Origin of the sequence: Bradyrhizobium iriomotense, assembly GCF_018130765.1 — a bacterium.
GTDB classification, from domain to species: Bacteria; Pseudomonadota; Alphaproteobacteria; order Rhizobiales; family Xanthobacteraceae; genus Bradyrhizobium; species Bradyrhizobium iriomotense_A.
Map to the genome: position 1 here is coordinate 1 of NZ_JAFCJZ010000016.1, position 57,671 is coordinate 57,671.

The window sequence follows — 57,671 nt, forward strand, 5'->3', positions numbered from 1 at the left end:
TCGAGCTGCTTGGCAAGACCGGCGATCGTGTCGGACTCGGCTTTGGTCACCTGCTTGATCCGGTACTCGTCGCGCAGCATTCCGACCGTCTGCTGGTCGAAGATCTGGATCGCGGTGCGACGGGGCTGGCTCATGATCTCGCGACCGAACTTGGCGTAGGTCAGGTTGCGGTAGTCCTCGCCCTCGTCGACGAAGCGCTTGCTGTTGGTGTTGACCATGATGCCGAGCGGGTAGGAGTGCTTCTGGAAGTTGTCCAGCACCCACCGGTCCCCGTAGGGCGGCGCCGAGATGTCCCACTCGCAAGCGTGGCAGCTCGACCAGTTGCCGTAGGGGCGGGCGCCAATCGCGAGTGCTGCGAAGATGCCTTCGCCCATGTTGTGGCGGGTGCCGCGGACGCGACACAGATCCCAGCCCGGGCCGAGATAGCGGACGCGCATCTCCGGATTGGATTCGAAGCCGCCGCAGGCGAGGATCACCGACTTGGTGGCGATTTCAGCGTAGCCCTGCTTCGTGCGGACCTTGACGCCCTTGACGACCCGGTCGTCACTCTGGACCAGGCCGATCAAGGCGGTGCCATAACGGATCTCGATGCCGAGCTTTTGCACGCGGGCGAGCTCCGCCTCGACCAGGCCCGCGCCGCCACCGACGGCCTCGATGTTGACGCCGCCATAGAAGTGGTGCTTGCCCTCGACCATGAAGGACTGCCGCCCGTACATCGGGACGAAGCGAATGCCGTGGCTGCGGAGCCAGCCCATGGTGGATCGGGAACGGTCGATCAGCAGGTTGGCGAGGTCTTCATCGGATTGATGATGAGTAACCTCCATCAACTGGTTGTAGAAGAACTCGCGGGTGTGAGGCGGAATGACGATCTTGCCGCGTTCCTCTGCCGTCAGGTCGGGAATGACGTCCTTGGCGATGTCCTCTGCGCCTTCGTGCACGAACCGGAAGCCGCCAGCCGTGAAGTAGGAATTGCCGCCCTTTTCCTCCTCGGGCGCACGCTCGAGCACCAGTACGCGAGCTCCGTTCTCATGCGCGGAGATTGCGGCACAGAGCGCGGCATTGCCCGCGCCGGCAACAATGACGTCGTATTCCTTCACGGCAGTTTCCTTCCTAAAGCACTTTGGATCGTTTGCCCTGCGAGAGCTTACCCGGAAGCCTTCTAAGTGTCTACAGTTGTCAATTTGGCGGATTTCGGGGCGGTCGGGCCTCGTCCCAAGCTGCTACCGGGCATGTCAAATCCAAGGCTGACGAGTTGGCTGCTCTCGATCGACGCTCACTATACTGTTTGCTCAGGGCTATTCCAGGGAGCGCTTCGAGGCTTGCCCATGACCGCGCACAATCGGGCCGCACCACGCATTAGATGCGAAGACTATAGCCGGAGGATTTGCTTTGCGATTACATCGCGCTGGATCTCGGAAGTTCCGCCGAATATCGTATAGCCGCGGCTATTGAGATAGGTAGGCATGACGGGAAGAAGCGCTTCCGGCAACAACGCATCGTGATCGAGCCGGTAAAGTGGACGCGCAGGCTCGATGACGAGCGCGTCGTGACCAATTACGTCCGCTCCAAGCCGGGTCACTGCCTGGCGGATTTCACTGGCCCGTAGTTTCAGCAACGACGAACCGGCGCCGGGATTTTGCCCTGATTGCAGTGCCGAGAGGAGTTGCAGCTCCTGCATCTCTAATGTGTCGATATCGATCTCGACCTCGGACAGGCGAAAGCCAATGTCGGGATCGTCTATCGCGGGACCCGTGTACTTTGCCAAAGCGAGATCGAGGACACCTTGGAGCGCGCTGCGTAGTTTGGTCGACACCATACGTGACCCGCGCTCGAACTCCAGCAGGTACTTTCCGTAAGTCCATCCGTCGCCCTCGTCACCAACGCGATTTGCGACGGGGACGCGCACATCATCCAAGAAGACCTGATTAACTTCATGGTCGCCGCCGATCGTGAAAATCGGGCGCACCGTGATGCCAGGGCTGCGCATGTCGATGAGGACAAATGTTATTCCGTCTTGCTTTCGTTCGGCATCGCTGGTGCGCACCAGTGCGAACATACGAGTGGCGTGGTGGGCGTGAGTGGTCCAGATCTTACTGCCAGTAATGACATAATCATTGCCGTCACGAACCGCTCGCGTCTGAAGCGACGCCAAGTCGGACCCTGCGCCGGGCTCGGAGTAGCCTTGGCACCAGTAGTCCTCGCCAGCCAATATTCGCGGCAAGTAGAAGCGCTTCTGTTCGGGGGAGCCAAAGCCGATAATGACGGGCCCGACCATGTTGACACCCATGCTGTTTACATTTGGGGTGCCGGCTCGAGCGCATTCGGTCTCGAATATCCATCTCTGCGTGAAGGACCAGTTTGGTCCTCCATATTGCGCGGGCCATCCGGGCGCTCCCCAACCGTTTCGATGCAGCGCGCGCTGCCAAGCCATACCGATCTCGGGATCGGAGGAGGCCGAAGGTGTCAATGCCCAGGCGCGCTTCATCGCCGGTGTCAGGTTGGCCGAGATGAAGTCTCTTACCTCCTCCGCGAACGCCCGCTCGTCTGCATCTAAACTGAGATCCAAAACCGTCCCCTCTGGTTACATGTAAGTTGTCGCCCACCATTGGTCGGCTGGCCGCCAGGACACGCGAATTGACAACTGTTGACAATTGGCAGTTTTGTCGTTTCTGTCAACCGGGCGCCGGGGCTCGCCAAGCCGCGACGGGCGACAAGTGACGGAACGTAGAAGCACAATTGACCAAGCCGCTGCTCGAAGCACTGCGCGCGAGGGGAAGACCCGGAATGACCATTAGACGTCAATCTCGTGCGAGGTTCGCGGCGGTAGGACGGGAAGCATGAATCTCAACCTGAATGAAGAGCAGCGACTTCTTCGCGAAGGAGCTGAACGCTTCGTTACCGAAAAGTGCAACGGAGAACTTTATCGGCGCACAGCGAATGACCGGATGGGGCTTGATCCGAATATCTGGCGCCAGTTCGCGCAATTGGGCTGGCTCGCGCTGCCGATCGATGAGGCTTACGGCGGTCTCGGTGGCGGTGCGGTCGAAATCAGCATTCTGATGGAGGCGTTCGGACGAGGGCTCGTCTCTGAGCCGTATGTTTCGACGGTCGTGTTGAGCGCCGGCCTAATTGGCAAACGGGGCACCGAAGCCCAAAGGCGCTTGCTGTTGCCGCAAGTCGCCGAAGGATCCCTGTTGCTTGCCCTTGCTCATTCGGAGCGCGAGGCCCGCTTCGATCTGGCCAACGTCGCGACGATCGCGAGGAGAACTGCCCGCGGCTGGCAAGTTAGCGGCACCAAAGTCGCTGTGCTCGACGGCCACGCCGCGAACGCGATCATTGTTTCCGCGCAAATGCATTCGCCTTCGGGCTCGTCGGGGGGCTTGGGGCTGTTCCTGGTACCATCAGATGCTGCTGGTCTTGCAATCAGCGACTTTCCACGTCTCGGTGGTGGGCGCGCCAGTCATCTTGAACTCGTCAACGTGCTTTTGCCCCTAGACGCCCTGCTTGGGGATGAGCGCGATGCGCTGGCCGATATCCAATGGGCAGTCGATCACGCCATTGCAGCGTTATGTGCCGAGGCTGCCGGGGTCATGCAGAAACTGCTTGAGATGACGGTGGAATATACGGGCATCCGAAAGCAGTTCGGACGTCCGCTCGCGGCCAATCAGGCTATCCGGCATCGCCTTGCTGATATGGCGGTGCAGTGCGATGAGGCCCGGTCCATAGCGCTCCGCGCCGCGTTGAAGGTCGAGTCGGACCCTATCGAGCGCACGCGAGCGGCGTCAGGAGCCAAGGCAAAGATTGGCAAATGTGCACGGTTCGTAGGAGAACAATCGATCCAGCTCCACGGCGCCATGGGTGTAACGGAAGAGCTGGAGGTTGGCGCATACTTCAAACGATTGGTCGCCTTCGATACCATGTTCGGTGGAAGCGCTCATCACTACCGTCGCCATGCCGAACTGAACCGCTCGCCTCTGTCCGCCAATTAAAGTGCACCAGGACCGTCTTGAACAGAAGGCAGCGCCGCCTCCGGGTGTGCGGGGCGGGCGCCGAGTTCTCTGTCGCCGATCTGTGACGGTCGAGACCTCGCCTGAGGGGAGAGGCTTCGAATCCAGTCTTGGTCAGCGTTCGCTTTCTACTTAACGAGCGGGCAACCGCCGTCTTCCAGTGGTCTGAAAGCCTTCACTGCGGGGATCGTTTCGATCAGTTTGTACAGGTCCCACGCGCCTTTCGATTCATCGGGCGTTTTGACCTGGAACAGATACATATCACGTAAGACGCGGCCATCAGCTCGCAATGAGCCGTTATGTGTCATGAAGTCGTTTATCGGAGTTGCGCGCATCTGTGCCATAACCTTGTCGGAATCCTTACTGCCGACGGCCTTGATGGCCCTGAGGTAATGCAACGTTCCGCTGTATGCCCCGGCCTGGGTCATGCTTGGCATGCGCTTCATTCGCTCATAGAAGCGTTTCGACCAGGCGCGCGTGTCGTCATTCATATCCCAATAGAACGCCTCGGTTAGCATCAGGCCTTGGGCATCCTTAAGTCCGAGACTGTAGATGTCCGAGATAAACGCAACCAAGGCTACCATCTGAATCCCGGCTTTTGGCAGGCCGAATTCAATCGCCTGCTTCACCGAATTTGTGGTATCCGAACCGCCATTGGCAAGGGCGACAATCTTGGCGCCTGATGATTGAGCCTGAAGAAGAAGCGAAGAAAAATCAGCGGTGTTGAGTGGATGCTTGACCGAGCCAAGCACCTTGCCTCCATTGGTCGTTACCACGGAAGCCGTGTCGCGCTCTAGCGTCTGGCCGAAAACATAGTCCGCAGTAATGAAAAACCAGTCCTTGCCACCACGCTTGGCAATGGTCGCGCCGGTGCCAGCCGACATTGCGTAAGTATCCCAAGTCCACTGCGCCGCATATGGTGAACAGGATTTGCCTGTGATCTCCGAACTGCCGGCGCCCGTGACCAGTGCGATCTTCTTCTTGTTTCTTGAAATCTCCATGACCGCAAGCGCCATTCCGGACGAGGGCAGGTCGGTGATAACGTCGACCCCCGAGTCGTACCAGCCGCGGGCAATATTGGCGGAAATGTCTGGCTTGTATTGACTGTCAGCGGAAATCACTTCGATCGGCTTGCCGAGCACGCTACCGCCAAAGTCTTCAACCGCCATCTTGACGGCTTGGACGGTGCTGTCCCCACCGATATCGGCATAGAGACCACTCATGTCGCCCAACACACCGATTTTTACCGCGTCATTTTCCGCGCCGAGAGCGGCATTGGAGCCAGCAGACACGACAGCAACACAGAGTGCCCACATGGCTCCTTTAACAAAACCTGGCATTTCTTCTCCTGATCGTTTTTTGTTTCACTGTGATTGTAGTTCGTATTGTCGGTAGACGCGGCAATGCGTGCTCGAGCCTCTCGGCTTTAGCCGTCGGTCCCAGGCAAAGCGGCCATCACCAAGCGCGACTGGTCTCCAGCGCACCGTGGAAGCGGTGCGCTGGAGACGCCAGATTTGATGCGTCTGTCGGATTTCGAGCTTAGTTTAAGCTGCGGACTTACGCGGCTTTGCGCCGACGTAAGCGGCAGAGCTTTCGCCGGCGAGCTTGCCGAACACCGAGCCGGACATGAGGCCGGTGCCGCCCGGATAGTTCTCGAAGAACAGGCCGCCGACGAGCTCGCCTGCAGCATAGAGGCCGGGGATGGACTGATCAGTCATATCCTGCACTTCGCCGCGGGTATTCACCTGGAGGCCGCCGAACGTGAAGGTGATGCCGGTGGTGGTCACGAAGGCGACGAAGGGCGGCTTGTTGATCGGCAGAGCCCAGTTCGACTTGGGCGGCGAGATGCCGCGGGCGGCCTTGCCATCGAGAACAGCCGGATTGTACGGTTCGGGGCCGCAGGCCGCATTGTATTCGTTGACCGTCTTTTCGAGCTCGACCGGATCGAGCTCGAGCTGCTTGGCAAGACCGGCGATCGTGTCGGACTCGGCTTTGGTCACCTGCTTGATCCGGTACTCGTCGCGCAGCATTCCGACCGTCTGCTGGTCGAAGATCTGGATCGCGGTGCGACGGGGCTGGCTCATGATCTCGCGACCGAACTTGGCGTAGGTCAGGTTGCGGTAGTCCTCGCCCTCGTCGACGAAGCGCTTGCTGTTGGTGTTGACCATGATGCCGAGCGGGTAGGAGTGCTTCTGGAAGTTGTCCAGCACCCACCGGTCCCCGTAGGGCGGCGCCGAGATGTCCCACTCGCAAGCGTGGCAGCTCGACCAGTTGCCGTAGGGGCGGGCGCCAATCGCGAGTGCTGCGAAGATGCCTTCGCCCATGTTGTGGCGGGTGCCGCGGACGCGACACAGATCCCAGCCCGGGCCGAGATAGCGGACGCGCATCTCCGGATTGGATTCGAAGCCGCCGCAGGCGAGGATCACCGACTTGGTGGCGATTTCAGCGTAGCCCTGCTTCGTGCGGACCTTGACGCCCTTGACGACCCGGTCGTCACTCTGGACCAGGCCGATCAAGGCGGTGCCATAACGGATCTCGATGCCGAGCTTTTGCACGCGGGCGAGCTCCGCCTCGACCAGGCCCGCGCCGCCACCGACGGCCTCGATGTTGACGCCGCCATAGAAGTGGTGCTTGCCCTCGACCATGAAGGACTGCCGCCCGTACATCGGGACGAAGCGAATGCCGTGGCTGCGGAGCCAGCCCATGGTGGATCGGGAACGGTCGATCAGCAGGTTGGCGAGGTCTTCATCGGATTGATGATGAGTAACCTCCATCAACTGGTTGTAGAAGAACTCGCGGGTGTGAGGCGGAATGACGATCTTGCCGCGTTCCTCTGCCGTCAGGTCGGGAATGACGTCCTTGGCGATGTCCTCTGCGCCTTCGTGCACGAACCGGAAGCCGCCAGCCGTGAAGTAGGAATTGCCGCCCTTTTCCTCCTCGGGCGCACGCTCGAGCACCAGTACGCGAGCTCCGTTCTCATGCGCGGAGATTGCGGCACAGAGCGCGGCATTGCCCGCGCCGGCAACAATGACGTCGTATTCCTTCACGGCAGTTTCCTTTCCAGTTGATGGTTTTCGATCCCGGCGCCGTAATACAAGGGATCATCCAAAGTGTCTACAGTTGCCAGTTTAGTATATGCAAACTGTTGACAGTTTGATTGCGTCGTGCTGGCATGTTTCCGCGAACGCGGGGTTGGCAGTTCGGGCTCTACCTTCCGGCACCGTCCCGCGCCTCAAACCAGAAACCTAGAATAAGAGCGCAGATGGAAATCTCTCAGGGAAAATTCGTCGTCACCGGTGGCGCCAGCTTGATCGGCTCTCATGTTGCCGAGCAATTGCTGCAGCGCGGAGCCAGGGAGGTGGTTCTCCTGGATAATTATGCGCTCGGTAGCCCCGACACGGTGAAGGACATTCTGGGCGACCCCCGCGTCAAGCTCGTGCGCGGGGACATCCTGCGAATAAATGAACTTTACGACACGTTCGAGGGAGCCGATGGTGTGTTCGCGATCGCTGGTTTCCTCACGCTGCCGCTTAGTCAGAACCCGAGCTTGGGACTGGCAGTTAACGTGGAGGGCCAAGTCAACATCTTCGAAGCTTGCCGTTACCGTGGCGTGAAGAAGGTGGTGTTCTCGTCGTCGGTCGCCGTGTACGGCGATCCTTCGCCCGGCCTTATCGAGGAAACGGCGCCTGCAAACCTTGCGACCTTTCAGCCGGCCGCCGCGCTCTACTCGTGCACCAAGATGATCGGAGAAAATCTGTGCAAGCTTTACAGCGCCAGGCACGAGATCCAAGCGATTGCACTACGGTATTCGACCGTCTATGGCGAGCGTCAGCACTATCGAGGTGTTAACGCCCTCTATATCATGGAGAACTACGACCGCATCAAGCGGGGGGAGGCGCCGGTCATCCCGGACGACGGTAGTGAGGTTCACGACTACATCCATGTTTCGGACGTGGCTCGAGCCAATGTCATGGCGATGGCATCCGAGGTCACGGGCGAGAGCTTCAACGTGGCGACGGGTAGCTCGGTCTCTCTGAACAGGATCGTAGAGCTTCTAGTCAAAGTAACCGGCACGAAACTAAAGCCCGTTCATAAGGCCAACACGTCGGCCGTACGCGCGAGCATTACCTCTCAGCTCGATTTCAGCGTAGCAAAGATCGAAAAGCTCCTGGGCTGGAAGCCGGAGGTGTCGATTGAAGAAGGAATACGCCGTCTTATCGCATGGAGAGAACGCGAGGACGCGGTGCAAAGCCATAAGCCGGCAGCCTGATCTGGAGCCAAAGATGTCAGAATACGAGATCTTCGCAATCCACTATGCCCAGATTGCCGAGCGGAAGGCACGCGACAACTTCATCGGGGGCGATCCGCATGACGGCCCGATGCCCATGGATTTCTTTGTCTGGGCCCTGAAGGGTGGGGGGCGAACGATCGTGGTCGATACAGGCTTTGACGACAAGATGGCGCTGAAACGACAGCGGCAGGTCTCCCGACCGGTGGCCGATGGTTTAAAGGCTGCCGGAATCGACGCCAACAGCGTCAAAGATGTTGTACTTACCCATATGCACTACGATCATGCGGGCAACCATGATCTGTTGCCGAATGCCACCTATCACGTGCAGGATCGAGAGATGCAGTACTGCACAGGAAGATGCATGTGCCATTCGCCCCTTCGGCACCCTTTCGAGGCGGAGGATGTCACCGCCATGGTCAACAAGCTCTATCAAGGGCGCGTAACGTTTCATGATGGAGCAAGTGAGATCGCCGATGGTGTTTCCGTTCATCTCGTTGGCGGTCATTCCAAGGGTTTGCAGTGCGTTAGGGTGCGAACTCGGCGAGGCTGGGTCGTTCTGGCATCGGATGCTTCGCACTACTACGCGAACTTTGAACAGAGGCGGCCCTTCCCGATCGTAGTTGACGTGAGCGAAATGCTCGAAGGATACGACACCATGAAGAAACTCGCCTCGTCGTCGGCCCATATTATCCCTGGTCACGATCCTCTTGTCTTGAAGCGATATCCGGCTCAGCCTGGCGGCCCGATGGATATCGTTCGGCTCGATGCCGATCAACGGACGTAAGGATCGCGAAGTGATGCAGTATCGTCGTCTTCCTGCGGTTTTCATGCGAGGCGGTACATCCAAGGCGGTGATGTTTCAGCGCTCGGACCTACCGAAGAATCGGGAGGATTGGGATGCCATCTTTCTACAGGTGATGGGCTCTCCCGACCCAAATGGAAGACAGCTCGACGGCATGGGGGGAGGGATCTCCTCCCTGTCGAAAATATGCGTCATAGGACCGCCAACGAGGGCCGACGCCGACGTCGATTACACATTCGTGCAGATAGGGGTGCAGGACAACTTCGTCGACTACGGCGGAAATTGCGGCAACATGTCCTCGGCGGTCGGTCCTTTCGCCGTCGAAGAGGGCATCTTACGGAAGCCGCCGGATGGCGAAGCAGTTGTTCGGATCCACAACACCAATACCTCGAAGATCATTGTCGCCCGTTTCCCGGTTGAGGAGGGGAGGCTTGTCCCGGATGGCGATGCCGAAATCGATGGCGTTGCGGGCAAGTCAGCTCCAATTCGGCTCGAATTTCTCGCGCCCGGTGGCGCAAAGACAGGAAGGTTACTGCCAACTGGGAATGCGTACGATGAATTCGAGATCGCAGGGCTGGGACGTCTGAAAGCGACCTGCGTCGATGCGGCTAACCCATGCGTTTTCGTCGACGCTGCCGCAGTCGAAAAGGCGGGCGATGTGCTCCCGCAAGAGCTCGAGCGTGACCAGATCTTCTTAGATCGCATGGAGGACATTCGTTGTTGCGCGTCCGTCGCGATGGGGATCACAAAGGACAGAGAAAGCGCCCGGCGGATGACCGGCCTTCCCAAGGTCGCGATGGTTTCAGCAGCTCGATCGGGGCGCACTCTCTCGGGTCGCGCGCTTAATTCCTCGGAAGCAGATCTTTGGGTTCGCATGATCTCCGTAGGACAGCCACACCGCGCGGTACCGATAACAGGCGCGATTTGCCTGGCCGTCGCAACTCGGATCCCTGACAGTGTGCCCGCCGCCGTATGTCACGCGACCGGCCCTGTTCGCATTGCACACCCGTCGGGGGTGACACTCGTCGACGCGCGCGTATCGGAAGACGAAGGAGAGCTGAAAGCGGACTACGGAGCCGTCTATAGAACGGCTCGTCGGCTATTCGAAGGTCAGGTTATCTATCGGGCAACAACATAGCCTCGAGCGACCAGAATGATTGCCTTGTCTTCTTCGTCGAGCCTCTTCGCACCCGGCAAGATAGGGCGGTTGGAGGTCCCGAACCGGATCGTGTTTGCGGCGACCAGTTCGGAACTTGCTGATACCGAAGGCTTCGTCGGGGATGATGTCGCCGAATACTACGCGGAGCGCGCGCGTGGTGGAGCCGGACTCATCATTGTAGAGGCGACGTATGTGGAACAGGAGGGCAAGCGGCTTCGCCACAACGCGATGCTCCATGATGACCGGTTCATCCCGGGTATGCGAAAAATCGTCGAGGCTATTCACGCCGCCGGCGCAAAAGCGGCGCTGCAACTGAATCATGGGGGGCGGGAATCGATACCGGAGGTCTGCGGTTCACAACCCCTGGCACCGTCGCCTCGGGCTTCAGAATTCACGGGCGTCGGAGAAGCTGTTGTACCCAAGGAATTGAAGATCCAAGAGATCGATCGCATAGTGGAGCGTTTTGGCGACGCTGCGTTGAGAGCGAAGAATGCCGGTTACGACGCGATAGAGCTTCACGGCGCGCACGGATACCTCATCAGCCAATTTCTATCTCCAGAATCTAATCGACGCGAAGACGAGTACGGCGGCACTCCAGAGAATCGGGCACGCTTCTGCGTGCGTATCATCCGCGCGCTCAAGGCCCGATTGGGCCGAAAATTTCCGATCATCGTAAGGATGAATGGATCTGATCACTTCAAGCGAGGACTGGAGATCGATGATGCCATCATCGTCGCCCAATTGTTCGAGGCGGCTGGCGCAGATTCCGTGAGCGTCTCAGGGGGAGTGCACTCATCTCGTCCTTATATGGTGGTACCCGGCATGTCAGTGGAGCGGGGATGCTACGTGGACTATGCCAGCGCAGTCCGGCGAAGCGTGAGCATCGCGACGATGGTCGTCGGCCGGATCAACACGCCCGCGCTCGCAGAGGAAATTCTCGACCGTGGACACGCTGATTTCGTGTGTCTTAGCCGGGCTCTGATTGCTGATCCGTACTTCCCCACGAAGGCGAAGAGCGGTCATGCCGACAGGATTGCTCCGTGCATCGCCTGCAACGAATGCATCGCGACCATCCACCGGCATAAGGGGTTGGCCTGCACTGTGAATCCGATCGTAAGTCGCGAGCTTGAATTGAAGCCGTTGCTCTCCAAAAATCCTGCGCCACGGCGGATTGCGGTCTTGGGCTCAGGGGCTGCTGGACTCTCCGCAGCGGTCACGGCTGCTCGTCGCGGTCATCGCGTCCATCTCTACGAACGGGACGAGTACATCGGTGGTCAATTGAGGCTCGCTTTTCAGCCGCCCCACCGCGAAGAGATTGGAAACCTTCTGCGATACTTCTCGGCCGAGATCGATCGCCTGGACATCACGGTGAGCGTTGGCCTTCAGCCGTCGCTCGACCAACTGCGGGCCCTCGACCCGGATGCGCTTGTCGTAGCTACCGGCGCCGAGGCAACGCAGCCGATCATACCAGGAATTGGGCTCCCACACGTGACTGCGGGTTGGAAAGTGCTCGCGGGCGCGAAGGAGATAGATGGTACATGTGTGGTTGTAGGGGGTGGGCTGGTCGGTGTCGAAGTGGCCGATCTTCTGGCGACCAGGGGTACCCTCGTCACTCTCCTCGTCCGGTCCGAATTCCTCAAGAAGGCGGTTCATGCCGATAAGGTCTACTATTTAGACCGCATTCGGGAGCTCGGGGTGGAAGTGATTTCGAACGTGCAAGTAAACGCGATCGGCGATGGCTGGGTGGAAATCCAGCCGGAAGGTCGGTTACGGCGTGTCCTGCACGGGGTCGACAATGTCGTGCTCTGTACGGGGTACAGGCCGAGGAGGGCAGAATCCGAGCATTTCGAGAAATTGGGAGTGCCTGTCCACTACGTCGGCGACGTCCGGGGGCCCCGCAAGTTCTTCGAGGCGATCGAGGAGGGCACCTTGGTGGCTCTTGAACTCTCCTAACCGCTTGTTTTGTGGGCTGTTTCCCGTTGAAAAATGAGGGAGTCGAACCGAGATATAGTGGGAATCGGCAACCGCCGTGCTACATAAGGACCGACGATGCGACCGTGCGTTGGGGGAACAAGCCGGAGCTGCGTTAACTGGGCTTTCTACGCCTGACGCTGATCGCTGGCCAAAGCTCCGAGAATTTTCAAGTTGCCGTAGTCTTCGAAAGGGCACTATGACCGAATTACTGAATCGCAAAGTCTCTGCACGATCGCTGGTGGACACGCTCGTCGAGCGGATCGAGGCCGCGATCATCAGTGGTGAGCTTCAGCCTGGTAGCAAGGTGCGGGAGCAGACCTTGGCGGCGTCTCTCGGCGTAAGCCGCGGTCCACTTCGCGAAGCGATCAGAAGGTTAGAGGGGCGCAAGCTGTTGGAGCGGACGCCTAACATCGGTGTGAGAGTCGCGGCAATCTCTCCCAATGATCTCTACGAAGTCCTCCAGCTTCGCGAGGTCCTCGAGGGGCTCGCCTGTTCGCTGGCTGCGACGAACATGACCGATGAAGAGCTGGAAGCTCTCTCTGAGCTTCTCGATCAGCACCAACAGCAGCGGAGTGTGCAAGAGGGCACCGGTTATTATCAGGAATCGAAGGACTTCGACTTTCACTTTCGGATCGTTAAGGGCAGCCGTAACGCCCGGTTGATCCATACGCTTTGTGAAGATCTATATTATTTGCTCAGGGTCTATCGCTACAAGTCGAGCACGAAACCCGGCCGAGCGAAGCAAGCCCTGAAGGAACACAAAGACATTGTGGCTGCATTGGTTCGACGCGATCCTGAAGAAGCTGAAAGAAGGATGCGTCTCCACATCAGGAATGCACGCCGTTACGTTGAAGAGCAGGTCCTAGAGGCGCCCACCCCTAAGGACGTCGAGCGCACCGCCGAGGCCAAATCAAAAGTCGGTTCAGGGCGTCAGTTGCGCGAGAAGGCTGCGCTGACTGAGCGGCGCTGACAGACAGCTGCCGTTCAGTCCCTTTTTGACATGAGGTCAGCCGGCCTTCTCTTGCGGCATTCCATCGGGTGCGATCGACTTGATGATTGAGGAATCTAGCGCCTCATATTCGTGGTATCCAATCGTTGCGTAGAGTTCGGCCCGGGTTTGCATCCGATCGATCAACCGATGCGTTCCGCCGTCTTTGCGGATACCTTCGTAAAGGTCGGCGTGGGCCTTCGCAGCTACGCGCAGCGAACTGACAGGCCAAATGACCATCTTGTAGCCGAGTTTTTCGAAATCTTCGGCGGTCATAAAGGGCGTTCGACCAAATTCGGTCATATTGGCGAGTAGCGGGACCTGCACTGCGCTGGCGAACTTTGCGAACGCATCGCGGTCAGTTAATGCCTCGGGGAAAATCGCATCGGCGCCGGCCTCGACGTAGAGCTTCGCCCGCCGTATCGCGGCGTCGATTCCTTCGTTGGCCACTGCGTCCGTGCGTGCAACGATATAGAGATGCCGACGCGCTTTCGCTGCTGCCGCAACCTTGGCCGCCATTTCATGTGGCGCAATCAGTCTTTTGTCGTTCAGGTGGCCGCACTTCTTCGGCAGAATCTGGTCTTCGATTTGAACGGCAGCTGCTCCGGCATCTTCGAATGCCCGAACCATGTTCATTACATTGAGAACTTCGCCATAGCCTGTGTCGCCGTCGACCAAGACCGGAAGATGAGCGGCGCGAGAGACCTGGCGGATGTAGAAACATACGTCATCGATCGTCAGGATCCCAAGATCCGGCAATCCCATCGACGCCGATACGGCCGCACCGGACAGATAGATGGTATCGAACTTCGCTTGTTTGGCTTGGAGAGCCGCTAAGCCCGAATAAGCTCCAGGGATTTGCAAGATTCCCGGGCGCTTAAGCAAGTTGCGAAAGCGCTCGCCCGCTGGAGCGGTCGGCAGATCGTCGGCGACCAGATAGGTCATGTTGAAGTACCTTCGCTGTAGTGCTTGGACAGTGGCCGACGGCCTGTTAGACTTTGATCGCAAACGGATCGCGCTTCTCGTCGGAGAAGTCGATCATCACGTTCTTGCTGACGGTGAATTCGAGGAGCCCCTGCTCACCGCGTTCCCGACCGAATCCGGAGTTTTTCATTCCGCCGAAGGGTGCTTGGGCAGAAACCATACGGTAAGTGTTCACCCAGACGACGCCGGTCCGCATCGATCGGATCATCCGCATCGCGCGGGACAGATTCTGCGTCCAGACGCCGCAGGCGAGCCCATATTCCGTATCGTTGCCCATCGTCACGGCCTCGTCCTCTTCCTCGAACGGAATGATCGAGAGAACCGGTCCGAATATCTCCTCGCGGGCGACCCGCATCTGGTTGTTCACTTCCGCGAAGATCGTCGGCTTGATGAACAGTCCTTTGGCGAGGGCGCCCTCACGAGCAGGCTCCCCGCCCGTGACCAGGCGGGCTCCGTCGTTGCGGGCTGCCTTGATGAACTCCATGATCCGATTGAACTGCGGCTCGTTGGCCGCGGTTCCCATCTCGGTCGCGGGGTCCCGCGGGTCGCCCATCACGATCTTCCCGGCACGGTCGGCAAGACTTTCGACCACCTGCTGGTAAACAGGACGCTGCACGAGCAGGCGGGAGCCGGCGATGCAGGTCTGGCCCGTTGCGCCGAAGATGCCCGCCAGTGCTCCAATGACAGCCTTGTCGAGATCGGCGTCTGCAAAGATGATATTCGGAGATTTTCCGCCGAGCTCCAGCGTCACCGGACGCAAGTTCCTCCCGGCGGTCGCTGCGATTTCGCGTCCGACTGTCGGGCTTCCAGTAAAGCTGATCTTGTCCACGCCTTTGCTGGCCACCAGCCACCGACCGACATCTCCGGCGCCGGTCACGACGTTAATGACACCAGGCGGGAAGCCGGCTTTCTCGACCAGCTTGCAAATCTCAAGTGTCGTCACCGAGGCATGCTCGGAGGGCTTGACCACGACACAGTTACCGGCCGCGAGGGCGGCGGGCAGTTTGTTGGATAGCAATGAGATCGGCGAATTCCATGCCGTGATGACGGCGATGACGCCATAAGGCTCCCGCACCGCGTAATCGACGATCTGAGGCTGATCCAGTGGTATGACGCTGCCGTAGATCTTGTCGGCATAACCGGCGAAGAACCGGAACAAGCGGGCGGCAAACAACATCTGCGAGCGCGTCTCGCGGATGACCTTGCCGTTGTCGGTGGTCTCGAGCACGGACATGGGCTCCGCGTTTTCCTCGATCAGATTCGCGAGCCGGTTCAGCAGCGTAGCGCGTTCGACCCCGGTCGTATGGCGCCACTTGGTCTCATATGCGCGCCGCGCTGCAGCAATCGCCGCATCGACGTCAGCTTCAGTTGCAGCGGGGACGGTCGCCCACGTCTCCTGATTGAACGGGTTGACGGCGGGGAATGTCTTCCCGTCCGAGCTGTTTGTCCATTGCCCATCGATGAAAAGCTTGCAGGTCTTGACCATTCTCACAATCCGCATGTTCGGGAAACCCAGATAGCCGGTCCAATCAAAAAGTGTCAACAGTTGACTTTCATCAATTTACCACGCTAAAGAGGCGGTCAGACTGGCAGTTGCTGTTTCCCGACAAAGGAGCGGCCCCACACATCCAGCGAACGAGAACGGCGTGAAAACGCGCCGGCCAGGAGGAAACTGTGATCAAGCGCCACAAATTTGCGATGCTGTTGTGCCTCGGGGCCGGGTTGTCGCAACCGGTTTCCGCCGAGACGTTGAAACTGGGCGTGCTCGCGACGCTTTCGGGCGCCGGTACGGCCTGGGGCATCTCGATGCAGGGCGCGGCCGAGCTGGCTGCGGAAGACGTGAACAGCAAGGGCGGACTGGAAGTCGGCGGCAAGAAGTACAATATTGAGGTCGTCGCCTATGACGATCATTACAAGGCGGCAGACGCCCTTACGGCAACCAATCGTCTGATCTTCGACGACGGCATCAAGTATATCGTCGGGCCGCTCGGTTCGGCGCCGTCTCTCGCTGTTCTGCCGGTGACGACCGAGAACAAGGCCATCACGATGACGATGGCCTTCACGCCGAAGGCGTTGTCGCCGGATTTTCCCTTCAGCTTTCGTCCGGTGATCCCAACGGACATCTTTTCCGATCCGCAGATCAAGTGGGTCGCCAAGCGGCTCGGCGTGAAGCGCGTCGGTGCCCTGTTCCCAAACGACGAGTCGGGGCAGCAAATTGCTGTCGTGGTGGAGGCGGCCTATGAGGCTGCCGGCGCGAAGATGGTCTCCAAGGAATTCTTCGAGCGCGAGCGTGTCGACTTCGTGCCTCTCCTGACACGTGTGCTCGCTCAAAATATCGATGCCTTCGAGCTCGACGGCAATTCGCCGCAGACTGCGGGTCTCCTAGTCAAGCAGCTACGCGAACTCGGCTTCAAGGGCCCGATCATCAGAACCGGCGGCGACGCGACGGCGGACATCGTGAAGATCGCGGGCGCCGAGGCATCCGAGCGAATCTACGTGCATCAGTCGATCGATCCGTCGGCGCCGGCGATGGCCGCCTACACCAAGCGCTTCGAGGCCAAGTACAAGGTCCCGATGAACGCCTTCAGTCCGTTCTTCTACGCCAACATCCAGCTCATGTTCGAGGCGATGAAGAAGGCCGGCACGGTCGCGGATACCGATAAAGTACGTCAACAGATGCTGAGCCTCACTGGCTTCGAGACCGTGCTCGGCAAGGTCGGCTGGACCGGGCAGGAGCAGTGGAAGTCCAACCAGCAGCTCGACGCTCCCTATTACATCGCAGTGCTCAAGGGAGGCGTAGCCGCAATCGTGGCGACGTGCGAGCGGACGCGGTGCGAATAGCCGGAGCCGGATGTCGGCGGTCATCTGACCTGAGGACGCAGATTTGGATTACGCAACACTGATCGGGCAAGCGACACTGAATGGCCTTGTGATCGGCGCCATGTACATGCTCATGGCGGTCGGCTTCACCCTGACCTTCGGGATCATGCGTGTGGTCAACTTTGCCCATGGCGAGTTCTACATGTTGGGGGCCTTCACGGCGTTCTTCACCTATGCCTATTGGGAAATCCCCTTCGTGGTCTGCTTGCTCATTGCGGCGCTGACCGTCGGCATCCTCGGCGTGCTTGTGGAAGGCGCACTGATACAGCCGTTCCGGGACGATGAAACCTCCGGCATGATCGCGACGCTTGCGATCTCGGTGATCATCCAGAATGCCGCGGTCTTGATCTGGGGGCCGGCGCCTCGACCGATGCCGGATATCGTGCAGGGCACGCTGATGCTTGGCCCATTCAGCTTTCCCTGGTCGCGGCTCGTCGTCATCGCGGCGGCCGTGTTGATCTTTGTGACGTTCTGGCTGTTCATGCAGGGTACGAGGACCGGTCGGGCCATGCGGGCGGTCGCGCAGGACAAGGAGACGGCGCTGATCCAGGGAATCCGGATCAACGCGATCTATCCGCTAGCCTTCGGCATGAGCGTGGCGCTGGCTGCCCTGGCGGGGGCGTTGATGGGCCCGGTCTTCTCGGTATCGCCGTTCATCGGGCTGACGCCGATGCTGAAGGCGTTCGTCGTGGTCATTCTCGGCGGCCTGGGCTCGGTGCCCGGCGCAGTGGTCGGCGGAATCCTGCTCGGGCTCATTGAGAGCTTCACTGCAACCATGTTCGGCTCGCTCGTCTCGGACATCCTCCAGCTTCTGCTGGTGATCATGATCCTGTTGGTTCGCCCCTCGGGTCTGCTTGGACAGCGGGAGTATTAGTCTTGGATGCCTCGTCGCCAACTCTAGCGAAGATCGACCAGCCGCACGGGATACGGCGCCACGGCTTGCCGATGGGGCTCGCGATAGCGGTCCTGTTGGCGTCAGCGATCGTCATTCCGCAGTTCGCCGCGAACCAGTTCTATCTCCACCTGGCGAATATCGTCCTGATCAATGCGATTTTTGCCATGAGTCTCGGTCTGATCATGTCGGTCGGCCAGTTGTCGCTCGGACACGCCGCATTCGTGTCAGCCGGCGGCTACATCTCGGCACTGGCGGCGCTCAATTTTAAGGTCCCGCCCTTGCTGGGTATCGTCCTCGCGGGCCTGACGACCGGATTGGTCGCGGCGGCGCTCGGCAAAGTGATATTGCGGCTGCGCGGCGTCTACTTCGTGCTTGTGACCTTCCTTGCCGGCCAGGTGTTCACGCTGATCGCGCTGAACTGGCAGAGCGTGACACACGGGGCAAACGGTTTGATCGGCATTCCGGCAATCTCGCTGTTCGGCTTTCCGCTGGCGACACGTCTGCGCTTCTACTACTTCGCGCTCGCGGCCTTCGTGCTGGTCTTTACGTTCATCTGGGCCTTGATGCGCTCGCAATATGGCAGAGCTTTCGGCTCGATTGCCGAGAACATGCGGCTCGCCGAGGCGAGCGGCATCGACGTCAGTCGTTACCAGATCATCGCCTTCTCCCTCGGCAGCGGCATTGCGGGCGGCGCCGGCGCCATCATGATCCACTACATCCGCTTCATCTCGCCCGATAGCTTCACGTTCAGTGATTCCATAGCCTACATCACCATGCTGGTGGTCGGTGGACGTGGCTCGCTCGTCGGCGGCGCGCTGGGCTCGCTGTTTCTGACGCCGCTTCCCGAAGCGCTGCGCGGTCTCGCCGGCGTCCAGCATATTCTGTATGGCGTCATCCTGCTCGGCGTACTGCTGTTCCTGCCAGGCGGGCTTGTGTCCGTCGGCCGCTTCTTCAAACGCGGCTTGGGGAGGCAAAAATGAGCGCGCTTCTCGAAGTCGAACGGATCAGCAGGCGATACGGAGGTCTGAACGCGTTGAAGGATGTCTCCTTCTCCGTCCGAGAGGGTGAGATCGTCGGTCTGATCGGTCCGAACGGCGCCGGCAAGACCACCTGCTTCAACGTGGTCAGCGGAGCCGTGCCGCCGTCTTCGGGAGCCATCAAGTTCAAGGGGCGGAACATCGTAGGACGGAAGACCAGTCAGATTGTGCATGATGGGCTGGTCAGGACGTTTCAAGCGACGACGGTATTTCCGGCCTCCTCGGTGATCGAGAATGTGTTGCGGGGCGCCTTCGCCACTACGCCGGTGTCCATGTTCGGCTCGATCATCAACACGGGCGCCTCGCGTGCGACTCTTGCGGTGACACGCAAGCGTTGCGAGCAGTTGCTTGAGCGGCTGGCGTTGAGCCAGTTCCGCGACCGCAAGGCGTCCGAGCTCTCTTATGGCGGTCAGCGTCGGCTCGGTGTGGCGATCGCGCTCGCAGCAAATCCGAAGCTGTTGTTGCTCGACGAGCCTGTCGCCGGTCTTAACCCGGAAGAAGCAGCGGATTTCGGACGCCTGATCCGGGAACTGCATGAGAGTGAAAAACTCTCGGTGCTTTTGGTCGAGCATCACATGCGGCTCGTGATGGGCCTTTGCAATCGAATCGTGGTGCTGGATCATGGCGAGAAGATCGCCGAAGGCAAACCGACGGAGATCAGCGTTAACCCGAAGGTCGTGCAGGCCTATCTCGGCACTGAGGTGGTCGCATGAGCGGTGTTCTGAGCCTTCGCGATATCCACGTTGAATATGGCAGCCGTGTCGCGGTAAGCGGGGTCTCCCTCGACATCGCGCCGAACCAAATCGTCTCGCTGGTCGGCAGCAACGGTGCGGGCAAGACCTCGACATTGCGTGCGATCATGGGGCTCAACCCGCCGAGCCGCGGAGAAATCCGTTTCTGCGACACGCGGATTGACCGGCTGCAGTCGCCGGAGATCGTATCGCGAGGTGTTGCGTTGTCACCCGAGGGCCGCCGCGTCTTTCCGCGCATGACCGTGCAGGACAACCTCCTGGTTGGCGGCTATCTCCAGCCGCAAGGGCAGTCCTTGCGCAGTTCGGTCGAGCGGATGTTCGGATATTTCCCGAGGTTGCAGGAGCGGCGACGCCAGATGGCGGGCACGCTCTCTGGCGGTGAGCAACAGATGCTGGCGATCGCGCGGGCCCTGATGGCTCAGCCCAAGGTGCTCCTGCTCGATGAACCGTCGCTTGGACTGGCGCCGATCATGGTCCAGGAGATCGGTCGTTTGATCGAGAAGATCAACAAGGAGCAGGGCCTGACGATCGTTCTGGTCGAGCAGAACGCGAGCCTGGCGCTTCGTCTGTGTCATTACGCCTACGTCCTGGAGAATGGCCGCGTCGCCCTTTCGGGGCCCGGTGCGGAACTTATCAAGAGCGAGTACGTGCAACGCGCCTATCTCGGCGTCTGAAGAACTCAGCGTCCTCGCAAGGAATGTCAGATCAATGAGTGCGCATTCAATCAAACTTCCGCCCTGCACGACGAAGCCGGCCGAGGAACTCGCAGGCTTCGCCTCAAGACTGAAGCTTGACGATGTACCCACTGCGGTTCGTGACCGCGCAAAGCTCCTAATACTTGACGGCATCGGATTGGGGCTCGCCTCGCACGCGTATGAATTCGGCCCGGTGTCGCTTGCCGGAATTGCAAAGCTCGCCGGCGATGGTGGCGATTGCACCGTAATCGGCAGCACGTCAAAACTTCCACTGCGCGACAGCGTGCTTGCCAACGGCATTCTTATTCACGGCCTCGATTTCGACGATACGCATATCGAGGCGATCGTTCATCCAACGGCCGCCTGCTTGCCTTGCGCGCTGTCCTTGTCGGAGCATCTTGATCTATCCGGTGCGGACCTGCTGACATCGTATATCGCGGGAATGGAGGCCGCAGTGCGGCTCGGCATGGCGATCCGCGGTGGATTCCATCATGTCGGCTTCCACGCCACCGGCGTGATCTCGCATTTCAGCTCGGCACTCGTTGCGGCAAAACTGCTCGGGTTGACCGAGGCGCAAGCCATTGCTGCTCAGGGCATCGCAGCGAGCACAGCTTCGGGCGTCCAGGTCTTCCTGGAAGAGGGCGCCTGGACCAAGCGCTTCCATCCCGGCTGGGGCGCTGTCGCCGGCCTTACTGCGGCGACACTCGCCAGTTCAGGCTTTCATGGCCCGAGCCGGCCGTACGAAGGCCGCTTCGGCCTCTTCCATGCCTATCTGCAAGACCATGCGGCGGATACGTCGCTCGATTTGGTTGGCGAGGAGCTCGGGCAACGTTGGCATTTCGCGGACACCGCGATCAAACCCTACCCCGTCTGTCACTTCTGTCACGGAGCGATGGAGGCGGCGATTCTCCTGCGCGAGGAGATCGGCGGCAGAGCGATTGCTTCAGTCGATGCCTATGTTCCCGAAAAGACTCTGCCGATCATCGCCGAGCCGGCCTCTTCGAAGAAACATCCGAAGACTGACTACGAAGCCAAGTTCAGCGTGCAATTTTGTGTAGCCACCGGACTGCTGAAGGGACGATTTGGCCTTGCGGATCTCGCGCAAGACGCCTTGTCGGACGACGCCGTCCTGGCGCTGACCGCCAGAGTCGAATGTCATGCCGATCCCGATACCAGGTTTCCCGAGGCCTTTTCTGGCGGAGTCAGGGTGACGCTCGACGACGGAAGAGAGCTCTTCAAGCACGTGCCGATCAACGAAGGCAGCGGTCACCGCGCTCTGCAGCGCGACACCGTCATTCGAAAGTTCCTGGCGAACGCCACCATGACCATCGGCGAAGCCGCAGCTCAGCGCGTGTGCGACGCCATCCTCGACCTGGAAAATCTTCCGGCGCGAACGATCGCCCGGACGTTGATCGCAGGGCGCCAGGGCGGACCTGCCTCGGATCCGCGGCACATCGTCCAAGAGGTTATGTCAACTGTTGACAGTGCGCAGGGTGCGTGGTCTTAGGAGGATGGGTCCACGCTTCAAATGCGATCGGAAATCTCGATGGTGAGTCGTGCCGCGTCGATTGGTCAGCCGCACAAGGTGCTCGTCGCCAATCGCGGCGAGATAGCGGTTCGGATCTGTCGTGCGATTTCCGAGATCGGCTGGCAAAGCGTCGTCGTGTACTCCGCCGATGACGCGTCGTGCCTGCACACGAAGAAGGGAGACGTCTCCGTCCGTCTCGGTCGACAGGGGGCTGCGGCATATCTCGACATCGAAAGGATGATCGAGATTGCGCGGCAAAGCGGTTGCACCATGGTGCATCCCGGATACGGATTTCTCAGCGAGCGGGCTGACTTCGCGGAACGCTGCGAAGTCGAGGGGCTGATCTTCGTCGGCCCGTCGCCGCAAACATTGCGCATCTTCGGGAACAAGGCGGAAGCACGCGAACTGGCGGCGGCCTGTCGCGTGCCGTTCCCAAACGGAAGTCCTGAGCTGTCGACTACGGAGGAAGCCGCTGCGTTCTTCGCGAAGCAGGACAACGGCGCGATCCTTCTGAAGGCGGTCGCAGGTGGAGGTGGTCGCGGCATCCGTATCGCGCGGTCTGCCGCCGAAGTGGCAGCCGCTTTTGAACGCTGCCGATCCGAGGCAAAAGCCTCTTTCGGAGACGATAGGGTGTTCGCCGAGGAATTGATCGAAGGCGCCAGGCATGTCGAGGTGCAACTGGTCGGCGATGGCACGGGCGAGATAGCGATCCTCGGCGAGCGTGAATGTAGCCTGCAGCGGCGCCACCAGAAGCTCGTCGAACTGGCGCCATCGCCGGGTCTCTCCCGGGAAACGCGGGAGGCGCTGTACCAGGCAAGTGAGCGCCTGGGCCGGCGCGTCAGATACCGAGGTCTCGGTACCTTCGAATTCCTGGTCTGCTCGGGTGAGCGATCCGACAAGGATCGGATCTTGTTCATGGAAGTCAATCCGCGCCTGCAAGTCGAGCATACGGTGACAGAGGAAGTCACAGGCGTCGACCTCGTCCAGCTTCAACTGCGTCTGGCTGCCGGCGGCCATCTCGGGCAGGAAACGCTCCCCGATCCCATGAAACCTCGCGGTATCGCCCTGCAGCTCCGCGTCAACATGGAAAGCCTGCAGCCGGATGGGTCGATCGCACCTGCCGCGGGCGAATTGCGGGCGTTCGAATTGCCGTCCGGACCCGGCATACGCATCGATACGGCTGGCTATGCAGGCTTCCGGAACAGCGTGAGCTTCGACTCTTTGCTGGCAAAAATAATCGTCCATGTTCCGTCGGGCGGATATGACGCAATTGTTCGCAAGGCCTATCGCGCCTTGTGCGAGACCCGCATCGATGGAATCGCGACCAACCTCCAGTTCCTGAGAAATCTTCTTCGCCGCAGGGAAGTCGAAGAGAATCGCGTTCACACGCGCTTCATCGACGAGCACATGCAGGATCTTGCCGGGTCGAACAATGAGTCCCATCCCGTCCTTCACTTCGATCAGGCCCATGGCGACCGAAGCTGCGAAGAGACCCGGGATATCCGCCAGCCGGCCGGCTCTCTTGCAGTTGCGACGCCGGCAACCTGCCGGATCGTCGAAATCCAGGTCCGCGAGGGCGACACGGTCTTGGCGGGACAGCCATTAGCCGTCACCGAATCGATGAAGATGGAATTCGTCATCCAGGCCGATGTCGGGGGCACAATCGTCGCTCTCGCAGCGAAGGAGGGCGACTCCTTGCTCGAAGGCGAGCCGCTGCTGTTCCTCGTGGCGAACGATTCCGAGCAGGCCGATCACGGTGTCGCCGACGACCAGCGTGGTCTCGACGAGATCCGAAGCGACTTGGCCCGTGTACTATCGGCCCACGAGCGCCTGATGGACGAGGCTCGCCCCGAGGCAGTCGCCCGGCGCCGGAAGACCGGCCAGAGGACGGCGCGGGAGAACGTTGCGGATTTGTGTGATGAGGGAAGCTTCCTCGAGTACGGCGGGCTCGCCGTCGCTGCGCAGCGCTCGCGACGGAGCATCGAGGAATTGCAGGAGGTCAGTCCTGCGGACGGTCTGATCACGGGCGTCGGGACCGTGAACGCGGACCTATTCGGCGCAGACAAGACGAGATGTGCCGTCCTGGCGTACGACTATACGGTTTTCGCCGGCACCCAGGGCTACATAGCCCATACGAAGAAGCGCCGGATCATTCGCCTTGCGACGAAGTGGCAGCTACCGGTCATCATGTTCGCGGAGGGCGGGGGTGGTCGCCCGGGCGATACCGACGATCGGACCGGATTGAAGCTCTACAACGCGACATTCTGGGGAATGGCGCGATTGAGCGGGGAGGTCCCGATCGTCGCCATCGCGTCCGGCCGCTGCTTCGCAGGCAACGCAGCGCTGCTGTCCTGCGCGGATCTGGTCATCGCGACGGAAAATGCCTCGATCGGAATGGGCGGGCCCGCGATGATCGAAGGCGGCGGACTGGGCATCGTGCCCGCCGACGAGGTAGGCCCGGTGTCTGTCCAGTCACGCAACGGCGTCATCGACGTCGTCGTGCGCGACGAGGAAGAAGCGGTCTCCGTTGCCAAGCAGTTCCTCTCCTACGTCCAGGGGAGCAAGGCGAGTTGGACTAGCAGCGACCAGCGTTTGCTGCGGCATATCATACCTGAAGAGCCACGCAGGGCCTACGATATGCGGCAGGTGATCGATCTGCTTGCAGACACCGGTTCGTTTCTTGAACTCCGGCCGAAGTTCGGCGTGGGAATCATCACCGGATTCATACGCGTCGAGGGACACGCCTTCGCGGTCGTCGCGAACAACCCCGCGCATTTGGCCGGCGCCATTGACACCGACGGCTCGGAAAAAGCCGCGCGGTTTCTCGGCCTGGTCGAGTCGCTCGGAATTCCTCTCCTGACTCTTTGCGATACGCCGGGCTTCATGGTTGGTCCCGAGGCGGAAAAGAGCGGCCTCGTGCGAAGCGCGGGCCGGATGTTCGTCGGCGGCTCCAAGCTCACAGTTCCGCTGTTCACGATCGTCGTTCGAAAGGCCTATGGGCTCGGTGCGGTTGCGATGGTCGGCGGCAATTCCTACGAGCAGATGTTCTGTGTCGCCTGGCCGACCGGTCATTTTGGGAAGATGGGGCTCGAGGGGCATGTGAAGCTCGCCTACCGCAAGGAGCTGGAGGCTTTTCCGAGCGAGGCCGAACGTCAGGCGCGCGTGCGCCAGATGGTCGCCGAGCTTCATGACCGCGGAAGTGCGCTCAACACCGCGCCATACCTCTCGATCGACGATGTCATTGATCCGCTCCAGTCGCGCGCGTGGCTGATGGCCGGCTTGCAGGTCGTCAGGCAGCGCGATCGCATCAATACGAAGGGCAACAGACGCCTGGACGAAGACCCGCCCGGTTCGGCCTGGTGCGATTGAAGGTTCATCGCATGGGTATGGTGATCGAAATCACGCCGCTACAAAGTTCGACCGCAGGGCGCCTCCAGGGGCAGACGGACAGGTCGCCGCTGATCGCCGTTGAAGATCTCCACGTCCATTTCCAACTTGGCCGTCACGACGTCTTGCGGGCGGTCAACGGCGTAAGCTTCGATGTGAATGCGGGCGAGGTGTTCGGGATCATCGGCGAATCCGGATCCGGAAAATCGACCGTGGCCCGCGTGCTGGTCGGTTTGCTCAATCCGACCGAGGGGACCGTCCTCCACGACGGTGTCGTTCTCGCCAAGCTGCGGAGCCGCGAGTTCCGGAGCGTCAGGCGCGGCTATCAGATCGTCTTTCAAGATCCCGAGGGCGCGCTGAACCCACGGATGACGGTGCTCCAGAGCGTTCGGGAGCCGCTCGATATCGCTGGCGTCGGAAGCAGCCAGGACCGCAACCAGGCGGCCATGACGTGCCTCGAGCAAGTCGGACTTGGTTCGGACTTTGCGGGTCGCTATCCGCACCAGCTGTCGGGTGGCCAGAAGCAGCGCGTCAATATCGCGCGCGTTCTGACCATGCAGCCGAAGCTTGTCGTATGCGACGAGGCGGTCGCCGCGCTCGACGTGTCGATCCAGGCGGAGATCATCAATCTCTTTTCCGAGCTCAAGTACCGGCTGGGACTGACCTACGTGTTCATCTCGCACGACCTGAACGTGGTAGCGCACATCAGCGACCGCGTCGCCGTTATGTATTTGGGGCGGCTCGTGGAGGTCAGCCCTGTCGAGCAACTCCTCGCGTCTCCCATGCACCCATACACCCAGGCCTTGCTTCGCTCGCGGCCATCGCCCGTGCCGGCGTCGTTGCGGGAGAAGCGACAGCCGGCGCTGACGGGCGAGATCCCGAACGCGATCTCCTATCCCGACGGATGCGCGTTTCAGAGCCGGTGTCCGCAGGCGACGGCACTATGCGCAGCCGAAGTACCGGTCTGGCGAAGCGCCGAATCCGGACATTGGGTCGCTTGTCACTTCGCCGGTCAAAATCAGAAAACCCAATCAAAATAAAACAGCGCGGGAGAAAACGATGGGGAAAGGTAACGAGGACAGCGGACGTCGGATCCAATTAACGCGCAGGCACTGGCTCGCCCTGATGTCCGGCACAATCGTCGGTAGTGCGCACCCGCTATCTGCGACCATCGTGGCAGCCCAGGAGTCCAAGCGCGGCGGAACACTGAAAGTGGTGACGCCGCACAATCCGACCAGCATGGATCCGATCGCGGGCCGGCATGGCGGCGACCATACGATGCTGTTCCCGGCATTCGAAACGTTGATCAATACCGACCTGGACACCCTGCTGCCGAAACCCGGTCTTGCCGAGTCCTGGTCCTATCCGGACCCGTTGACGCTCGTGCTCAATCTGAGGTCCGGTGTCAAATTCCACGACGGGACGCCGATGGATGCGGAAGCGATCCGTTTCAATCTCGAACGCGCACGGACAGACGACCGCTCACGTGTGAAGATCGACCTGATCTTCGTCAAATCAATCGAAGTCACGGGCGCCAATCAGGTCACCCTCAGGCTTTCGGAGCCCGACGTCGTCCTGCTCGCCGTGCTGTCGGACCGAGCCGGCATGATGTCCTCGCCGACGGCCGTCAAGGAAAAGGGCGAGCAATACGATCGCGCGCCGGTCGGCACCGGGCCTTGGCGTGTAACGGTCTGGCGCGACGCCGAGAAACTCAGTTACGCCCGTCACGAGGACTATTGGGGGCAGAAGCCAAGCGTCGATCAGATCGAGATGTCGGTAATCCCCGAGGTGAATACAGGTCTGCGAACTGTCATTGCGAAGCAGAACGACTTTATTTTCCAGCTCGCACCTCAGCAAAAGCTGCTGATCGATCGGTCGGGCCTGGTCGTCGCACAAGGCCAGACCGTTGCGACCTACCAGATCTACCTGAACTACGCCAAGCCGCCGTTCGACAATTTGAAGGTTCGGCTTGCGATGTGCCACGCCGTCAATCGTCAGGAGCTGAACCAGGTCACGATGGCCGGACTGGGCGAGCCGACCATTCAGACGCTGCCGACATCGCATTGGGCTTACAACAAGGAGCTCGAGGGCAGCTATCAGTACGATCCGGATCTCGCCAAGAAACTGTTGGCGGAAGCCGGACTTGCGTCCGGTGTCGATGTCGAGATGTTCGTCAACAACGACCAGCGCTCCATGCAGCGAGGGGAGGTGCTGGCCGAACAGTTCAAGAAGGCGAACATCCGGATCAAGCTGCTAAGCGTCCCCGTCAACGAACTCGGCGCGAAGTTCATGGGAGAGAAGCTCGGTCATGCCGCGCTGTCCGTGTACACGGGGCGTACGGATCCGAGCCAGTTCTTCAGCATCATGTTCGACGCAAAATCATTCATCAATGCGTCTCGGATATGGGGGACGCCTGATCTCGAGCAGGCGATGTCGGACTGTCGGACGATCTTCGACATCGAAGGCCGGAAAGAGGCCATCGGCAAGGTCCTCAGGATCGTTCGGGACAATGCGTTGTACGTGCCGTTGCTTCTTCAACCCGAGCTCGACGCAGCTCTTCCTCGCGTCAAGGGTTACAAGCCGAACATGCTGGGCAAGCCTCGCTTCGAGCAGGTCTCTCTGGCCGACTGACGGGTGCAAGGGAGCGCGACATGTGGGACAGGCGTGTCTTTCGACTGATTGGATCAAGCATTCTCCAGACCGGGCCGATCCTTGTCGCGGCAACCTTTATCGTGTTCGTACTGATGCATCTGGTTCCAGGTGACATCGCGATCACGCTTGCGGGCGAGTCTGCTACGGCCGAAAGGATCGAGGAAATCAGGTCGATGTATGGGCTGGATCAGCCGATCATCATCCAGTACGCGACGTGGTTCTGGAAGATGATCCATGGCGATTTGTCTGTCTCCCTGCTCTCCCGCGAACCGGTCCTGCAGTCGATCCTCTACAGGTTGCCGGTCACGCTGTTGATCGTTTCGCTGGCCATGGTCATGTCATTGGCGATCGGCGTCACCCTCGGCGTTTTCGCCTCGCTCAGGCCTCGATCGACGCTGGATTCGGTTGTCACGACCTTGGCGTCGGTCGGCATAGCGCTGCCGAACTTCTGGTTGGCAATGATTCTGGTGTCGTTTCTCGCCCTCCGGTTCCAGTGGCTTCCGGTCTCTGGAATGACCAACCCCGTGCAGAACCCGGCCGACGCGCTCTACCACGCGTTCCTGCCTGCGCTGGCGCTCGCGGCCGGCGGTGTTGCCGAAGTTGCGCGCCAGACACGAAGCGCGCTGATGGAAGTCCAGGCGTCGCAGCACATGCGCACGCTAGCGGCCAAGGGACTTCCGCAGTCCGCGATCTTCTGGAAGCACGGCCTGAAGAACATCAGCGTGACTCTGCTGACCGTGGTCGGGCTTCTGTTCAACAGGCTCCTTGGCGGAACCGTTGTGATCGAGGCCGTCTTCGCCATCTCGGGCATGGGAAGTCTTGTCGTCAGTGCGGCGACCGGGAAGGACTTCCCAGTCGTGCAGGGCGTGATGCTGGCGATGGTCGTGATCGTAATTTTCGTCAACCTGGCGATTGAAATCCTCTATGCCGTTCTCGATCCCAGGGTGAAACGTCGATGACGGCGCAGGCGCATCGTGCGCGACTTTCGCCACACATCTCGATCCGGCATTTCGGCTTCTACATCAGTGCCGCCTATCTGCTGATCCTGGTCGTGGTTTCGGCAATCGCTCCGTGGATAGCTCCATATTCACCGACCCAGCAAGACTACGCCGCCCTCCTGGCGCCGCCGAGCGGGAGCCATCTGCTTGGCGCGGACGATCTCGGCCGAGACGTCTTCAGCCGACTGATCTATGGGGCGCCGTTGACGTTGTTCGGCAGTCTTCTGGCGGTCCTTGTGGCATGCGTCATCGGGCTCCCCGTCGGATTGATCGCCGGCTTCTCGGGTGGCTGGATCGACATCGTCGTCAGCCGTGTGATCGACACGATGCTGTCATTCCCCGCAATCGTGCTCGCGATCGGAGTCACCGGGGCACTTGGTGTCGGGTTGACCAACAGCATGATCGCAATTGGTCTGGTCTTTTCGCCTACCATCGCAAGACTGATGCGGGGGCAGACGCTGATCTGTCGGAGCGCACTGTATGTCGACGCGGGACGCTGCTTCGGGGCCTCGACGACGAGACTGCTGTTCCGACACATCCTTCCCAATGCCGTGCAGCCCGTCATCGTTCAGGTCACGTTGCTTCTCGCGACGGCACTTCTGGCCGAGGCAAGCCTCAGCTTCCTGGGACTTGGCGTACAGCCGCCACAACCGAGCTGGGGCGCGATGCTCGCGCGAGCCTATCAATACATGGAGATCGAGCCGTCGCAGATGTATGCGCCCGGACTGGCCATCCTGCTGACGGCTCTGGCCTTCAATACGCTCGGCGAAAACCTGCGCGTCCGCCTCGATCCGACCTTGAAGAACCGCTGAGAGCCCAATGAAACGCCTCCTCGACGTCGAGAGCCCGGCCGCTCCTCTTCTCAAGGTTGAAGATCTCAGTGTCTTTTTCCGCACTGGAGCCGGCGAGGTCCAGGCGACGGATTCGATCAGCTTCTCCCTCGCCCCAGGCGAACGTCTCGGGATCGTCGGCGAAAGCGGATGCGGCAAGACCGTGACGGGGCTCGCGCTCCTCGGCTTGCTGCCTCGTTTCCTCACGCGTGTGACCGGCAAGGCGTACTTCGAGGGTAACGATCTTATCGCGATGAAGCGGTCTCAGTTGCGGGCCATCTCGGGCCGCCGGCTCGCGATGATTTTTCAGGAGCCGATGCGGGCCCTTGATCCGGTCTTTACCATCGGCGAGCAGATCTCAGAGACGTTGCGAGCGCATATGTCCATCGGAAAGCGCGAGGCACGCAACAAAGTCATCGATGCGCTCGCCGAAGTCGGTATTCCATCGCCCGCCCGCCGCTACGACGATTATCCGCACACGCTCTCGGGCGGCATGCAGCAGCGTGTCATGATCGCGATGGCATTGATCTGCAAGCCGCGGCTGCTCATCGCCGACGAGCCGACGACTGCGCTCGACGTCACCGTCCAGGCGCAGATCATCGATCTGCTGCAAAGGCTGAGCGAGAGCACGGGAACGGCTCTGATCTTCATTACCCACGATCTGGGCGTCGTTGCGGAGCTCTGCACCAGGGTCCTGATCGCTTACGCCGGCCAGGTCGTCGAGGATTCTCCGATCGAGACGGTGTATCGTGCGCCACGGCACCCGTACACGTCCGGCTTGTTTCGCTCGATGCCAAGTCTGGGCATTCGCGGCACGGTGCTTCCGTCGATCGGAGGTCGTGTACCCAGCCTCGGCAACATGCCGTCGGGCTGCCGGTTTCGGGAGCGGTGCGGATACGCTCAGCCGGTATGTCTCGTCAAACCAGAATTGCAGCCGAGCGGTGACGCGTGCGTCCGTTGCGTGAGGACGCACGAGATCACCCTGCCGGGCGCCGTCGAAAGAGCAGGAAACGGAGTGTGACGTCATGGGACCGCTAAAGGGACTGAAGGTGATCGAGATGGCCGGGATGGGCCCGGGACCGTTCTGCGCGATGATGTTATCCGATATGGGCGCAGACGTTCTTCGCATCGATCGGGCAGACGCGGTCGGGGCTGCCCACGAACGCGAACCTCGTTTCGAGATCCTCAACAGGGGGCGCCCGTCTGTCGCGCTCGATCTGAAGGAGCCGGAGGGGGTCAAGGTCGTCCTGCAACTCGTCAGCAAGGCGGACATCCTGATCGAAGGATTCCGCCCCGGAGTCATGGAGCGGTTGGGCCTGGGTCCTTCGCATTGCGAGCAGATCAACCCGCGGCTGATCTATGGCCGCATGACCGGATGGGGGCAGGATGGCCCGCTGGCCCAGGCGGCTGGGCACGACATCAACTACATCGCACTGACCGGCGCGCTTCACGCCATCGGACGGGCGGGGCAAGCGCCGACGCCACCCCTTAACCTGGTCGGCGATTTCGGCGGAGGATCCATGTATTTGCTCTTTGGCATGCTCAGCGCCCTGTGGGAGCGCGAGCGATCGGGGCGCGGTCAAGTCGTAGATGCGGCAATTCTCGACGGCGTCAACTCGTTGACCAGCTTTCTTTATGGAGCACTTGCGCGGAAGGGCTGGACGGACCGGCGCGGAGAAAACCTGCTCGACGGTGGTCGGCCTTGGTACGACACCTATGAGACGAAGGACGGGCACTTCGTGAGTGTCGGACCGATTGAGGCGCGGTTCTACAAGGAATTGCTGGAGCGATTGGGCGTCAGCGGCGAGAAATTGCCCGATCAGAACGATCCGGAGGGCTGGGAGCGCCTCCGCGAGCGACTTGCGGCGGTATTCAAGACCAGGACCCGAGAAGAATGGTGCGGACTGCTCGAGGGGACTGATGCCTGCTTCGCTCCAGTCCTCAGCGCGGTCGAAGCGCCATCACATCCGCAGAATGTTGCGCGCGGAAACTTCGTGGAGATCGAAGGAGTGGTGCAGCCGACACCTGCCCCTCGGTTCAGTCGGACCAAGCCGGAGGTCACGGGACCTGCCGTGAGGGCCGGTCAGAAGACCCGGGATGGACTTACAGGCTGGGGATTCACGACCGAGGAGGTTGACGGTCTCATCCGAGACGGAATTGCAGTCCAGGCGGCGAGCTGAGTCGGGAGCACGAAATGGCCATTGCGTACGACCAACTGAAGAATCGCAAATTCGGAGACATCGTCCAGCAGTATGGGACGAGAGACACGCTCCTATACGCATTGGGCGTATGCTGCGGCGACGATCCGACTGATCCGTGCGATCTTCGCTTTGCCTACGAAGAGAACATGCAAGCCTTGCCCACGATGGCGACGGTTCTGTGCTCTCCGGGATTTTGGCTGAAGGAACCGGATACTGGGGTCGACTGGCGCCATGTGCTGCATGGGGAACAGTTCTTGACGATCCATCGACCGCTGCCGCCATCAGGCAAGCTGATCGGACGGCAGCACATCGAGGAAATCGTCGACAAGGGCCAGGGTCGCGGCGCGCTGATCTACATCAAGCGTGAACTTCTCGATGCGGAAAGCGGCGAGCTCGTTTGTACGGTTGGTCTTTCGAGCTTCGCGAGGGCCGACGGCGGCTTCGGAGGCCCCAGCGGGCCCGCGAAGCCCGCTCACAAGCTGCCCGAAACAGCGCCCGACATGACTTGCGATCTCCGGACCTGGAAGCATTCCGCGCTGATCTATCGGCTCAACGGCGACTACAACCCATTGCATGGAGATCCTGCGGTCGCGCGGGCGGCGGGATTCGATCGTCCAATTCTTCACGGTCTCTGCACGTACGGCGTAGCGGGGCGGGCTTTGGTCCGGTCACTTTGCGACAACGATGCCACGCGCCTGCGCCAGCTCGACGTGCGTTTTTCCGCCCCGGTCTATCCCGGCGAAACCATCCGCACGGAAATCTGGAAGGAAGGTTCGGGCGTCGCGGGATTCCGTTGCCGCGTGGTGGAGCGGAACCTGGTTGTGCTCGACAGTGGCTTGGCGCGCTACCAATGAAAGGGGAAGCCGTGTCGCAGCGGGTCGTCATCTCGGGTAGCACTGTCCGTACCGAGGGTGAGATTTCAGCGCGCATAGCGCGTATCGCGGGTGGGTTGAGCAGGCTCGGTCTGCGTCCTGGTGACGCATTCGCGATCCTCATGCGCAACGACATCTCTTTTCTGGAAGCCTGCGCGGGCGCTGCGAGGCTTGGAGCCTATGCCGTCCCTCTCAACTGGCATCTCGCGTCGGAGGAAATCGCCTACGTACTCGGCGATTGCGAGGCCAAAGTCCTCGTTGTGCATGCTGATCTGCTCGATCTCGTGCCGCCGAAGCTCGTTCGGGATAGCAGCTTGACCGTACTCGTCGCAGATGCGCCCGAAGAGGTCAGGTCGGCTTACAACATTCCAGAGGAGAAATGCTCCAATTGGGCAGGATTCAAAGGGTGGGAGACGTGGATTTCCGAACAGGCGCCGCTGACCCAAGCGGCCGCCACCGCGCCGGAGAGCATCATCTACACGTCGGGGACGACGGGCCGTCCGAAGGGAGTCCGGCGCAATCTGCCGACCCCGGCGCAGCGGCAGCGGATCGAGGCTATGCGTGAAAAGATCTACGGTCTGCGACCGGGAATTCGATTGCTGATTCCTGCTCCGCTGTACCACGCCGCTCCGAACGTATTCGCGATGCGAGGCCTGCAAGTCGCAGACGAACTCGTTCTGATGCCGAAATACGAGGCCGAGGACTTCCTCCGATTGGTGGAGAGGCATCGCATCTCCACGGTGGTGATGGTGCCGACCATGTTCGTTCGTCTGCTGCGGTTGCCCGAGAACGTAAGGGGGCGCTACGATCTCAGTTCGTTAAGGGCGGTCTATCATGCGGCAGCGCCCTGTCCGCCGGACATCAAGCGGGCCATGATCGAATGGTTCGGCCCGATCATCCACGAATGGTACGGAACAACCGAATCCAGCGCTGTCACTAGCTGCAATAGCGAAGAATGGCTGGCCCATCCCGGCACGGTCGGCAGAGCGATTGAAGGTGCTCGCATAGAAGTCGTCGATGAAAGAGGCAATCTATTGCCTCCAGGAGAGCCGGGCGAACTCTACATCGGTCTCGAATTCTATCCTGACTTTACTTACCACCGGCGCGACGAGGAACGCCGCCAGATCGGGCGCAATGGACTGATAACGGGTGGCGACGTCGGTTATCTTGATCACGATGGATATCTGTTTCTCTGCGATCGCAGGAAAGACATGGTGATCTCCGGAGGGGTCAACATCTATCCTTCTGAGATCGAGGCCGCGCTCTTGAACATTCCGGCTGTGCTGGATTGCGCAGTCATCGGAATACCCGATCGCGAGTATGGCGAGGCCGTCCATGCGCTCGTCGTGCAGGACGGCTCGACAACAGACACTGTCATCCGTGCGGAGCTCTCGAAAAGCCTCGCGAAGTTCAAAATGCCGAAGGCGATCGAATTTCGGGACCATCTGCCGCGCGACGACGCCGGCAAACTTCTGAAGCGGCGCCTTCGAGACCCGTACTGGGCCGGCGAGCAGCGCCGCATCTGAGCATCGCCTGACCATGCACGGGACGCGGTCATGCGCCCTCCCGCTTGACTAATGTGAAAACTGTAGACAGATTACATTGCGTCGGGCGGCCGTCTTTGTGCGGCTAAAGCCGGAGTCATGGGCAGGAGAGGGAACGTGTCGAACGAAGGTTGCATGAAGGACCGCGTCATCGTGGTCACCGGAGCTGGCCGGGGAATCGGGCGCGAAATCGCACTGCTCGCGGCGAAATGTGGAGGCAAAGTCGTTGTCAACGACCTCGGCGGAAGTCCCGATGGTGAAGGGGCGGGGGATAAGAGCGCGGCGGAAGCGGTCGTAGATGAAATCAGGAGAGATGGCGGCATCGCGGTGGCTAATGGCGACACCGTAGCCGAACCTGCCGGCGCCAATCGGATCATCCAGACCGCGATCGACAATTTCGGTCACATCGACAGCGTCGTCAACAACGCGGGCATCCTGCGCGACCGCATCTTTCATCGCATGTCTGTGGTCGATTTCGAAATGGTGATCAAGGTTCACCTTCTGGGCAGCTTCTACGTCGCGCGCGCCGCCGCGCCATACATGAAGGATCAGAACAGCGGCTCATTCATCCATTTCACCTCGACTTCAGGCCTGATCGGTAATTTGGGCCAGTCGAACTATGCCGCTGCCAAAATGGGCATCGTGGGTCTGTCGAAGGGCATCGCGATGGACATGCAACGTTTCAACGTCCGCTCGAACTGCATCGCGCCGTTCGCCTGGAGTCGCTTGATCGGGACCATTCCGACCGATTCCGAGGAGACTGCCCGTAGGGTGGAGCGGCTCAAGGCGATGGGACCGGACAAAGTCGCGCCGCTCGCGGTGTATCTCGCGAGCGATCTGTCGAAGCATGTGTCGGGTCAGATCTTCGCTTCGCGTATGAACGAGATCTATCTCTTCAATCAGACGAGACCGATTCGCGGTATGCATCGCGGCGAAGGCTGGACGCCGGAGACGATCGCCGAACACGGCATGCCGGCAATGGTGAGCAACTTCTCGCCCCTGCATCGCACGAGCGACGTCATCGGATGGGATCCGGTTTGATTTAGGCGACGGAGTATTCGAAGTGAGCATCCGAGATCAGGCGTACATCGCCGGAATCTACGAACATCCGACCCGCAAGGCGTCGGACAAATCGGTCGCGCAATTGCACGCCGAATCGGCCCTCGGCGCCCTGCGCGATTGTGGATTATCGGCGGCCGACGTCGACGGCTATTTCTGCGCTGGGGACGCGCCAGGCGGCGTCCAGATGATCGAATATCTGGGCCTCAACGTCAGGCACTACGACGGGACCGAGGCCGGCGGTACGAGCTACGTCCTGGACGTTGGTCATGCGGCTCAAGCCATCGCGGCCGGAAAGTGCAACGTGGCGCTCATCACCCTGGGCGGTCGTCCGCGATCGGAAGGTGTAGCGACGGGCACCACCCCGCGAATCTACAACATCTCGGCGCCCGATGTTCAGTTCGAAGCACCCTTCGGAGCGACGCTTGTCAATCTTTATGCGATGTCGGCGGCGCGACACATGCATCAGTTCGGTACCACGTCCGAACAACTCGCGTGGATCAAGGTCGCGGCGTCGCACCACGCGCAGCACAATCCGAACGCAATGCTCCGAGAAGTGGTAACCGTTGAAGACGTGGTCAACTCGCCTCTCGTCGCGGAACCTTTGCACCGCCTGGATTGCTGCGTGATCAGCGACGGTGGCGGTGCACTCGTTGTCGTGCGCCCCGAGATCGCGCGGAGCTTGAAGAAGCCGCTGGTCAAAGTACGTGGGGCGGCCGAAGCCGTAAAGCACAGCGCCGGCGGCCAGATCGACTTGACGTCGTCCGCGGCGGCAAGATCCGGCCCGGCGGCTTTCGCGGAGGCGGGAGTCTCTCCGAAGGACATTAACTACGTCTCGATCTACGACAGCTTCACCATAACCGTGCTTACGCAGCTCGAAGACCTCGGCTTTTGTGCCAAGGGTGAGGGCGGAAAATTCGTCGCGGATGGCAATCTGATCTCCGGCGTCGGGCGACTTCCCTTCAACACGGACGGTGGTGGTCTCTGCAACAATCACCCGGCGAACCGCGGGGGCATCACCAAGGCGATTGAGGCCGTGCGCCAGTTGAGAGGCGAGGCGAACGCCGCCGTCCAGGTCAAGGACTGCCGGCTCGCGCTCGTCAATGGCATCGGAGGCGGCGCGCTGGCCAATAAGCACTGCAGCGCTACCCTAATCCTCGAACGGGAGTAAAGTCGGCATGAGCAAGTCCCGAGACATTATCGCTCCCACTCCGAGTCCGGAGACGGAGGAGTTCTGGAGATCTGCCCGCGAGAAGCGGTTGGCGCTGAAATACTGCTCCTCTTGCAAGAAGCATCACTACTATCCGCGGGCGATCTGTCCCCACTGTTTCAGCGATTCGACGGAGTGGCGGGACGCCCAAGGCGAGGGCACGATCCATGCGTTTTCGGTCATGCGTCGCGCGCCAGTACCTTACGCGGTCGCCTATATCGAACTCGCGGAGGGGCCGCTCATGCTGAGCAACCTTGTCAATTGCGACTTCAACAAAGTGCGGATTGGCCAGGGGGTGCGCCTCTGCTTTTCGGACTTTGAGGGCGGAAAGCTTCCGGTCTTCGAGCCGCTTTAGAAGGTCTGCGCGACTGAAATCGCTTCCAGGTTAGAAAGCACGAGTCATGGCAAGCTCCGCCCCGGAGTGCCTCAATCCGTTCGAAGGTCTCAACCTCGGTTGGCTGCTCGCGACGCAGGCGAAGGAGCGTGGAAGCCATCCGTTTATCGTCTACGAGCCGTTCGACCGTCCTGCGATCACGTTGAGTTACAGGGAATTCTACGCGGCGGCAAATCGACTGGCCGCCGGGTTGAGGCGGCGAGGGGTTCGGCCAGGCGACCGGATCGTCATTCACCTCGACAATTGCCCGGAGTTTCTTCTGAGCTGGTCCGCGTGCGGCCTAGCCGGCGCCGTGGCGGTTACCACCAACACGCGCTCGTCGGAGGAGGAACTCGGATACTATGCGGCGCATAGCGAGCCGGTCGCTGCTATCACCCAACCGGCCTACGCCAAATTGGTCAAGAACGCCTGTCCCAGGCTTGGATGGGTGGCGGTGACCGACAACGACTGCGGGCAGCCATTTGACGCAGGCGACCGTCCCGAGGCGGAGGAGGAGTTCAACCGTCTGCTGATCGACGCCGAAGAAGGTCGGCCCGGTGAGGTCGGTCCGTTGGATCCGCTGGCGATCCAATATACGTCGGGGACCACCGCGCGACCAAAGGCTGTGCTATGGACCCATGCCAATGCCTTGTGGGCCGCAAGGGTCAGTGCCACGCACGAAGCCTTGCTGTCGACGGACACGCATCACTGGGTGTTGCCCTTGTTCCACACGAACGCGCTGTCGTACTCGTGGTTGGCGTGCCTGTGGGCGGGCGCAACGTTGGTGCTACAACCACGCTTCTCTTCGAGCCGCTTTTGGGCCGTGGCGTTGAGCAACCGCTGTACCTGGAGTTCGATCACCGCGTTCTGCTATCGGGCACTTCTCAACGGTGACATCCCGCGATCGCACTTCTTCCGGAACTGGGGAATAGCGTTCTCCGATCCGGTCGTAGTCGAAAAATTCCGTATCCGCCCGATGAGCTGGTGGGGCATGACGGAAACGTTGACCCAAGGTATCGTCGGCTACCCGCACATGCCGGTGCCATACGGGGCGATTGGCCGTCCCGCTCCGGAGTATCGAATTCGCGTTCTCGATCCGCAGGGCAAGCCCGTCGTACCGGGCGGGTCGGGCGCATTGCACGTAGGCGGCATCAGAGGTGTCTCCTTGTTCCGAGAATATTATCGGAACGCCGATGCCACGCGAGATGCGTTCGACGAGCACGGCTTCTTTCGGACGGGTGATCAGGTGACGTTGCTCGACAACGGGTACGTCCGCTTCGCGGACCGCATCAAAGATATGCTCAAGATCGGCGGTGAGAACGTCGCGTCACTCGAGATCGAGCGGGCTATCAGCACCGTTGAGGGAGTCGAGGAAGCGGCGGTGGTCGCCTGGCCGCATCCGATGCTGGATGAAGTCGCGATCGCTTTCATCAGGGTCGGTGGCGTCCTGAAGGACAAGAGCCACACCGAAGTGGCGGAACTCGTTCGAGCCGAATGCAGACGTCTATTGGCCGACTTCAAGATACCGCGGGAGGTTCACGTTCTGGAAGACTTCCCCCGGGCCAACATTGGGAAGACGGCCAAGGCTGAGCTGAGAAAATGGCGTCAGCTGCACGACACCACGTCCGTCTCACAGACGAATCGGTAGACCAGTCATGGAATTCGAAGGAGTGTCGGTCTTCGTCGCCGGTCGCACCAGCGGCATAAATCTTGGTATCGCGGAAGCCTTCGCGGCGACCGCCGTTGAACCTTGGGGGACGAAATTATGCGGGTGAACCCGTTCCGACGAGACCTGGCAACTAGTCAAGATGCCGGGTGAACGATCTATCGAATGCTCTGGTCGTCTTAGCAGAGTTTGAAGTGTCTGAAGCGAGGTGTTTATGAAGGTCTTGGTGCCGGTAAAGCGGGTGGTCGATTACAACGTCAAGGTCCGCGTCAAGGGCGATGGATCGGGCGTTGAACTCGCCAACGTCAAAATGTCGATGAACCCGTTCGACGAAATCGCGGTCGAGGAAGCGCTGCGTCTGAAGGAAGCCGGCAAGGCGAGCGAAGTCGTGGTGGTCTCGATTGGACCCGCGCAGGCGTCGGAGACGATCCGCACCGGTCTCGCCATGGGCGCCGATCGCGGCATCCTGGTGAAGGCCGAGGGCACCGTCGAGCCGCTCGCGGTCGCCAAGATCCTGAAGAAGGTCGCGGACGAAGAGCAGCCGGGGCTGATCATCCTCGGCAAGCAGGCGATCGACGACGACTCGAACCAGACCGGCCAGATGCTGGCCGCGCTGCTCGGCTGGTCGCAGGCGACATTCGCCTCCAAGCTCGAGGTCGAAGGTTCTGACTTCAAGGTCACGCGCGAAGTCGACGGCGGTCTGCAGACCGTCAAGCTGAAGGGACCGGCGATCGTCACCACCGACCTTCGTCTCAACGAGCCGCGCTATGCCTCGCTGCCGAACATCATGAAGGCGAAGAAGAAGCCGATCGCGGAGAAGACCGTCGCCGATTACGGCGTCGACGTCGCCGCGCGTCTCGAGGTTCTCAAGACGACTGAACCGGCGGGCCGCAAGGCGGGCGTCAAGGTCAAGGACGTCGCCGAGCTGGTGTCGAAACTCAAGAACGAAGCCGGGGTGCTCTGATGACGACTCTGTTGATTGCTGAACACGAACACGAAGTCCTCAAGGACTCCACCAACAGGGCGCTCACTGCGGCCTCTCAGCTTGGCGGCGACGTTCACGTGCTGGTCGCCGGTGGCGGACAGGGCACCAAGGCTGCGGCCGAGGGGGCCTCAAAGCTCCTTGGTGTCGCCAAGGTGCTGGTTGCCGAGGGCGAGGCTTACGCGCACGATCTCGCCGAGCCGCTGGCCGCGCTGATCGTCTCGCTGGCCCCGTCCTATGGCGCGATCGTCGCGCCCGCGACCTCGCGCTTCAAGAACGTGATGCCGCGCGTCGCCGCGCTGCTCGACGTCATGCAGGTCTCGGAGATCATCAAGGTCGTCGCCCTCGACACCTATGAGCGTCCGATCTATGCCGGCAACGCCATCCAGACGGTGAAGTCGAAGGACGCCAAGAAGGTCATCACGGTCCGTACCTCCACCTTCGCGGCCGCCGCTGCCGGCGGCAGTGCGCCGGTCGAGAGCGTCGCGGCTGCGGCCGATCCGGGTCTGTCGTCCTTCGTCGGCGAACAAGTCGCCAAGAGCGACCGTCCCGAGCTGACCTCGGCGAAGATCATCATCTCCGGTGGCCGCGCCATGCAGAGCCGCGAGAACTTCGCCAAGTACATCGAGCCGCTGGCCGACAAGCTGGGGGCCGGCGTCGGCGCCTCGCGCGCGGCGGTCGACGCCGGCTATGCGCCGAACGACTGGCAGGTCGGCCAGACCGGCAAGGTCGTGGCCCCCGAGCTCTATGTCGCCGTGGGCATTTCCGGCGCGATCCAGCATCTGGCCGGCATGAAGGACTCCAAGGTGATCGTCGCGATCAACAAGGACGAGGACGCGCCGATCTTCCAGGTCGCCGATTATGGGCTGGTGGCGGACCTCTATGAGGTAGTTCCTGAGTTCACGGAGAAGCTCGGAGAGGCGTGAATTGGAGAAGGTGCAGCATCATTACAAGCAGGCCCCCAATGGGTCAGGAGCACGTGCGTCGAGTGCGGAACTGCAAACTCGGCGCCGCGAGGGATAACGGATCATTTCGGGCCGATAATTTGCCCCGTTGACATCTTGCGACATGATCTCACCTGCCTTTGAAGACCGGCTTCCGCTTTTCGCGGAAGGCCGCCAGCGCCTCCTTGGTGTCCTCGGTTTCCGCGAGCGCTGCCGTCTGGCTCTGCTCGTAACGATAGCCATCGCGCAGCGGCATTTCCTCGATCAGGCCGAACGAGCGTTTGGCGGCGACGACTGCGAGCGGAACCTTCTCGGCGATGGTCCGCGCAATGGCGGTGGCTTCTTCGAGAAGCTTTGCCCTCGGCACGCACAGCGATGCCGCGTTCATGCGCAGCAGTTCGGGTCCGTAGATGCGCTTGGCCGTGTAGATCATCAATCGCGCATCGGACGGGCTGAAGGCGCGCAGCACGTGACGGACACCGCCGGCAAGACCGTAGTCGACTTCCGTCATGGACAGGAACGCCTCCTCGGCAACGACGAGGATGTCGCAGACGAGGGCAAGGACGCATCCCGCACCGATCGCGGCGCCGTTGACCGCGGCAATCACCGGCTTCGGACATTCGAGCACGCAATCGAAGGAGGCGCGAACCAGCCGGTTGTGCCGCGAGTACCCGCCGGGCTCGGCCAGGATTCCGGGGCGCTCGGAAAGATCCGCACCTGCGGAAAATGCCTTGCCGTCGCCCGTCAGGACGATCGCGCGGACCTCGACGTCTGCGCCGAGTACGTCAAAGACGCGAATGCACTCCTCGCGGAAACGACGGTCTTGGGCATTCACCGGTGGCGCGGTGATCGTGACAGTCGCGATATGAGCCTCGACCGTGACACGAAAGCGCTCGATATCTTCCAATCCTCTCATGCTTGCTCCTCGTTATTATTGAAGTCGTAGAGTTGGGCCGGGTTCACGACCAGGATGCGCCTGATGAGTTCGGCGTCTTGGATCCAATCCTGAACGAGGTCGGCGAAGTGTCCGGCGTCCGGCGCCGGCTGGATGCGGACATAGGGCCAGTCGGAGCCCCACACGAGCCGGTGCGAGGCGCGTTCGACGAGGCGATCGTGAAGGGGCCGGATGCGCGCAAGGTCCGATCCGCCGGCGGAGAGCCGGCAGATCACCAGCTTGATCCACAGCGCGCCGTCCGCGAGCAGATCGACGATCCGCGCAAAGGCCGGCCCGTCCGGACCCTCGCGTGGATCCGGGGTACCCATGTGATCGATCACGAGCGGCACGCCGAGCCTTAGCAATACGGGCAGATGCTCCGCGAGCTGAGATGCGTTGGCCCAGAGCTGGGCGTGCATGCCGATCTCGCGCATGCGTGGCGCCAGGGCTCGAAGCGCGGGAAAGCCGACGCTGCCGGGATAACGTTCGCCGGACGGCGTCCGCATCTCGGTGAAGCGCAACCCGACAATGCCGCCGGCGCGCCAGCGCTCGAGCGTTGCATCGTCGATGGAATCGTTCGTCACCGCGACTCCGCGCAGGGTCTGGGGAGCACCCGCGATCGCAGCCAGCATGGCGCCTGGATCGTTGGCATACGGCGCCGGCTGCGTCAGCACGCCGCGCGCGGCGCCGATCGCGCGACGAATAGCTGCATGAATCTCGGGGCTCGCCTCCGGAAGTGCGTAGACGGACCGTTCGATCGGCGGAAAGCGATCGAAAGGCCCGAAGACGTGGCTATGTGCGTCGCAGGCGTCCGGGGGAAGGGCGCGTGAGGGCGCAGAGGCGGGCGGGGCAGGGATGGTCATGATTGCCCCACCGCTCATGAAGCCGCTCCGAGCCGTCCCGGTGGAAGGATGACGAGGTCGCTTTCCGACGGCAGTTCATCGATGCCCTCGGGCAGCGGCAATCGGTGCGCATTGAGCGTGATTGCGACCATCGTGTAGTAGCCGATGACGGCCGTCAGCTCGACCACGCCGCGGGTTTTCCAGCGTCGCTGAATCGCGTTGTAGATTTCCTCGTCGACTTGGCCGCTCTGCTGCAGGGTCCGCGCAAATTCGTAGACTTCCAGATCCGCCGCCTCGGAGAAGACAGGTGTGCGCTTGGCGCCGATGGCCTCGACCACCGTTTCGGGCATTCCCGCCGTAGCACAGGCGCGGGCGTGCACCCACCATTCGACCTGACTGGTCCAGCGTCGCGCCGTGACGAGGATGGCGAGCTCGTTCAATCGCGGCGGCAGACATGTGCGGTAGCGCAGGAACTCGCCAAATTTGGACCAGAGCGCGGCGAGCTCCGGACTGTGAATCGCGGCGCGGAGCGGACCGATCATCTGGCCGCGCGGCCCCGATACGACCTGATCATAGATTTGCCGCTGCGCGGGACTCATCTCCTCGGCGCTCAGGAGCGGAATGCGCGCCTCGTGGCAGGACGCTCCCTTTCTGTCGGTGCTCATACAACGCCCTCGGCGGCGAGCGCCGCGATCTCGGTTTCGCTGAAGCCGATCTCTCCGAGAACTGAGCGTGTGTGCTGCCCGAGCGTTGGAGGCGCGCGGTCGAAGCGGAGCGGAGCGTCCTGCATCCGGATCGGGCTGACGATCTGGGGCAAGCTTCCGGCAATGGGGTGAGACAGATGCTGAAGCATCCCCCGGTGTCGAACCTGCGCGTCGGCCAGGACCTGGTCGACCGTGTTGATCGGGGCCGCCGGGACGCCGGCCTCGTCGAGGGCGGCGACGATCTCCCGCCGTGTCCGCCCGGCGAACTGCGCGCCGAGCAACTCGGTCAGCGCGGCGTTGTTGGTCACGCGCGCGGCGTTGGTGCTGAACCTTGGATCGCTGGCCCATTCGGGCTTGCCGAGGACCGAGCACAGCTTGGCAAACTGGCCGTCGTTGCCAACCGCGAGGACGAAGGTGCCGTCCGCGCAGGCAAACACGTCCTGCGGCTGGATATTGGGGTGCTGGTTGCCGCCACGCGTCGGGATGCGGCCGGTGAGCAGATGGTTCATCGCCTGGTTTGCGAGGATCGCCGCCGAAACGTCGAGCATCGCAAGATCGATGGTCTCGCCTCGCCGGGTCTCCGCGGCGCGCGCCAGCGCGGCCAGGATCGCGACCGCTGCGTACATGCCTGTCATCAGGTCGATGATGGGGATGCCCACCTTCTGCGGACCGGCTCCGGGACGGCCGTCGCGTTCGCCGGTAATGCTCATGAGCCCGCCCATCGCCTGGATGGCGAAATCATAAGCGGCCTGATCGCGGCGCGGTCCGTCCTGACCGAAACCTGTCACGGAGCAGTAGATCAGCGCGGGGTTGAGCCCACGAAGCGAACTCGCGTCCAGTCCGTAGCGAGCGAGCGCGCCGGCCTTGAAGTTCTCGATGACGATATCGGCCTTTGCCGCGAGCTGCCGCACGATGGCCTGTCCCTTCGGCTGCGCGATGTCCACGGTGATCGACCGTTTGCCGCGATTGACGGCGAGGAAATACCCTGCATCCTTGGTGGTCCGCCCCTCGGCGTCTCGCAGGAAGGGTGGGCCCCAGCTGCGCGTATCGTCGCCGGTTTCCGGCCGTTCGACCTTGATCACATCCGCACCGAGATCGGCCAGGATCTGCGTCGCCCAGGGGGCCGCCATGATGCGGCTGAGATCGAGAACGCGGATATGACTGAGCGGACCGCTGCGCTCGGCCAGTCGAGTGTCGTCAGTCATCGACGGCCTCCGTGGCTTGCGCGGATGGGCGGACGGCAAAGCTTTCGTGCCATTTGGCGAGATGCGGACGTCCGGTTCGCCAGTTCAGCTCCGCAAAACGGAAATCGGCATAGGACAGCGCACAGCCAAGCGCGATCTCGCCGATGCCGAAGCTCGACGTCAGCGTATCCGCCGCCTGTTGTTCGAACCGGTCGAAGGTCGCGTTCACCTTGGTTGCGAACGCCTTGAGCCAGGCCTCGGTCTGTCGCTCTTCCGGTTTGGCGCGCTCGTTTCGCCACAGGATCAGGAGGTCAAGCAGGCCGTCCGCAAGGGCCTGTCGGCTGAGAGCCCGCCAGCGCGCCGGTCCCTCGCGCGGGACCAGCACGCCCGGTCCTGCCAGACTATCGAGATATTCGACGATCGTCCGCGAATCCTGCAGGACATCTCCGTTGTCCAGGACCAGGGTCGGGATCTTGCTCAGGGGATTGTCCGCCATGATGATGGGATTCGGCGTCGGCAAGGCTGCGACGCTGCGCACGCAGGTGATGCGCTCTGCGAGACCGAGCTCGTGCGCGGCAATCATCACCTTGCGGACGTAGGGCGAGCGAGGGGACCAATGCAGCTTCACGGCCGGCCTCGCCGGAAATGGACATGAGACACCTGGGCGTTTCCCGTCTTGCAGCGTTATGATGCTTCTCGCCTTAGAAGGAAAAAGGTCATATGTCTAGCCTATTGATTATTTTGACCCAGCAGTCCTGCCATGCCTAGCCGCACAATGTCCCCGGTCAAGCCGGACCTCTCGCGCAGCAACGTTGCCCGGTATGTCCAGCTGGCGACGCTGTTTCGCCGTCACATCGAGTCCGGCCATTGGCCGGCAGGTGGTCAGATCCCGACAGTCGACGAATTGGCTGCGCAACATGGCGTGGCGCGCGCCACCATTCGCCAAGCGCTCGGCATCCTCGAGAGCGATGCCCTGATCAGTCGCTTTAGGGCGAAGGGGACTTTCGTCAACGCGCAAAAGCGCCAACATCTTTGGCTCGACATGACCACGGATTGGCGCGGGCTTCTGAATGCGCGAGAGGGCGCCGTCATCGAGGTGCTGGAAGAGGAAGATGTAAGCCTTTTACCGCGGCGTTTTCACGATATCGGCACGCCGACGTCACGATATCGACGGCTGAGGCGGCGTCATTCGCGTGAGGGGCAGATCTTCCTGGTGGCCGACGTGTTCATCGATGCGGAGTTCTTTCCCCTCATCCCCCGTGAAGCTCTGAGCAGCACGACGGCGATGCGTCTGGCGACCTTCTTACCGCGCAACATCAGCCACGCGCATCAGACGATCGTCATCGGCGCCGCCGATCTCGAAATGTCCGCGCTGCTCGAGCTTCCGCTGAACGCGCCTGTGTGCCTCGTCGATCGATCGGCCGTCGATGATCGAGGACGCCTCATTCTCTTGTCCAAGGGAGTCTATCGGGGGGACCTCGTTCGTCTGGACATGCGGCTCTAATAACGCGCCGCTAGACAAGCTTAGCCCTATAGTCCATATTTATGGCATAAAGATTTAACGGCCCGCCACGAGCGCGGCCGAACGGGAGGGCGCGCGTGTGACGGACAGAACCATCGATATGCCGGGTCGCCATGAGGTGGATGCGACGTTTCGCAAAGTGGCCTGGCGCCTCGTTCCGATCTTGATGCTGGCCTATGTGCTTGCCTTCATCGATCGCGGCAATGTCGGGTTCGCGAAGCTGCAGTTCATGGGCGATCTGCGTTTCAGCGAGGCGACGTTCGGCCTCGGCGGCGGCCTTTTCTATCTCGGCTACAGCGTCTTCGAGATACCCAGTAATCTGTGGCTCGCCCGCATCGGAGCGCGGACCACGCTGCTGCGCATCATGGTGTGCTGGGGGCTTTGCTCGGCGGCGCTCGCCTTCATGACTGCGCCTTCTCACTACTACATTCTTCGTTTTCTGCTGGGCGCCGCCGAGGCTGGCCTGTTTCCGGGGGTGCTGTTCTATCTCACCACCTGGATTCCACCATCGCGCCGGAGCCAATTCACCGCGCTGTTCATGTCTGCGATTGCCATCTCCGGCATCGTCAGCGGGCCCTTGTCAGGAGCGATTCTCGGCGCGACGGACGGGCTGCTTGGCCTGAAGGGCTGGCAATGGCTGTTCCTCATAGAGGGATTGCCTTCGGTGCTGACGGGCATCGTCATCTACTTCGTGCTCGCCGACAGCCCCCAGACGGCGAAGTGGCTCTCGGCGCGCGAGGTTGCGATCATCACTGCCGAATTGCAGAGCGAAGCGAATACGGGCCAGCAACAGCGTCAGCATCATTTTGCAGCCGCTCTGCGCGATAAACGCCTGTATCTTCTCGCCGGCATGTCGGTCGGACTGATCGCGGGCGGCGCCGGCATTCCGCTTTGGCTTCCGACCATTCTCCGGGGATCCGGAATTCACGACTCGCTCACAATCGGTCTCTTCTCTGCCATCCCGTACATTGTCGCCGTGGTCGTGCAGCAACTCGTTGCACGAAGCTCCGACCGTTTGCGCGAGCGTCGCTGGCATGCCGCCGTGCCGGCGCTGCTTTGCGCCATAGGATGGGTGTTGCTCCCGCAGGCGTTGGGTCATCCCTGGATTGCAATCGGCCTGCTCACGGTCATGACCTCTGGATATCTCGGCGCCACCGGTCCGTTCTGGACGATGCCCAGCCTCTATCTCTCGGGAACGGCCGCAGCCGGCGGGATCGCCTTGATCACGACTTGCGGCGGCATCGGCGCGTTCTTCGCGCCGACATTGGTCGGGTGGATGACCACCGCAACCGGCTCCTTGACCTACGGGCTGTACTCCTACGGCGCGATGATGGCGCTCGGTGCCATGGTGATGCTGATGGGAACGAGCCCCGTCAGGCCCGCAATCGCCACTCCGCCTGCTCACGAGCTTCGGTTGGCGGTCAAGCAGCACGCTGATTCCTGAACATGACCACAGCACGAGTTGGCCGCGTTGCGGTGACGGCGGCGCTGGCTCTTCATCTTGCCACCGCATCCGCCGCAGAAGGCCCATCGCGGCATATCGTCGATGTTGGCAGCGCCAAGATCGAGGTAACCGCTGAGGGGCAGGGACCTCTGATCGTCCTGCTCCCATCCACCGGTCGCAGTTCGGACGACTTCGACGTGCTCGCTGGCGGACTCGCGAAGGCCGGCTTTCGGGTGCTGCGCCCTCAACCGCGCGGCATCGGCGGCAGTATCGGGCCGATGACGGACGTCAGCTTCCACGATTTCGCCAATGACATTGCAGGGATCATCAAGCACGACGGCGGTGATCCCGCCATCATCGTCGGGCACGCCTATGGCAATTGGATCGCCCGCACCGTGGCAACGGACTATCCGCAGCTTGTCCGCGGCGTCGTGTTGATGGCGGCGGGTGCGAAGACTTGGCCACGCCAGCTTAGCGATGCCATCACCACGATCAATGATCGCAACCAGCCGACGGCGATACGATTGAAGGCGTTGGAATTCGCCTTCTTCGCTCCAGGCAACGATGCATCGTCGTGGCTAGAAGGGTGGCACAAGGATGTCACCGAGAGCCAGCGGGCTGCGGGCCTCAACACGAAACGAGAATCCTGGTGGTTGAGCGGCACGGCACGCATACTCGATTTGCAAGCCGCGGATGACCCATTTCGGCCGCGTGACACGACTGACGAGCTGAAGAACGATCTGGGCGACCGCGTGAGCGTGGTCGTGGTGCCAAACGCCAGTCACGCTCTTCCCGCTGAACAGCCTGCGGCCGTCGTCCAAGCCATCGTCGCATGGGCGCAGGACCTCTAAAGCTGGTCCTATCGAGCCAGCCGCGTCGAGCACGACAGCGTAGGCGGCTGTCCGCCAGCTGCAGCCGCAAGCTGGCGGATCCTCATTAGTCGGGATCTCTCAGGCGCCCGGTCGCTGTCCGAGCCAGCCGGGGCTTGGCTCGCCCTTCACTTCACCGAAGTAGATCGCGAAGGTCTGGCGCCACCGTTCGACGAGGGCCCGATCTTCCATGAACCGCGGAAACTCGGCGAAATGGGAGTTGGCATAGTCCCAAACCGGCTTCAGGCCGCCTTGCGGCTGCACGTCAGTGCGAACGGACCAGCCGTTATAGGCCTTGCGCTGGTTCTCCTCCGAAATCTGCCAGTTCATGTACAGCTTGGCTGCGGCCTTGTGCGGCGCGTCCTTGAGGATTGCTGCGCGCTGGCCCCACGCAAGGAACGGATGCCCGTCCGCAATCGCCCATTTCACCGGTGCGTTCGCCGGTGTGGTCAGCGATCCGGATCCGCCGACGCCGACGGCTTTCTGATGCTGAGAGATGGCGAGGCCCGGCGAATGCGTGCCGCGCGCAAATTGCAGGCCTTGATCCGCCAGCTTCTGGATCCAGTCCCAGCCATAGGTCTCCGCATACAACTTGTAGAGAAAGAGCACCGCGTCATCGTCGCTCGGATATGAAGACGCAATGCGCCCGCGCCATTCCGGATTTGTCAGCTCCTTCGGAGATGCGGGCGGTTTTCCGTCGACAGCGGACGGATCATACAGGTAGCTGAATGCGATGATGCCGATCGCCATCCAGGCGCCGTCCGGATCCCGGAGAGAATCCTGGACCTTCGAAAATCCGGCAGGCTTGTAGTTGAGGAGGCGCCCCTCCTTCTTCCAGCGACCAAAATCCTGCAAGGTTTGCAGCTGCACGACGTCGGGTATCACCGAATGGGCGGCGAACTGACGATCGAGACGGACATCGTGGTACTTGCTGTAGTCCACGATGATCGAAATGTTCATTTTCGGGAAACGGGCCAGGAAGCCCTTTCTGTTGTTGTCCTGCTGCGTCGGCGTATCGCCGCCCGCGTAGACCACGAGGTTGCCGCCTTCGGCAAGCGCCTCCTGATACAGTTCATCCAGGCTGCGCGTCTCGGCTCCGCCGCGCACGGCCGCGGCCGGCGTTGCGGCCAGAGCATGATCTGCCGCCATCACCAGAGGGACGGTCAGCGCGGTCGTGAGCAGGCTGCGCCGATCGAGTTGGCTCGATCGTAACGTATCTTTCATAGTGATGACCTCGATAATTATCTTGTAAAATTATTGTCTTAGATCGAATGTTGCGGCGCAACTCAAATTGGCTTGGGTATTGTATCATTCAGAGTTACAAATCAGCCGTGACCAGATTTCGTGAACTTGAAGCGTTTATTCTGACCGTGGAGCGCGGAAGCCAGACATCGGCGGCCGCCGCGCTCGGAATGTCCCGCATGGCGGTAAGTCGTCTCGTCAGCCAACTTGAGGAGCGGACGGGGCGCCCATTGTTGACCCGCACCACGCGCAGCCAATTGTTGACCGAAGCTGGCGAACGCTTGTTGCGTGAAGCAAAAAATATCCTCGATAGCTACGACCGCGCGCTCTGCGATGGTCTCGACACGCACCGATCCAAAATTCGCGTCGGCGCGCCAATCTCATTCGGGCTGCGCCGCCTCATGCCGATACTGAGGCAATTCAGCGCGATGTACCCTGAGATCGAGATCGAGTTGATGTTGAGCGATCGTCTTGCGAACCTCGCGGAAGAGGGTTTGGATATCGCCGTGCGCATCAGTAACCGACACGATCAGGCCCTCAGTACGAGGTTTCTGACCCATTCGCGAACGGTGATTTGCGCCGCGCCGTCCTATCTCAACCAACTCGGGATGCCGAAAATTCCGATCGACCTGACGAAGCACAACTGCCTGCGCTATACGTCAGCGGAGCATGGCCATGATTGGGTTTTGCGCGACGCCGACGGGAAGGCTCACCGGGTGCCCATCAAAGGCTCACTGAGCTGCAACAATGGCGACGCGTTGGTAGCGGCGGCGGTCGCAGGCACGGGGCTGGTCCTCCAGCCCTACTTCCTCGTGGCGGATGAACTCGCTGATGGACGACTGGTCCAGCTGCTTTCTTCCTACAAGACGAAGCAGTTTTCCGTCCAGCTGGTCACGATTCCGACAGCGCGTCCCCGTGCGGACATCGCCAAGCTTTCGGATTTTCTTTTTGAGGCGATGCGGCCCGCGAAATACTAGTCATGGGACAGAGCACCGCGATGCCGTGCTTGCCACGTTGATCGCACTGAGCTGTTCGCATTTTGGCAAATTTTGAGAAAGTTCCCGGACGCAAGCAGAGCGAGATCAATCTGCTCTTCGATGAGGCCGATGCGTCGTTTGACGGCCCCAAGCAATCTCACCCACGTCACTAGCCCTCACTGGATTTAGAACGTGCCCGGATAGGCGCCGCCGTCGATTAGGATGTTTTGGCCGTGATGTAGGGGCGTGGGCGGCACAAAGGAAAATACAAGCCTCGCCGAACTCCTCGGGACGTCCGAACCGCTTCGTCGGGTTTGATAGCCTGATTTCCTCGGTAACTTCGCCGATTTGACGCCCGGTGTTCTTGGCCAGGGCAAATAGGTTCGACTTGAGCCGGCCGGTGTCGAATGAGCCGGGCAATAGATTGTTGACCGTCATGTTGTGTTCCGCGACCGAGCGCGCGAGTCCCGCAACTCCGCCGCCTTCTCCTTGATGACAGCAGGAACTCAGAACCTGTCGGCGAAGCGGTGTTCTGGAAGACCTTGCCCAATCCCGTGAATGGCGAGAACGTGACCCGCCTGGGGCTCACGGTTCAACTGCTGACGATCCAGAAACTTCCTGGCCGTCGTGACATACAGCGTCTTGAGATCGCGACCTCCGAAGCACAGGCAGGTCGGATTGGTCACGGGCAACGGGATGATGGTGTCGATCCGCCCGTCCGGGCGATAGCGCGCGATCCGGCCACCCGCGAAGAAGGCCGTCCATAGCCCGCCGGCAACGTCGACGCAGGCGCCATCAGGCCTCTCGCCGGAAGCGCTGTAATCCGCGAACAGGCGCCTGTTCTGGATCGTGCCGTCGTCGAGATCGAAGTCGAACATCCAGGTGCAGTATCGCCGCGTGTCCGTGAAATAGAGCGTGCGGTTGTCAGGCGAGAACGCGATCCCGTTGGTCACGATGACGTCGTCGAACAAGCGCGTCACCTGGCCGTCGCCGGCGACGCGATACAGCGCGCCGTTCGGGCGATGCAGCTGATTGTCCATGGTGCCGATCCACAAGCGGCCGTGCGCATCCACGCGGCCGTCATTGAGGCGGTTGTCGAGGCCGCTTTCGACTGCGCAGAATTCAACGGGAGGAGGGTTGTCAGAGCCGCCACGAAAGAGACGCAGATCCTGCGCGAGCAGATGCGAGCCGACCGCCGTCAAGGCCTGGCCGCCGAGGAATTGGCAATCATCATAGGATGTGACGCGATGGGTGCCCGTCGCGGGATCGAAGGATTGATGCAGCCTGCCGTCGATGTCGATCCACCAGAGCTTGCGGGTCCGATCACACCACAACGGCGTTTCGCCGAGGATATCCGTGCTGGCGACTGCGGTCTCGATCCGATGCGAGGGAAGCGAAGCCGTAGTCATGCCGGAATCCGGTTCCAGCCACGCGCGCTATCGCCAAAGGCCTGATAGCCATCGGCCGTGACGGCGATCGTATCCTCGAGCTTGATGAAGCCCCGTCGCTTGTGCGGCAACGTGGTTTCGATCGAGATGATCATGCCGGCTTCGAGAGGCGCGCTGGCATCGTCGGCGGGATAGGGAATGGGACCGTTCGCCGTCAACCGTGGCGCTTCGTGGCTGACGATGCCCATGCCATGGGCGACGAAATGCATGTCCTTGCCATGGGCGGATTGTACCAGCGCCTCGTTCGCGGCGGCGTAGATGTTGCTGCCGACGAGACCAGCCCGTATCGGCGTGCGCGCGGCTTGCTGGATCAGGTCGACTTCCGCCAGGAGATCGACGAGTTCGCTATCGGGCTCCCCGTGCACGGCCATCCGGCAGAGATCGCCGATATAACCTCGGTAGTTGCCGCCCGAATCCAGCGAGGCGATATCGCCGGGCTCAAGACGCTGGTCGGAGGGCGCGCGGTTGAGGCTCGTCCCCATGGTCACCAGAGCGTATTCGAAGATCATGTCGCGGGACAGTTCGGCCCGGCGCAAAGAATCGATGATCTCGCGCTTGCTCTGGCCGGGGCGGGCCTGATTGGCCGCGTCCAGCATGGAGGCGACCACGCGCTCTGACGCTTCGCGGAGGATCTCCAGCTCGGTCGCGGTCTTGATGGATCGCAATTTCTCAAGGGGCCGCATCGCCTCGATGAACTGGCAATCGGACAGCCCCCGGCGCAGGACATCCGCCGCGTCAGTCGGCAGGAACGACATCTCGACGCCGACGCGAAGCGCTGATGTCGCGATTGCCTTCACATGCTTGAGCGCGAGCGTCATCGCCTCGACCGAGGTCGACGATCCGAACAAGACCGGCGGCATCCAGTAACCGGCATCGGCTCTGTTCTGGACGCTGTCCCGCTCGTTCCGGTTGGCGATATAGGCCGACTTGTCCGGCGCGCCTTTCACATAGACGAAGATGGGCAGATAGCGGCTGATGCCGATTGCTTCCATGTAGTCGAACTGGAAGTGATAGTACCCGCCGAGCAAGTACTGGAGGTTGTGCTTCGACGTGACGATCAGGACGTCGATGCCGAAATCGTCGAGTAGGCCGTCGAGCCTGGCCGTGGAGAACGGAATTTTCGCGCTCATCGATCGTTCTTCTGCGTTGACGACTTGATCTCGGGGGCAGGCGAGGGCGGTCAGCTGTCCTTCCAGGACGACAGGGCATGCGCGACGCAGCCGTTGATATGGTCGCTGAGAACGGCCCTGGCGTTCTTGATGTCACGCTTCAGCGCGCATTCCAGCAGCGCCTTGTGCTGGTTGATGGTCTCCGTGCCCCGATAGCGCAGCGCATAGCGGAAATATTTGTCGAACACGATGGCGTGGGTATGCATCAACTCGCGAGACCCGCAGCTCGAGATCAGCGCCTGGTGGAATTCGCCGTCGTAGCGCTTGCGCAGCTCGGGATCGTCGCCCTCCTTGAGGACGGTGCGTTCGGTCGCCGCCAGTTTGTGATGCGCGGACACCACGCGGCCCTCCCATTCGACGTCGCCGGCACGGAACGACTCGGCCATCGCGTGATGCTCGAGCAGGATCCGCAGCTCGGCAAGCTCGCGCAGGTTCTGAATCGAGATCGGCGCCACCTCGAAGCCACGCTGGCCTTCGGCGACGACGAAGCCCTCTGACGTCAGGCGATTGAGGATCTCACGCAGCGTCGAGATGCTGACGCCGTAATCTTCCTTCATGGCGTCGAGCTTGAGACGCCCCGATGGCGTGAGCACGCCGAAGATGATGTCGGACCGGATGCGCTGATAGCCGCTGTCGCCCGCCGACAAAGGTCGTTCCTCGAGTGCTGTCATGCCTTCTGATCCCGTTTGTCCGGATCGCCGGTCAACCCGCAGGCGACCGAACCATCAATGTTGCCAGCAATATAGCAGACTTCGACAATATGACGTCTATAGAAATATCATATGAAATGAAGATCATCGTTTGACATGGAAATATATGTATGATGTGTAAATAAACGGAGGGTGCGGAAAATGATGGCTTAAGCTGCCTTCGTGCCCGGTCGAACAGGGAGGAAATGATGAGCTTGTTGGTACGGGCGCTGTCTGCGACGGCGATCTGCGTGGCGCTGACGGTTGGTGCATCCGCCGCCGATGACATCCAGGAGCGGACGATCAGGTGGGGTCACCTGAACAACACCGATCACCCCGTCAGCTTTGGCGTGCAGAAGTTTGCCGAGATTCTGCTGGCGAAGAGCGGGGGCAAGATGAAGGTCCGTGAGTTCGCGGCCTCACAGCTCGGCAACGAATTGCAGCAGCAATCGGCGCTCCGCGGCGGCACGCAGGAGATGCTGTCGGCCTCGACGACCTCGCTCGCGACGGTCGTTCCCGAGTTCGGCCTGATCGATTTCCCGTTCCTCTTCAACACGACCGAGCAGGCCGACGCGCTCGCGACCGGAAAATTCGGCACGGCGATGCTCGATACCCTGCCGTCGAAGGGGCTGATCGGTCTCGGTTATTGGGGCCTGGGCTTCCGCAACGTCACCAACAGCACCCGGCCGATCACCAAGGTCGAGGACTTCAGCGGCCTCAAGCTTCGTGTGATTCCGAACCCGGTCTATCTCGAAAGCTTCAGCGCGTTTAAGGCGAACCCGGTGCCGATGGCGTTCGGCGAGCTGTACTCGGCGCTGGAGACCCGCACCGTTGACGGCCAGGAAAATCCCTACACGGTCATACTCTCCAACAAATTCTACGAAGTGCAGAAATACGTTTCCGCCACCAATCACACCTTCACGCTGAATATCATCCTGGTGAGCAAGGCGTTCTGGGACAAGCTGTCGCCGACCGAACAGCGCCTGATGCACGAAGCCTATCAAGAAAGCCGCGGCTACCAGAAGGAGCAGACGCGTCTTCAGACCGAAAAGGCCCTGGCGGAATTGCAGGCCAAGGGCATGCAGTACAATGCGATCGCCCCCGAAGAGACCGAGCGCATGCGCAAGGCGGTGCAACCGGTCACGGACAAGATCTCGGCCAATCTTCGTGTCGAGACAGTGAAGCTCTTCAACGACGAGGTCGAGCGCATCCGCAAGGACGTGAAGTAGTCGCCTTTCCATCACGCAGGCGGCGGAGCCGGCCACTGGCCGGCTCACACCCCTCATTTGCCTGGACGTCACGCATGGCACGAGCTCTCGACCTCTATTGCACGTTCCTGAAGGCCGTCATTGCCGCGTGCCTTGCGGTCATGGTGGTGCTGGTGTTCGGCAACGTCGTGCTGCGTTACGGCTTCAACTCCGGCATCACGATCTCCGAGGAGCTGTCGCGCTGGCTGCTGGTCTGGTTGAGCTTCCTTGGCGCAATCGTCGCGTTGCGCGAGCACGCCCATCTCGGCGTCGACACCCTGGTCCGGATGTTGCCGCCTTTCGGCAAGCGCGTCTGCTTCGTCATCAATTATTGCCTGATGTTGTTCGCCGACTGGCTGCTGCTCTCCGGCAGCTGGCGCCAGACCATCATCAACATCGACGATCGTGCGCCGGCCACCGGCCTGTCGCTTGGCATCTTTTACGCGGTCGGCGTGATCTTCGGCGTCTCGGCCGGGGTCATTCTTCTCTACGACCTCGTCCGCGTGCTGACGGGGCAGGCCAGCGAAGCCGACATGGTGGCAGTCAAGGAATCGGAAGAGCACTGATGCAAGCGATCGGGATCACGCCATGACGATTGCCGTCTTCACCTTTTCGCTGCTCGGTGCCATGGCGTTGGGTATGCCGATCGCCTTTGCGCTGATCGTCTGCGGCGTCGCGCTGATGAGCACGATCGACATGTTCGACGCCCAGATCGTGGCGCAGAACGTCATCAATGGCGCGGACAGCTTTCCGCTGATGGCCATTCCGTTCTTCATGCTCGCCGGCGAGATCATGAACAAGGGTGGCCTGGCCAAGCGTATCGTCAATGTCGCGCTCGTCGCGGTCGGACATTTTCGTGGCGGTCTTGGTTACGTCACGATCCTGGCATCCTGCATCCTCGCCTCGCTTTCTGGCTCGGCAGCGGCCGATGCGGCTGCGCTTGCGGCCCTGCTGGTGCCCATGATGGTGGCGGCAGGCCACAAGAAGTCCTATGCGGCGGGCCTGGTCGCGGCCGGCGGCATCATCGCGCCCGTCATTCCACCCAGCATCGGTTTCGTCATCTTCGGTGTCGCCGCCGGCGTCTCGATCTCGAAACTGTTCCTGGCGGGCATCGTCCCCGGGCTCCTGCTCGGGGCGGGGCTGTGCCTCGCCTGGGCGTGGGTGGTGCGGCGGGAGAATTTGACGCCGCCGCCGCGCGCCTCCTGGTCCGAGATCATGAAGGCCGTCGTCGACGGGTTCTGGGCGCTGATGCTGCCCGTCATCATCGTGGTCGGCCTGCGTTTCGGCATCTTCACGCCGACCGAAGCCGCGGTCGTCGTCGCCGTCTATTCGCTGTTCGTGGCGACCTGCATTTACCGCGAGCTGAAGCTTTCGCAGCTCTACGAGGTATTTGTCTCCTCCGCCGTGACGACCAGCATCGTGATGTTCCTCGTCGCGGCGGCGCTGGTGTCGTCCTGGCTCATCACGGTCTCGGAGATTTCGGCGCAGGTCGTCACTTTGCTGAAGCCCTTCATGGGCAACAACACGCTGCTGATGCTTGCGATCATGGTCGTGGTGGTGATCGTGGGGACAGCGCTCGACATGACGCCGACGATCCTGATCCTGACGCCGATCCTGATGCCGATCATCAAGGCGGCCCATATCGATCCCGTCTATTTCGGCGTTCTCTTCATCATCAACAATGCCATCGGCCTGATCACGCCGCCTGTCGGGGTCGTGCTGAATGTCGTTTGCGGCGTCTCTAGGATCAGCATGGAGGACATCATCAAGGGCGTCTGGCCCTTCATGATCGCGCAGCTGATCGTTCTGTTCGCGATGGTGTTGTTCCCGGGACTGGTGACGATCCCGGCCAAATGGTTCGGCGGCTAGTCACGCACGCTGACAAAGGAGAGGCGAAAAATGGCCGCTAAAATCATCATCCTCAATGGACCCAATCTCAATTTTCTCGGCATCCGGGAGCCGCACATCTATGGCCGGACAACGCTGAAGGAGATCGAGGCGAGCTGCCAGGCCCTGGCGGACCAGCTTGGCGTCTCGATCTCGTTCCACCAGTCCAACATGGAGGGCGAGCTCGTCAATCTGATCCAGTCCGCCCATGGCAACGCGGATGCGATCATCATCAACCCGGCAGGCTATTCCTTTACGTCGATCGCGCTGATCGATGCGCTGAAGATCTTCGAAGGCGTGAAGATCGAGCTGCATATTTCGAACATTCACGCGCGCGACGAGCTGCACCGCCACTCGATCACGTCGAGTGCCTGTACGTCGGTCATTTGCGGCCTGGGTCCGTATGGCTATATCGCCTCGATCCTGGCGGCCGTTCAACGGCTCGGACAATTGCCTGACACGATTCCGCCGGCCCTTCACGGGCTTGCCGCCGCCGGCAAGGCGTAAGGAGGAGAGCGACATGCGCGGAGCTGGATTTCTCGCCATCTGGAGCGACGTCGAGGCGCACGACCTTAACGATTACCGGCACTGGCTGACGCGCGAGCACACCACCGAGCGGGTGACGACCAGGGGCTTCCTGGCATCGCGCGTCTTTCGCGCTGTGAGGGACGACATAAACCGCTTCTTCATCCTGTACGAGCTGGAATCGCCCGAGGTTCTCGATGGCGAGGCCTATCTGGCGCGCCTCAACGCACCGACGCCGTGGTCGCAGCGCATCATGCCAAAACTCGGCAACTTCATGC

51 protein-coding genes (1 of these 51 running past the window's edge) are annotated in these 57,671 nt (G+C 61.1%); 36 read left to right on the top strand and 15 right to left on the bottom strand.

From position 1 onward, the window contains the following. Nucleotides 1-1,097, bottom strand: a 1,097-nt coding sequence (tcuA, locus tag JQ635_RS25190) for an FAD-dependent tricarballylate dehydrogenase TcuA (RefSeq protein ID WP_211412470.1), incomplete at its 3' end; no start/stop codon positions are given. A 272-nt stretch (nucleotides 1,098-1,369) separates the two neighbouring features. After that, entirely contained in the window at nucleotides 1,370-2,566 is a 1,197-nt protein-coding gene (locus tag JQ635_RS25195) for an acyl-CoA dehydrogenase family protein (protein ID WP_211412471.1), read from the bottom strand. A 271-nt stretch (nucleotides 2,567-2,837) separates the two neighbouring features. On the opposite strand from JQ635_RS25195, the gene JQ635_RS25200 reads away from it, so the two are divergent. After that, entirely contained in the window at nucleotides 2,838-3,989 is a 1,152-nt protein-coding gene (locus tag JQ635_RS25200) for an acyl-CoA dehydrogenase family protein (protein ID WP_211412472.1), read from the top strand. 146 nt (nucleotides 3,990-4,135) lie between these two features. Here the strand turns inward: JQ635_RS25200 and JQ635_RS25205 are convergent, their stop codons facing one another. Next, entirely contained in the window at nucleotides 4,136-5,347 is a 1,212-nt protein-coding gene (locus JQ635_RS25205) for an ABC transporter substrate-binding protein (protein ID WP_433996574.1), read from the bottom strand. A 204-nt stretch (nucleotides 5,348-5,551) separates the two neighbouring features. Next, entirely contained in the window at nucleotides 5,552-7,054 is a 1,503-nt protein-coding gene (tcuA, locus tag JQ635_RS25210) for an FAD-dependent tricarballylate dehydrogenase TcuA (protein WP_211412473.1), read from the bottom strand. A gap of 215 nt (nucleotides 7,055-7,269) precedes the next feature. Between tcuA (JQ635_RS25210) and JQ635_RS25215 the strand changes: the two genes are divergently transcribed. The 5 genes from JQ635_RS25215 (at nucleotide 7,270) to JQ635_RS25235 (ending at nucleotide 13,203) form a co-directional block, all read left to right on the top strand. After that, the gene (locus tag JQ635_RS25215; protein ID WP_211412474.1) at nucleotides 7,270-8,277 is read left to right on the top strand and encodes an NAD-dependent epimerase/dehydratase family protein; all 1,008 of its coding nucleotides are present in this window, start codon (nucleotides 7,270-7,272) and stop codon (nucleotides 8,275-8,277) included. Nucleotides 8,278-8,290: 13 nt separating this feature from the next. After that, the gene (locus tag JQ635_RS25220) at nucleotides 8,291-9,082 is read left to right on the top strand and encodes an N-acyl homoserine lactonase family protein (protein ID WP_211412475.1); all 792 of its coding nucleotides are present in this window, start codon (nucleotides 8,291-8,293) and stop codon (nucleotides 9,080-9,082) included. After that, entirely contained in the window at nucleotides 9,063-10,238 is a 1,176-nt protein-coding gene (locus JQ635_RS25225) for a 2-methylaconitate cis-trans isomerase PrpF family protein (RefSeq protein ID WP_246583740.1), read from the top strand. Before JQ635_RS25220 ends, JQ635_RS25225 begins: the two co-directional genes overlap by 20 nt. 15 nt (nucleotides 10,239-10,253) lie before the next feature. Continuing rightward, the gene (locus JQ635_RS25230; RefSeq protein ID WP_211412476.1) at nucleotides 10,254-12,212 is read left to right on the top strand and encodes an FAD-dependent oxidoreductase; all 1,959 of its coding nucleotides are present in this window, start codon (nucleotides 10,254-10,256) and stop codon (nucleotides 12,210-12,212) included. A 217-nt stretch (nucleotides 12,213-12,429) separates the two neighbouring features. Next, nucleotides 12,430-13,203 (top strand): GntR family transcriptional regulator, encoded by a 774-nt coding sequence (locus tag JQ635_RS25235; protein WP_211412477.1) that lies wholly within the window; start codon nucleotides 12,430-12,432, stop codon nucleotides 13,201-13,203. Nucleotides 13,204-13,239: 36 nt separating this feature from the next. On the opposite strand, the gene prpB is transcribed toward JQ635_RS25235, so the two are convergent. Both prpB and JQ635_RS25245 read right to left on the bottom strand, forming a co-directional pair. Then, a complete protein-coding gene (gene prpB, locus JQ635_RS25240) occupies nucleotides 13,240-14,166 on the bottom strand; it encodes a methylisocitrate lyase (protein WP_211412478.1) in 927 nt (308 codons plus the stop codon). A 46-nt stretch (nucleotides 14,167-14,212) separates the two neighbouring features. Continuing rightward, complete coding sequence (locus tag JQ635_RS25245; protein WP_246583741.1) at nucleotides 14,213-15,748, bottom strand: aldehyde dehydrogenase; 1,536 nt, start codon at nucleotides 15,746-15,748, stop codon at nucleotides 14,213-14,215. 131 nt (nucleotides 15,749-15,879) lie between these two features. Between JQ635_RS25245 and JQ635_RS25250 the strand changes: the two genes are divergently transcribed. From JQ635_RS25250 to JQ635_RS25350, 21 genes are all read left to right on the top strand, one after another. After that, the gene (locus JQ635_RS25250; protein ID WP_349631882.1) at nucleotides 15,880-17,046 is read left to right on the top strand and encodes an ABC transporter substrate-binding protein; all 1,167 of its coding nucleotides are present in this window, start codon (nucleotides 15,880-15,882) and stop codon (nucleotides 17,044-17,046) included. A 43-nt stretch (nucleotides 17,047-17,089) separates the two neighbouring features. Next, entirely contained in the window at nucleotides 17,090-17,959 is an 870-nt protein-coding gene (locus JQ635_RS25255; protein WP_246583742.1) for a branched-chain amino acid ABC transporter permease, read from the top strand. Nucleotides 17,960-17,961: 2 nt separating this feature from the next. Then, a complete protein-coding gene (locus JQ635_RS25260) occupies nucleotides 17,962-18,960 on the top strand; it encodes a branched-chain amino acid ABC transporter permease (protein ID WP_211412479.1) in 999 nt (332 codons plus the stop codon). After that, entirely contained in the window at nucleotides 18,957-19,730 is a 774-nt protein-coding gene (locus JQ635_RS25265) for an ABC transporter ATP-binding protein (RefSeq protein WP_211412480.1), read from the top strand. The genes JQ635_RS25260 and JQ635_RS25265 overlap by 4 nt, the downstream gene beginning before the upstream one ends. Then, nucleotides 19,727-20,443, top strand: a complete 717-nt coding sequence (locus JQ635_RS25270; protein ID WP_211412481.1) for an ABC transporter ATP-binding protein — start codon at nucleotides 19,727-19,729, stop codon at nucleotides 20,441-20,443. Before JQ635_RS25265 ends, JQ635_RS25270 begins: the two co-directional genes overlap by 4 nt. Before the next feature lie 34 nt (nucleotides 20,444-20,477). After that, nucleotides 20,478-21,971 carry an MmgE/PrpD family protein gene (locus JQ635_RS25275; protein ID WP_211412482.1) on the top strand — a complete coding sequence of 498 codons (1,494 nt, stop codon included), beginning with the start codon at nucleotides 20,478-20,480 and terminating at the stop codon, nucleotides 21,969-21,971. A 39-nt stretch (nucleotides 21,972-22,010) separates the two neighbouring features. Next, nucleotides 22,011-25,361 carry an acetyl-CoA carboxylase family protein gene (locus tag JQ635_RS25280; protein ID WP_211412483.1) on the top strand — a complete coding sequence of 1,117 codons (3,351 nt, stop codon included), beginning with the start codon at nucleotides 22,011-22,013 and terminating at the stop codon, nucleotides 25,359-25,361. Nucleotides 25,362-25,372: 11 nt separating this feature from the next. After that, nucleotides 25,373-26,419, top strand: a complete 1,047-nt coding sequence (locus tag JQ635_RS25285; protein ID WP_246583743.1) for an ABC transporter ATP-binding protein — start codon at nucleotides 25,373-25,375, stop codon at nucleotides 26,417-26,419. An 85-nt stretch (nucleotides 26,420-26,504) separates the two neighbouring features. Beyond that, nucleotides 26,505-28,010, top strand: a complete 1,506-nt coding sequence (locus tag JQ635_RS25290) for an ABC transporter substrate-binding protein (protein ID WP_211412484.1) — start codon at nucleotides 26,505-26,507, stop codon at nucleotides 28,008-28,010. Nucleotides 28,011-28,030: 20 nt separating this feature from the next. Further along, complete coding sequence (locus JQ635_RS25295) at nucleotides 28,031-28,990, top strand: ABC transporter permease (protein WP_211412485.1); 960 nt, start codon at nucleotides 28,031-28,033, stop codon at nucleotides 28,988-28,990. Beyond that, nucleotides 28,987-29,841: an ABC transporter permease gene (locus JQ635_RS25300; RefSeq protein WP_211412486.1), complete on the top strand. Its 855-nt coding sequence runs from the start codon at nucleotides 28,987-28,989 to the stop codon at nucleotides 29,839-29,841. The genes JQ635_RS25295 and JQ635_RS25300 overlap by 4 nt, the downstream gene beginning before the upstream one ends. Nucleotides 29,842-29,848: 7 nt before the next feature. Next, nucleotides 29,849-30,880: an ABC transporter ATP-binding protein gene (locus tag JQ635_RS25305; protein ID WP_211412487.1), complete on the top strand. Its 1,032-nt coding sequence runs from the start codon at nucleotides 29,849-29,851 to the stop codon at nucleotides 30,878-30,880. Between the two features lie 4 nt (nucleotides 30,881-30,884). Then, nucleotides 30,885-32,039 carry a CaiB/BaiF CoA transferase family protein gene (locus tag JQ635_RS25310; protein ID WP_211412488.1) on the top strand — a complete coding sequence of 385 codons (1,155 nt, stop codon included), beginning with the start codon at nucleotides 30,885-30,887 and terminating at the stop codon, nucleotides 32,037-32,039. 14 nt (nucleotides 32,040-32,053) lie between these two features. Then, nucleotides 32,054-32,914 (top strand): MaoC/PaaZ C-terminal domain-containing protein, encoded by an 861-nt coding sequence (locus tag JQ635_RS25315; RefSeq protein ID WP_211412489.1) that lies wholly within the window; start codon nucleotides 32,054-32,056, stop codon nucleotides 32,912-32,914. Continuing rightward, complete coding sequence (locus JQ635_RS25320) at nucleotides 32,911-34,458, top strand: acyl-CoA synthetase (RefSeq protein WP_211412490.1); 1,548 nt, start codon at nucleotides 32,911-32,913, stop codon at nucleotides 34,456-34,458. The genes JQ635_RS25315 and JQ635_RS25320 overlap by 4 nt, the downstream gene beginning before the upstream one ends. A 153-nt stretch (nucleotides 34,459-34,611) precedes the next feature. Next, nucleotides 34,612-35,517: an SDR family NAD(P)-dependent oxidoreductase gene (locus JQ635_RS25325; protein WP_211412491.1), complete on the top strand. Its 906-nt coding sequence runs from the start codon at nucleotides 34,612-34,614 to the stop codon at nucleotides 35,515-35,517. Between the two features lie 22 nt (nucleotides 35,518-35,539). Next, a complete protein-coding gene (locus tag JQ635_RS25330) occupies nucleotides 35,540-36,706 on the top strand; it encodes a thiolase domain-containing protein (protein ID WP_211412492.1) in 1,167 nt (388 codons plus the stop codon). Between the two features lie 7 nt (nucleotides 36,707-36,713). Further along, nucleotides 36,714-37,100 (top strand): Zn-ribbon domain-containing OB-fold protein, encoded by a 387-nt coding sequence (locus tag JQ635_RS25335; protein ID WP_211412493.1) that lies wholly within the window; start codon nucleotides 36,714-36,716, stop codon nucleotides 37,098-37,100. Between the two features lie 46 nt (nucleotides 37,101-37,146). Further along, complete coding sequence (locus tag JQ635_RS25340) at nucleotides 37,147-38,766, top strand: AMP-binding protein (RefSeq protein WP_211412494.1); 1,620 nt, start codon at nucleotides 37,147-37,149, stop codon at nucleotides 38,764-38,766. A 232-nt stretch (nucleotides 38,767-38,998) separates the two neighbouring features. Continuing rightward, complete coding sequence (locus tag JQ635_RS25345; protein ID WP_211412495.1) at nucleotides 38,999-39,748, top strand: electron transfer flavoprotein subunit beta/FixA family protein; 750 nt, start codon at nucleotides 38,999-39,001, stop codon at nucleotides 39,746-39,748. Beyond that, complete coding sequence (locus JQ635_RS25350) at nucleotides 39,748-40,692, top strand: electron transfer flavoprotein subunit alpha/FixB family protein (protein WP_211412496.1); 945 nt, start codon at nucleotides 39,748-39,750, stop codon at nucleotides 40,690-40,692. The genes JQ635_RS25345 and JQ635_RS25350 overlap by 1 nt, the downstream gene beginning before the upstream one ends. A 148-nt stretch (nucleotides 40,693-40,840) precedes the next feature. Here JQ635_RS25350 and JQ635_RS25355 read toward each other — a convergent pair whose 3' ends face one another. The 5 genes from JQ635_RS25355 to JQ635_RS25375 are packed head-to-tail and all read right to left on the bottom strand — an operon-like array spanning nucleotide 40,841 to nucleotide 45,002. Further along, a complete protein-coding gene (locus tag JQ635_RS25355) occupies nucleotides 40,841-41,626 on the bottom strand; it encodes an enoyl-CoA hydratase/isomerase family protein (RefSeq protein ID WP_211412497.1) in 786 nt (261 codons plus the stop codon). Beyond that, entirely contained in the window at nucleotides 41,623-42,507 is an 885-nt protein-coding gene (locus JQ635_RS25360; protein WP_211412498.1) for an amidohydrolase family protein, read from the bottom strand. The genes JQ635_RS25355 and JQ635_RS25360 overlap by 4 nt, the downstream gene beginning before the upstream one ends. Before the next feature lie 14 nt (nucleotides 42,508-42,521). Further along, nucleotides 42,522-43,151: a carboxymuconolactone decarboxylase family protein gene (locus JQ635_RS25365; protein WP_211412499.1), complete on the bottom strand. Its 630-nt coding sequence runs from the start codon at nucleotides 43,149-43,151 to the stop codon at nucleotides 42,522-42,524. Beyond that, a complete protein-coding gene (locus JQ635_RS25370; protein WP_211412500.1) occupies nucleotides 43,148-44,395 on the bottom strand; it encodes a CaiB/BaiF CoA transferase family protein in 1,248 nt (415 codons plus the stop codon). The genes JQ635_RS25365 and JQ635_RS25370 overlap by 4 nt, the downstream gene beginning before the upstream one ends. Then, nucleotides 44,388-45,002, bottom strand: a complete 615-nt coding sequence (locus tag JQ635_RS25375) for a glutathione S-transferase family protein (RefSeq protein ID WP_211412501.1) — start codon at nucleotides 45,000-45,002, stop codon at nucleotides 44,388-44,390. The genes JQ635_RS25370 and JQ635_RS25375 overlap by 8 nt, the downstream gene beginning before the upstream one ends. 132 nt (nucleotides 45,003-45,134) lie before the next feature. Between JQ635_RS25375 and JQ635_RS25380 the strand changes: the two genes are divergently transcribed. The 3 genes from JQ635_RS25380 (at nucleotide 45,135) to JQ635_RS25390 (ending at nucleotide 48,191) form a co-directional block, all read left to right on the top strand. Continuing rightward, complete coding sequence (locus JQ635_RS25380; RefSeq protein ID WP_246583744.1) at nucleotides 45,135-45,878, top strand: GntR family transcriptional regulator; 744 nt, start codon at nucleotides 45,135-45,137, stop codon at nucleotides 45,876-45,878. Nucleotides 45,879-46,035: 157 nt separating this feature from the next. Beyond that, the gene (locus JQ635_RS25385) at nucleotides 46,036-47,340 is read left to right on the top strand and encodes an MFS transporter (protein WP_211412502.1); all 1,305 of its coding nucleotides are present in this window, start codon (nucleotides 46,036-46,038) and stop codon (nucleotides 47,338-47,340) included. A 2-nt stretch (nucleotides 47,341-47,342) separates the two neighbouring features. After that, nucleotides 47,343-48,191: an alpha/beta fold hydrolase gene (locus tag JQ635_RS25390; RefSeq protein ID WP_211412503.1), complete on the top strand. Its 849-nt coding sequence runs from the start codon at nucleotides 47,343-47,345 to the stop codon at nucleotides 48,189-48,191. A gap of 99 nt (nucleotides 48,192-48,290) precedes the next feature. Here JQ635_RS25390 and JQ635_RS25395 read toward each other — a convergent pair whose 3' ends face one another. Next, complete coding sequence (locus JQ635_RS25395; protein WP_246583757.1) at nucleotides 48,291-49,358, bottom strand: ABC transporter substrate-binding protein; 1,068 nt, start codon at nucleotides 49,356-49,358, stop codon at nucleotides 48,291-48,293. A gap of 182 nt (nucleotides 49,359-49,540) precedes the next feature. Here JQ635_RS25395 and JQ635_RS25400 point away from each other — a divergent pair, with 182 nt between their 5' ends. Continuing rightward, entirely contained in the window at nucleotides 49,541-50,428 is an 888-nt protein-coding gene (locus tag JQ635_RS25400; protein ID WP_211412505.1) for a LysR family transcriptional regulator, read from the top strand. A gap of 506 nt (nucleotides 50,429-50,934) precedes the next feature. On the opposite strand, the gene JQ635_RS25405 is transcribed toward JQ635_RS25400, so the two are convergent. The 3 genes from JQ635_RS25405 to JQ635_RS25415 are packed head-to-tail and all read right to left on the bottom strand — an operon-like array spanning nucleotide 50,935 to nucleotide 53,716. Then, nucleotides 50,935-51,837: an SMP-30/gluconolactonase/LRE family protein gene (locus tag JQ635_RS25405; RefSeq protein ID WP_211412506.1), complete on the bottom strand. Its 903-nt coding sequence runs from the start codon at nucleotides 51,835-51,837 to the stop codon at nucleotides 50,935-50,937. Beyond that, nucleotides 51,834-53,006: a M24 family metallopeptidase gene (locus JQ635_RS25410; RefSeq protein ID WP_211412507.1), complete on the bottom strand. Its 1,173-nt coding sequence runs from the start codon at nucleotides 53,004-53,006 to the stop codon at nucleotides 51,834-51,836. Before JQ635_RS25410 ends, JQ635_RS25405 begins: the two co-directional genes overlap by 4 nt. Before the next feature lie 50 nt (nucleotides 53,007-53,056). Further along, on the bottom strand, nucleotides 53,057-53,716 hold the full coding sequence (locus JQ635_RS25415) for a GntR family transcriptional regulator (protein WP_211412508.1): 660 nt from the start codon (nucleotides 53,714-53,716) through the stop codon (nucleotides 53,057-53,059). 227 nt (nucleotides 53,717-53,943) lie between these two features. Here JQ635_RS25415 and JQ635_RS25420 point away from each other — a divergent pair, with 227 nt between their 5' ends. From JQ635_RS25420 to JQ635_RS25440, 5 genes are all read left to right on the top strand, one after another. Beyond that, nucleotides 53,944-54,963 (top strand): TRAP transporter substrate-binding protein, encoded by a 1,020-nt coding sequence (locus JQ635_RS25420; RefSeq protein WP_211412509.1) that lies wholly within the window; start codon nucleotides 53,944-53,946, stop codon nucleotides 54,961-54,963. 74 nt (nucleotides 54,964-55,037) lie between these two features. Then, nucleotides 55,038-55,547, top strand: coding sequence for a TRAP transporter small permease (locus JQ635_RS25425; protein ID WP_211412510.1), 510 nt, complete (start codon nucleotides 55,038-55,040; stop codon nucleotides 55,545-55,547). Between the two features lie 22 nt (nucleotides 55,548-55,569). Then, the gene (locus tag JQ635_RS25430) at nucleotides 55,570-56,850 is read left to right on the top strand and encodes a TRAP transporter large permease (protein WP_211412511.1); all 1,281 of its coding nucleotides are present in this window, start codon (nucleotides 55,570-55,572) and stop codon (nucleotides 56,848-56,850) included. A 30-nt stretch (nucleotides 56,851-56,880) separates the two neighbouring features. Further along, nucleotides 56,881-57,375 carry a type II 3-dehydroquinate dehydratase gene (locus JQ635_RS25435; protein ID WP_211412512.1) on the top strand — a complete coding sequence of 165 codons (495 nt, stop codon included), beginning with the start codon at nucleotides 56,881-56,883 and terminating at the stop codon, nucleotides 57,373-57,375. Between the two features lie 13 nt (nucleotides 57,376-57,388). Beyond that, on the top strand, nucleotides 57,389-57,671 hold the start of the coding sequence (locus tag JQ635_RS25440; RefSeq protein ID WP_211412513.1) for a hypothetical protein. 401 nt of this gene lie beyond the right edge of the window; only the first 283 of its 684 coding nucleotides appear in the window; the start codon lies at nucleotides 57,389-57,391; its stop codon lies off the right edge, out of view.

Coding starts and splice junctions, on each gene's coding strand:
- JQ635_RS25200 (WP_211412472.1), top strand. CDS start 2,838: ATGAATCTCAACCTGAATGAAGAGCAGCGACTTCTTCGCGAAGGAGCT.
- JQ635_RS25205 (WP_433996574.1), bottom strand. CDS start 5,347: ATGCCAGGTTTTGTTAAAGGAGCCATGTGGGCACTCTGTGTTGCTGTC.
- JQ635_RS25215 (WP_211412474.1), top strand. CDS start 7,270: ATGGAAATCTCTCAGGGAAAATTCGTCGTCACCGGTGGCGCCAGCTTG.
- JQ635_RS25220 (WP_211412475.1), top strand. CDS start 8,291: ATGTCAGAATACGAGATCTTCGCAATCCACTATGCCCAGATTGCCGAG.
- JQ635_RS25225 (WP_246583740.1), top strand. CDS start 9,063: ATGCCGATCAACGGACGTAAGGATCGCGAAGTGATGCAGTATCGTCGT.
- JQ635_RS25230 (WP_211412476.1), top strand. CDS start 10,254: ATGATTGCCTTGTCTTCTTCGTCGAGCCTCTTCGCACCCGGCAAGATA.
- JQ635_RS25235 (WP_211412477.1), top strand. CDS start 12,430: ATGACCGAATTACTGAATCGCAAAGTCTCTGCACGATCGCTGGTGGAC.
- prpB (WP_211412478.1), bottom strand. CDS start 14,166: ATGACCTATCTGGTCGCCGACGATCTGCCGACCGCTCCAGCGGGCGAG.
- JQ635_RS25265 (WP_211412480.1), top strand. CDS start 18,957: ATGAGCGCGCTTCTCGAAGTCGAACGGATCAGCAGGCGATACGGAGGT.
- JQ635_RS25270 (WP_211412481.1), top strand. CDS start 19,727: ATGAGCGGTGTTCTGAGCCTTCGCGATATCCACGTTGAATATGGCAGC.
- JQ635_RS25275 (WP_211412482.1), top strand. CDS start 20,478: ATGAGTGCGCATTCAATCAAACTTCCGCCCTGCACGACGAAGCCGGCC.
- JQ635_RS25280 (WP_211412483.1), top strand. CDS start 22,011: ATGGTGAGTCGTGCCGCGTCGATTGGTCAGCCGCACAAGGTGCTCGTC.
- JQ635_RS25285 (WP_246583743.1), top strand. CDS start 25,373: ATGGGTATGGTGATCGAAATCACGCCGCTACAAAGTTCGACCGCAGGG.
- JQ635_RS25290 (WP_211412484.1), top strand. CDS start 26,505: ATGTCCGGCACAATCGTCGGTAGTGCGCACCCGCTATCTGCGACCATC.
- JQ635_RS25295 (WP_211412485.1), top strand. CDS start 28,031: ATGTGGGACAGGCGTGTCTTTCGACTGATTGGATCAAGCATTCTCCAG.
- JQ635_RS25300 (WP_211412486.1), top strand. CDS start 28,987: ATGACGGCGCAGGCGCATCGTGCGCGACTTTCGCCACACATCTCGATC.
- JQ635_RS25305 (WP_211412487.1), top strand. CDS start 29,849: ATGAAACGCCTCCTCGACGTCGAGAGCCCGGCCGCTCCTCTTCTCAAG.
- JQ635_RS25310 (WP_211412488.1), top strand. CDS start 30,885: ATGGGACCGCTAAAGGGACTGAAGGTGATCGAGATGGCCGGGATGGGC.
- JQ635_RS25315 (WP_211412489.1), top strand. CDS start 32,054: ATGGCCATTGCGTACGACCAACTGAAGAATCGCAAATTCGGAGACATC.
- JQ635_RS25320 (WP_211412490.1), top strand. CDS start 32,911: ATGAAAGGGGAAGCCGTGTCGCAGCGGGTCGTCATCTCGGGTAGCACT.
- JQ635_RS25325 (WP_211412491.1), top strand. CDS start 34,612: ATGAAGGACCGCGTCATCGTGGTCACCGGAGCTGGCCGGGGAATCGGG.
- JQ635_RS25335 (WP_211412493.1), top strand. CDS start 36,714: ATGAGCAAGTCCCGAGACATTATCGCTCCCACTCCGAGTCCGGAGACG.
- JQ635_RS25340 (WP_211412494.1), top strand. CDS start 37,147: ATGGCAAGCTCCGCCCCGGAGTGCCTCAATCCGTTCGAAGGTCTCAAC.
- JQ635_RS25345 (WP_211412495.1), top strand. CDS start 38,999: ATGAAGGTCTTGGTGCCGGTAAAGCGGGTGGTCGATTACAACGTCAAG.
- JQ635_RS25350 (WP_211412496.1), top strand. CDS start 39,748: ATGACGACTCTGTTGATTGCTGAACACGAACACGAAGTCCTCAAGGAC.
- JQ635_RS25355 (WP_211412497.1), bottom strand. CDS start 41,626: ATGAGAGGATTGGAAGATATCGAGCGCTTTCGTGTCACGGTCGAGGCT.
- JQ635_RS25360 (WP_211412498.1), bottom strand. CDS start 42,507: ATGACCATCCCTGCCCCGCCCGCCTCTGCGCCCTCACGCGCCCTTCCC.
- JQ635_RS25365 (WP_211412499.1), bottom strand. CDS start 43,151: ATGAGCACCGACAGAAAGGGAGCGTCCTGCCACGAGGCGCGCATTCCG.
- JQ635_RS25370 (WP_211412500.1), bottom strand. CDS start 44,395: ATGACTGACGACACTCGACTGGCCGAGCGCAGCGGTCCGCTCAGTCAT.
- JQ635_RS25380 (WP_246583744.1), top strand. CDS start 45,135: ATGCCTAGCCGCACAATGTCCCCGGTCAAGCCGGACCTCTCGCGCAGC.
- JQ635_RS25390 (WP_211412503.1), top strand. CDS start 47,343: ATGACCACAGCACGAGTTGGCCGCGTTGCGGTGACGGCGGCGCTGGCT.
- JQ635_RS25395 (WP_246583757.1), bottom strand. CDS start 49,358: ATGGCGGCAGATCATGCTCTGGCCGCAACGCCGGCCGCGGCCGTGCGC.
- JQ635_RS25405 (WP_211412506.1), bottom strand. CDS start 51,837: ATGACTACGGCTTCGCTTCCCTCGCATCGGATCGAGACCGCAGTCGCC.
- JQ635_RS25410 (WP_211412507.1), bottom strand. CDS start 53,006: ATGAGCGCGAAAATTCCGTTCTCCACGGCCAGGCTCGACGGCCTACTC.
- JQ635_RS25415 (WP_211412508.1), bottom strand. CDS start 53,716: ATGACAGCACTCGAGGAACGACCTTTGTCGGCGGGCGACAGCGGCTAT.
- JQ635_RS25420 (WP_211412509.1), top strand. CDS start 53,944: ATGAGCTTGTTGGTACGGGCGCTGTCTGCGACGGCGATCTGCGTGGCG.
- JQ635_RS25425 (WP_211412510.1), top strand. CDS start 55,038: ATGGCACGAGCTCTCGACCTCTATTGCACGTTCCTGAAGGCCGTCATT.
- JQ635_RS25430 (WP_211412511.1), top strand. CDS start 55,570: ATGACGATTGCCGTCTTCACCTTTTCGCTGCTCGGTGCCATGGCGTTG.
- JQ635_RS25435 (WP_211412512.1), top strand. CDS start 56,881: ATGGCCGCTAAAATCATCATCCTCAATGGACCCAATCTCAATTTTCTC.